This window comes from Ruegeria sp. CDSB114, assembly GCF_059611025.1.
This window is the reverse complement of record NZ_JBXWOT010000007.1, coordinates 112123-164629: the sequence shown is the minus strand read 5'-3', so window position 1 is coordinate 164629 and position 52507 is coordinate 112123. Positions and strand designations below refer to the sequence as shown.

The following is a 52507-nucleotide window of genomic DNA, read 5'->3' as shown; positions in this document are numbered from 1 at the left end:
CGCGGGATGGAGCAGCCCGGTAGCTCGTCAGGCTCATAACCTGAAGGTCGTAGGTTCAAATCCTACTCCCGCAACCAAAATCACTACACAATATCAATATATTACACACCGTGCCCGAGCGGGCTTTTGCGTTGCGCCATCACAACTGGAAGCACCGTGGAAGCAAGCAGTACGAGAAAAACACTGTGACGGACCCGTAACAGATAATGCCAACCCGTAGGAAACGGGCAGCAATGTTGGTTACGCACCCTCGCTGCCTGGCCCGCTCAACGTGAGACCCTTGGCGTTGAAGGAGGCGAAGGAATACCATGATCCTGTGTTAGGTCGGCTAGGTGCCAAGGGACTGCAAGGCCCGAAACACCGGGTGGAAGAGCTGAAATTGATTTAGACATTCTTCCCTAAGACCTGCCTGGGTTACGGTGGGTTGGGCGGTAAGATCCGTCCAAACGGTAAGCCCCTTGCGGCGTAGAAGGTCCAGATGGGGGTGATCACTCGCATAGCCTGACGGTCCGCGCTTCAACTCGGGCTCGCTGATCCTGACATTCTTGGCCGTAAGATCATTGATGATTGCCATGAGATCATTGCCCGCTGGTCCTGCTACGCCGGTCCGATACCTCTCTAGGGCTGCTTTTACATATTGGAAGACGCCGCACCCAAGGGACAGGCAATCCGGGGACAGCCCGAAATGCCAAAGCGGGGGCTGATCTCCGCAATCCCCGGGTATGAAAGACATGCGCAGATGAGGATTATAGGGTGTCTTGTCGTTTGAGAACCGCACGTCTCGATGAATACGATAGATCTTGGCCGAATGGGGCATGTGCGTCATCTCGGCCAGCGCCTGTGACATCTGGGCCGCAAATTGTTCTGCGGGCTGTTTGATCGCTGCCTCATAGATCTGTTTGTTGGCGTGAAACCACTCGCGTCGATTATTGGCTCGCAGATCAGAAAGAAACTCAAGGGCCTCGGGCGAAAAGCAGCGGAACTGATCCATCATCTTCTCCTGATATTCAACTTTTCGGCGGCAGGCTGGCGGCGTGCGCCAGGCACAGGCTCAGCCAGTCACCCAGCGCAGCCGGATCGCAGTTGGCCTCGTCTACAACGACAAACCCACCGAGTTTTCGCTTTCCGTGGACAATCGGGTTTGCAAACGGATTAGAAAGCGCCTCGGTCTCTTTGGCCTTGCCGACACGGAACATGAACCGTCCAAACCCGTCTTTGTCGCTGCGCGCGCCGCACAACATATTGCCGTTCAGAAAAAAGCAGGTGCCACCCATCATCCGCATTTCGGAAATTCCAATATGCGCCTCGAGGGCGAGGCGCATACGTTGGTTCAGGTGTTCATCATTTGGCATCAGACTGATCCCGCCAACTGCCAAAGAATTGACAGGGACAAGACCAGCATCACCAATGTTGTCAGTGCGGCACCGATCACCCGACCTTTGCCGTCGGGGGTGGAACGCAGGCTGACATAATGCACGGCGCGGGCCACCAACAGCACAAGACCGCATCCCCCGACCAGCCAGTCTGAGGCACCGGCAATCTCCGCCCCCGCCAAAGCCAGCAGGGCCAGTGGAACATATTCAGTAAAGTTCCCATGTGCCCGAATCCGCCGCAGCAGCTCGTCGTCATCCCCGTGCAGCAGTAAAACTCCGGTCTGGGATCGTCTGATGCCTACAAGAATTCCCATCGGAATACTCATAAGCACAAAGATTGCTGTCACAAGCAGAGCGATTTGCGGTGTGTGTTCCATGGGAATTCTCCTGTCTGCCCAAGATTAAGACGCCATGCTTTCATAAGTAATCAACGCAAACCGTGCGCCCTGTGGGTCGTTCAGAGTGGCCATCCGGCCGACCCCGGGCATATCTATGGCGGGTTGCAAGACTGAGGCTCCCTCTGCAACTGCGGCTGCTAGGCTGTTATCGACATCAGCAACCGTAAAATAGATCGTCCAGTTTCCATCCGTCTCGGGCATGGGCGAGAACCCTCCGATTGGCGTTTCACCAACCACCGCGGCGGCATAGCTTGACCCGTCCTGCATCGGCATCTCGTTAATGTTCCAGCCCAGCACATTTTTGTAGAATTGCTTGGCCTTGGTCTGGTCTGGCCCGGAATGCCCGATCCAGCCCGAGTTTCCAACGGTGGTCATGTCCAGAATGCTCATCTTTATCTCCCTTTGATTGCCCGCTGCATGCGGGACTGAACAAAGGACGCGTGAGGATCGGCCTTTCCTACAACTGGTTCAAATCTTTTTCACAGGCGGCGATTTCTTTCAGTACGGCCACACGTTCCGGTCCCGTCGGGCCAAGGTTCAATACGCGGTTAAGGGACTGGATCGCGGCGGGAAGATCGCCGATCTCTCGCAACATTGCCGCGCGCAAGGCATGGAACCAGCGATAAGACGCCAGATCATTCGCCACGGCATCCAACGCAACAAGCGTGCGGCGTGGGCCATGAACCCTGGACCCGGCGGCGATCTGGTTCAGGCGGATGACAGGTGAGGGCTGGAGGCGATAGAGCGCGGCATAATGCGCCTCGATCAGAGACCAGTCGGTATCTTCTGTCGATTGGGCATGCGCATGAACGGCGGCGATTGCGGCCTGAATACCGTAAACACCCACTTGGTTCAGCCGTTCGGCCTTTTGCATCAGGGCTGTCGCTTCGGCGATGTTGGCCTTGTCCCAAAGGGCCCTGTCCTGATCTTCCAGGGCTACAAGATCACCTTGATCGTCTAGCCGTGCTTCACGACGGGCATGTTGCAGAAGCAACAGGGCCAGCAGTGAAATCTGCTCGGCCATCGTCGGGAACAAGGCAACCAGCAGCCGGGCCAGACGTATCGCCTCATCGCATAGTTTGAGCCGGATTTGCACCGGGCCACCCGAGGTTGACCAGCCTTCGTTGAACATCAGGTAGATCATCAAAGACACTTCGCCCAAACGCGCAGCCCGCTCCTGTGGCGTGGGTGTTTCAAAAGCGACAGAACTTCCTGCGATCCTTTTCTTGGCGCGGGTAATTCGCTGTTCCATTGCCTTTGTACTGACAAGGAAACCACGGGCGATTTCTTCCACACGCAACCCGGCAACAATTTTTAGGGCCAGCGCAATCTGGTCTTGCCGGCTTAGGTCCGGGTGACAACAGATGAACAGCAGGCGCAGAACATCGTCGCGCAGCTCGTCCGGATCTGGTGGGTCAACAGCCATGGAATGAAATTCTTCCCTGTGGCGGGTCAGGATTGCGCTGTGGCGTTGGGATTTGCGCAAACCATCCAGCCCGGCATTACGGGCGGTGGTCAAAAGCCAAGCCAGCGGATCGCGCGGCGCGCCTTGTTTGCGCCATACGGTCAGAGCCTTTAGACAGGCTTCGGCAAATGCATCTTCGGCAAGATCGATGTCCCGGAAATACCGCGTCAGGGCAGCGATGGCCTGCGGGCGTTGCTGCAAGAACGTGGCCTCTAGCCAATCCGACACGCGGTCAATCCAAGGTCATCGACCCGCCTGCCCAGGCGGCGGGGCGGACCTCAAGCCGGGCAACAGGTGACGAGATCATTCGCGCATGTTCAAGCGCCTCATCCAGATCGTTGAACTCGGCCAGATATAAGCCCAGAAAACTTTCTTTCGTCTCAGCGAACGGGCCGTCGACGATCATAGGTTGCAGAGTCTCGGCAGCCGCGGGTTCGACTGTGACAGCCGTAGTCGGGGGCATCAGTTTGACGGACAGGAAATCCCCGCGCTGCCTGAGGGCATTCTGTAGCACCGTATGTCCTGCCATGACATCGTCCTGACGGTCTTGTGGCAACGCTTCGAATACACCCGCCTGACCATAGATCGAGATTGCATAGATCATTTTTACCTCCGCGATGTTGGTTTCATCCTGCTAGGACGCGCGAGCCTTTGCAAATCCGACACTCATTTCACCGATCTGCACAGTTTCTGCAGATCTTCTGCACCCGAGCTTCCCGACCTTTGGGTCAAACCAGTCCCTTAAAACACAAGAGGGAAGAAATGGCGCAGCAACTTATAATTTCTGGAGTTCCGAATTCTGTGGCGCTGGACGCTTGGTGGCTGTCGGAAGAGACGGTGATTTCAGGCACCAAGGGCCCGCCGGGTTCAACCCCGGCGTTTGCCACCGATGGTCGCGCATGGCGCGTGATCGGGTTTATCTTGCTGGTCGCGCTGGCGGATTACCTGTTCTGGGGACATCAGGCGGGTGTGTCTCTGGCGGTCTTTGCTGTGGCGGTCTTTTTGTGCGGCCTGCCCGCGGATCGGTCTGGCAAAGGGGTGCTTATGCCCGCAACGGTTTTGGTGCTGAGTGTTTTGCCGGTCGTGGATTTCGTTCAACCATTATCGGTCGCGTTTCTTTTGTCCGGGCTCGTCCTTGCGATTGTCTGGGTCAGGCACCCGAAAAGCCAGGTTCTGGAACTGCTTTTGCTGGCGCTGGGGTTTCTGACTGATCTTCCAAAGAATTGGCTTGGCCCGGTCCGCGCGATACCCGGCCTGAAAACCACGATTGTCAACGATGCCGGAGGCGGCTGGACGCGGGTTCGGCAGTTCCTGCGCAACTGGGGTCTGCCGATTGGCGGGACGATGGTTTTTGTTACCCTGTTGGCCGAGGCGAACCCGGTATTCCAATCCATCGTCACCCCGGATATCGCCTTTGGCCACCTGCTGCAGCGCGCCCTGTTCTGGGGAGGGATTGCGCTGATCATCTGGCCTTTTGTCGATAACCAACCGCTTCGCGGACTGAACCCGCGACCATTCGCAGGCCCTCAGACAATCCCCGGCCTCAACGGTGGTTCGGTCTTGCGGGCGCTTTGGGTGTTCAATGCACTGATTGGTGTTCAGACTGTGCTGGACCTTTCGATTCTGCTGGGCGGGGCCTCATTGCCCGAGGGGATGAACTATGCATCCTATGCCCATCGCGGCGCATATCCGTTGCTGGTAACGGCGCTGCTGGCCGGTGCATTCGCCCTGGCAGCGCGGCCGTTTCTGGATGAAAATCGGGTGCTGAAACCGCTGATGGTGTTGTGGCTGGCACAAAATGTGGCTCTGTGCGGTGCGGCATTGATGCGTCTGGATTTATATGTCGGCACCTATGGCCTGACCTACCTGCGTATCTATGCGCAGATCTGGATGGGTCTTGTAGCCGCGGGTCTGGCGCTGGTTGGGTGGCAAGTAGCGTTCAGGAAATCCAATAGTTGGTTGATCGCGCGAACCGGCATTCTGAGCGTTCTGGTCCTCTATTGCACCAGTTTTGTGAATTTTGCCCATGTGATCGCGACCCGAAACCTGAAACTGTCCGAACCGGACTATGCCTATCTGTGTTCGTTGGGGCCCATGACCGGGATGCATATCAGCTACGGGTATCCGAATTCGCTGTGCTATTTTGAAGCTGACCCGATCAACAGCTGGCAGGAATGGGGCTTTCGAAAGTGGCGTCTGTCCCGCTATGGTGCCGATCTGAGCAGTATCGGTCCGGGTATATGAATATCTTAGTTGTCGATGATGATCCGCGGTTGCGTGAAGTTGTGCGTCTGGGGCTGGAACGCGCTGGCTACAGCGTTTCGACCGCCGCCAACGGTCAGGAAGCCGTAATCAGCACGTTTCGCGACGAACCGGACCTGATCGTTCTGGATGTTGGCCTGCCCGAACTGGATGGCTTTGCCGTATGCCAGAAAATTCGAACCCGTTCGGACGTCCCGATCCTGTTCCTGACCGCCCGCGATGATGAGGTCGACCGGATTCTGGGGCTGGAGCTTGGGGCCGATGACTACGTGACCAAGCCTTTTAGCCCGCGCGAACTGGTGACGCGGGTCAAGGTGATCCTAAGGCGCACCAATCGCATTTTGGCGGCGCCGGGAAATCTGCGGCACGGCCCCTTGACCTTGGACCGGACCGCAAGACTCTGTGCTTGCCACGACACGGAAATTGCCCTGACCGGTACTGAGTTTCAGATCATGGTGATGTTGATGGAAACACCGGGTCGTCTTGTTCCCCGCACGGCCCTGATTGCCGAGATTTGGGGCGCGCGCAGCCAGGTCTCGGACAGGACCTTGGACAGCCACCTTCGGAACCTGCGGAACAAATTTGCGCAGGTTGGTTTGTCGGACTCGGTGGAAACCGTACATGGTCAGGGTATCCGGATGAGGAGGCTGGGGTGACCCGGCGCTGGCGGCCTTCCTTGGGATTTGTGCTGGGCGGTGCGTTGGTCGGAACCTTGGGCCTTTCTTTCGCGGGTCTGGTGGCTCTGCGTTATCTGGGGCCAGAATTCGGATTTCGGAACTCTGCTTTGGTTCTGGGCGGGGTGATCTTTCTGGCTACGTCGGGGCTGGGTTGGTTGCTGGTGCGCCTGCTGCTGCGCCCGATCAAAGCCCTGCAGGCCTATGCCGGGGCGCAAGAGGCGGGTACCCAGGCGGCCTCAATCCAGCATTTCGGCACCAAAGAGCTTCACCAGACCGCAACTCAGGTCGTCACCATGGCCGAGGCGCTGCGTGACCGTGAGGCGACCATCCGGTCTTATACCGATCACGTCACGCATGAGTTGAAATCGCCGGTAACCGCAATCTGCGCGGCGGTTGAGATGCTACAGGACACCCCGGATGGCAGCGATGACTCCAAAGCCCTAATCGCGCAGATCGACGGGGCGCGTCAGCAGATCGAAACCCAGCTTGCCGCGCTTCGGGATGCCGCCCGCGCGCGCGAGGCCCGATATGTCGGGGCAAGCACCCTGCGCGATGCGTTGCCTGGGGCGCCTCCACTTGAGCTAAACCTGTCCGGGGCGGATGAGGTCGCATTCCCGATCTCGGCCGAGGGGTTGCGGATCGTTCTGGGCCATATTCTGCAAAATGCCAAAGATCATGGGGCCAGCGCGGTTGATCTGCGCGCCTCAGAGGCTGGAAACACGGTTATCCTGACCGTGTCCGACAATGGTGCGGGGATATCGCCCGGTAACGCCGACCGCGTGTTCGATCCGTTCTTTACAACCCGCCGGGAAAGCGGCGGCACCGGGATGGGGCTGGCTATTGTCCGCAACATCCTGTCGGCCCATCGCGGAGACATCGCAAACCACCCCGTCCCACAGGGCGCGCGGTTTGATCTGAGTTTTCATCGGCTCTGACCTGCGCAGATAGGCGTTACTGCGCCGGAAGCGGAAGGCATCCGGGCAGCCCCGCTGGCAGGACCAGCCGTGCCCCTTGACGGTAAAGCGATTGGGCAAACCCGCTGCTCTCTGATGTGACCGTCACGCTGATCCCGGATGATCCGATGACCGCCGCGTCATCGGGCAGGTTCTGCATCAGACTTTGCGAGGGAAAGACCACGACATAGGCCGGGGCCTCATCCGTTATGAACGCGACGACCACCAGAACCGACAGCCATCCAAGCACCATAAGGGGGATGGCTGTCAGGAGTGATCTAATAGTCATGGATATGCTCAAGCGTCAGGCTGTCCCCCTGGATCTGGCGCAGACGCTGAGAGAGGTCCGGAACCTTGACCAGTATCAGATGACGATAGTCCCCGAACCCTTGTCGTTGGGCGCTGAAGATTGCATCCGGCGCAGTTGGTTGATCCGACAGGGCGGTGAACAGAATGTCGTCATTGCCGGCGATCTCAACAATCTCGACCCCCGCGCTGGCCATTTCCGCCATTAGGTTGGTCAGGGTGCGGTAGCGCGGCGTTTCGATCTCAACTCCGTTTGGGCCTTGCGCGATAACATTCACACCGGGATAGGCCGACAGGCTGTCCGCGCTGACTCCGGTGACGATCATCCGCAGCGTCAGTTCATCCGCGCCGACCTGCGCGACCGCCTGTTCGATCACGCCCGCATAGGCCTGTTTGGTACCGTATTCCAGACCCAGCGCAATCGCTCTTTCCTTGTCGCGCAGGGTGCCGCTGTTTTGGTCGCTTAGTCTCTGGGCGTCGTCGGCGAAGGGCCATTTATACCAGGGAACCTGTTGCAGGAACGCGGCATAGGCGGCGGCCTGCTGTGCCGACACATCATCCAGCGGCGCCCGTTGCGAGCCCCGCAAGACAGTGGCCAGCCGACCGAGGGTTTCTTCATAGGCGGCCTTCAGCGCCAGTTCAGCGGAAAAGCTGGCCCCGATCACATAGACCATTTGTTTGGTGGCCCTATCCACCTCTCCCAAGGCCGAGGCGTTCCGGTTCAGATCGCAGAGCGACCCCCAAAACCCGGTGATACTGCTCCAGAACCCGTAATCATGGGGGTCCTGAGTGCGCAGAACCTCGGCGTAATCCTCGTAGGCGTGGACAATGTGCCATTCGGGATAGGTCATCAGCGTGCGGGTTTCGGCCCGGTGATGTGCCGGGTCGATCAGCGAGGCATAGGCCAGCGGCTGATCCGCGCCACGACAGCTTGTTTCCACATAAAGGATCGGAGCAGCCAGCGCGATCCCGGCAAGGATCAACACCAGAATCAGCCGTTTGGTCCACCACAGCAGGAACCTCATGCGGTGTGTCTCCGGTCCCGCAGCCCGGCCCAGGCGGCAACGCCGCCAAGCGCAAGATGCGGCAGGTTGGCAAACAGGCGGGGCAGGGACAATTCCGGCCCGGCCGATGGGTTTGTAAAGATACCCAGATCAAGATAGCCATAACCGGTGAAAAACCCGAACACGCCGTCCCCCAGATAAGCCAGCCCGAACAGGATCAGAAAGCTGCGAGCCGCGCGGTGTGACAACAGCCCGGCAATCAGCGCCCAAAGGGCCGAGGCCACGTGCAGCGCATCGTCATAGATATCCAGTGCGAAAATGCCAAAGGCCAGACCATCCTGATCCGTCAGGCCGGGAATATAGTTCAGCGATGCCGCAATCATCAGCGCGACAAAGTAAACCAGACAGAGTTTTTGAAGGTTGCTCATAGACTCCCCAGATAGCTGTCCCAAAGGTTGTTCCGCAGAACCAGTTGCGGATCAAGCTCTCGTTTTGCCTGCGCAAACTCTTCCGCATTGGGGTAGGCTGCAGTCAGTTGATCCAGTGTCGCATGTGGCCTGTACGGCAGGTAATAGGTTCCGCCAATCGCCACGATCCCGTCGATCAGCGCCCGGGTCATCCGCGCCATGTCGGCTTCGCCGCGTTCGGTCAGCTCCTGGCTGAACGACATGACAGCGGCGATCCGCGGTTCGCTTGCATAGGACAGAACGGCCTGATCGTCCTGTGCGACATAGCGCAGCGTAACGTTCAGAAACTCTTGATACGAGGCCGGAATTACCGCGCGACACACTGATAAGAAATCGTCGAATGCATCGAACCCCACGAAATACTCGTGCAGGATGTCGGTCCGGTCCGGATCGCGGTCGTCCAGAGTCACAACCGGTTCGTTGATCAAAGTGTTCCGCGTCGCCTCACCCGAACCCAGCGCTGGGCCCAGCCGTGTTTCATTCCACCAACGGAAGGATTTGAAGGGCTCGCTGCCCAGTTGAGCCCGGTACAGACGGCTGGCCGCATGCGACATCCACCCCGACCCGGACGCTGGTGGCAGGTCCGACTGGTCTGAGCCTTCGCGATATGTCACCAATAGCGCTTTCTCGAAAAACGCATCGCGTTCAACATTCAGGCGGCCATAGGCCATTGTGACCGCCGGGTCGTCAATCGCCGCACGAAAGGCCGAGACAAACGCTCCTGCTTCCAGAATGTCGAAACCCGGCGTCAGGCGTGAATTTGGAACCATCTCGACCTCAAGGTCCACGATCACGCCGATCAACCCGTACCCGCCCATCGCCAGATTGAACAGCTCGGCGTTCGCGGTGGGCGAACAGGTCACCAACTCACCCGAGGGCAGGATCATGCGCAACGATCGGATCGTCGCCCCCATCGGGCCAAAGGGAACTGGCCAGCCATGTGCATTGACCGAATAAGTGGCGGCGACACCGAAATCATTATTTGACTGCATGACTTTGGGGGACCAGCCTGCGGGATCAAGCGCTGAGATGACCTGTGACCAGCGGGCTCCGGCATGGGTCAGATAGGTCCCGGCTGAACCGTCGATCTGAACCGATCCATTGTCAAAGGTAATCGCTGTGCCGTTGCGGGGAATGGCTTGCCCACCCATGGAGTGCCGCGCGGCCCCAATGTTGACCGGGCGTCCTTCTGATCTGGCCTCCGAAAGCTCTTGCCGGATGGCGGCGATCAGCGTGTCTCCGGGGTCATCGCTGAGCACCAGATGTTTGTGGATCGCTGTCGGTGACAGTCCGCTGGCGTCATTCATCACTTTGTCGCCGGTTTCCGCAAATGTCCTTCTTGTGCCTTCATAGACAGGTAGGCCCGGTCCCAGCCACCGTGACGCAACCCATCCTGCCAACCCTCCGCCGGCAAACAAGGCTGCCCTTCTGGTAAATGTTTTCATCTTTCGATTTCTCCCGAAGTTAACTGGGACATCTGATCAAGAATGATTTTAAGCGCAGTTTGAAATTTCTGCGGGCCTCAATCCGGGGTATGTGCCTGACCCCTGCCAAGGTGTCCATTTGGGCATCGGGTCAAAGAATGTGCAAGTCCATGGCCTGCTGTACCGGCGCAAAGGTGTCCTAGTTGCCCCAGATCAGGCCGACGGGTACCTGCAGCATGGCGATCCGCCGTGGTCAGCAGATTCGGGCAAGGTCCAAGGACCAGTTTTTTGACCGCAAGTGGCTCGAAACTTGGCTTCATTCCCGGAATGTTCAACCGGATGGCATGTTTTGCAAACTGCGGAAATCCGTACTTGTAAGACGGTCAGCGGTCACAGCTTGGCGTAAGCTTTCCGCTACGTAAGTTCATGCGCGCACGGCAGATTTGCGTCGGGGCATCCGCCAAACTGCCGTTTTTATGCTCAATCAGGTGTTGCAACTGTAACGATGATCTGGATGATCAGGACCACCAAGGCCGTAAAAATGGTCTGTCGTCCAAAGGGCGATGTTAACAAAAAGGGGAGTTACAAATGATTCTAAGAAACCTGATGATCGCTGCAAGTGCGACGGCGCTGATGGCGGCGGGCGCTTCGGCGGAAACGCTGCGCTGGGCGCGGGCCGGTGATGCGCTGACGCTGGATCCGCATTCGCAGAATGAAGGTCCGACGCACACCGTGCGACACCAGATTTACGAGCCTCTGATCATCCGCGACGTGACCGGTGCATTCGAGCCCGCGCTGGCGACCGAGTGGGGCCCCAAGGCCGATGACCCGAATGTTTGGGTCTTCAAGCTGCGCGAAGGCGTGAAATTCCATGACGGTGCGGACTTCAACGCCGAAGATGTGGTGTTCAGCTTTACCCGAGCCAAGCAACCTAATTCCGACATGAAAGAGCTGATCGGTTCGATCGTCGAAGTGCGCGCAGTTGACGATTTCACCGTCGAGATTGTCACAGATGGTCCGAACCCGATCCTGCCGTCGAACCTGACAAACCTGTTCATTCTGGACAAGGGCTGGGCCGAGGCGAATGACACCGTCAATGTTCAGGATTTCGAAGGCGGCGAAATCACTTATGCCACCACCAATGCCAACGGTACGGGCCCCTATGTTCTTCAAAGCCGCGAGCCTGACATCAAGACGGTGATGGTGCGCAACGACAACTATTGGGGCATCGACCAGTTCCCGATGGAAGTGACCGAGATCATCTATACCCCGATCCAGAACGCTGCGACTCGCGTTGCGGCGATGCTGTCGGGTGAGGTGAACTTCCTCCAGGATATGCCAGTGCAGGACATTGAACGCGTCAATGGTGTCGACGGTCTGATGGTCAAGCAAGCCCCGCAGAACCGGGTGATCTTCTTTGGTATGAACCAGGGTGCCGACGACATCGAGGCGGATAACGTGGACGGCAAGAACCCTCTGGCCGATGTGCGGGTGCGTCAAGCGATGTCGATGGCGATTAACCGTGATGCGATCAAGCAGGTCGTGATGCGCGGCCAGTCGCAGCCTGCAGGCATGATCGCACCGCCCTTCGTGAATGGCTGGACCTCTGACATGGACGGCGAATCCTCCACCGATCTGGCCAAGGCCAAGGAACTGATGGCAGAGGCAGGTTATGGCGATGGCTTCTCGCTTCGGCTGGACTGCCCGAATGATCGGTACATCAACGATGAAGCCATCTGTCAGGCGGCTGTTGGGATGCTGGGCCAGATCGGCGTGACCGTGAATCTGGACGCCAAGCCAAAGGCACAGCATTTCCCGCTGATCACCGATGGCAAGACAGATTTCTACATGCTGGGTTGGGGTGTGCCGACATATGACTCGGAATACATCTTCAACTTCCTTGTTCATGGACGCGAAGATGACATCGGCACGTGGAACGGCACCGGTTATCAGGACGATGCGCTGGACGGGAAGATCAAGTCGCTTGCCTCGAATACCGATCTTGACGCTCGGAATGCCGACATCGCCGACATCTGGCGGGTTGTGCAGGACGAAGCGCTTTACATCCCCATTCATCACCAAGTTCTGAACTGGGGCATGGCCGACGGTGTGGGCATCGAAGTGGATGCCGAAGATCAACCCAAGGTCAAATACTTCACTCTGAACTAAGCCATTCAGATCAGTGATTTGGCAGGGCGCGGTATCGCGCCCTGCCTTTTGCGCTATTGTTAAGCGCAACACCGCATCGCGGGGCAAAAAAGGGAGATTTCGCCATGACCCTCAGGAACAGCGCTATTGCTTTGGCCTTGCTGGCCACCACCAGCGTTCAGGCCGCCGAATTCAAATGGGCCTCGACCACTGACCCGCAGACGATGGACCCGCACGCGGTCAACTCGGCCCCGGTTCTGGGGTTTCTGAACAATGTCTACGAGGGCCTCGTGCGTCGCGACAAGGACATGAGCGTTCAACCCGCGCTGGCCGTCAGCTGGGAGACGATTGGCGACGGCGAAGGCTGGCGCTTTAACCTGCGCGAGGGCGTGACCTTCCATGACGGCAGCAGCTTTGATGCGCAGGACGTTCTGTTCAGCTATCAGCGCGCCTCGGGCGAGGCGGCGGATACCCGCAGCTGGTTCGCGCCCATCAGCGAGGTGATCGTGGTCGACGACTATACGGTCGATTTCATGACGACTGCGCCGAACCCGTTATTCCCATCCTCAATCGCCAACTGGATGATCATGGATCAGGGCTGGGCCGAGGCCAATGACGCAGCGGTGCCCGACAAAGAGGTCGGGAATTACGCCACCCTGAACGCCAACGGCACAGGCGCCTTCAAACTTGCGGCACGAGAGCCCGGCCTGCGCACGGTTCTTGAGCCCTTTGACGGCTGGTGGGATCAGGCCGACCATAACATCACAAGTGCTGAGTTCACTCCGATCCAAAACCCGGCGACAGCGGTTGCAGCCTTGTTGTCAGGCGATGTGGATATGATCAACCCTGTGCCTATCCAGGACGTCGCACGCCTGAAGGAAAACGGCGATATCGAGGTTATCCAAGGGATCGAGGCCCGCGTGATCATGCTGGGGTTCGATCATCAGGCCGAGGCGCTGAAATACACCGACGATGCGGGCAAACCGAACCCATTCCGCGACGCGCGCGTCCGCAAGGCGGTAGCGCAGGCGGTGAATGTGGATGCCATTCTGGCGACTATCATGCGGGGCAATGCCGAAGCGGCCTCGCAACTGGTTAGCCCGGCGATGAGCGGCTATTCGGCGGCAAACGCAGACCGCCCCGCCTTTGATGTCGATGCCGCCAAGACGCTGCTGGCCGAGGCGGGCTATGCGGATGGCTTCTCGTTCGGGCTGAAATGCCCCAATGACCGCTATCTGAATGATGAGGCGGTTTGCCAGGCGGTCGTCAGCATGCTGGCCCAGATCGGGATCACGGCGGAACTGGATGCGATGCCGGTCCGCAACTACTGGCCGGAACTCAGGGAAGGCAAATACGATATGTACCTGCTGGGTTGGAGCCCCGGTACATTTGATGCCGAACACCCCGTGCGCTTCCTTGTTGCCACCCCAAACGAAGAGAAAAAGCTGGGCAGCTGGAATTTCGGCGGATTTTCGAACGCGCGGGTGGATGAGCTGCTGCCGATGATCCAGTCCGAGTTGGATGCGGGCAAACGGCAGGCGATGCTGGATGAGGTCACGCAGATCATTCAGGACGAACAGGTCTATGTGCCGATGTATGTGCAACCTCTGGTCTGGGGCACACGCAGCAATGTCGAACTGACGCAGCGCCCGGACAACTTCTTTCTGCTGCGCTGGGTAACGGTGAACTGAAACCGGGGCGGGGCCAGAAAACGCTAGCTTGCGTTAGCGGTATCTTGACCACACCGCCCGGGCCTGCATAGACAGTCCGATCAACGAGGAAAACGAATGTTCGCTTATATTGTCCAAAGGATGTTCCAATCCGTGATCGTGCTGCTGATCGTGGGTCTGGTTGCCTTTTCGATGTTCCGCTTTGTCGGTGATCCGATCGACAACATGCTGGGGCAGGAACGTACGCAGGCCGATATCGACCGGCTGCGGTCCGATCTTGGTCTGGATCAGCCGTTTCCGGTGCAATATTTCAAGTTCCTGCAAGGCGCGGTGCAGGGCAATTTTGGCGTGTCCTACCGGCAAGGCCGACCGGTTTCGACCATCATTGCCGAACGCGCCCCCGCGACATTGGAGCTGGCCTTTGTGTCGGGGTTTCTGGCCATCACCCTTGGCATCGCGCTGGGCGTTTTCACAGCGATCCGACGACAGGGGGTGGCGGCGAATATCATCATGACCGTGTCGCTGATTGGGGTTTCCTTGCCGACCTTCCTGATCGGGATATTGCTGATCTATATATTCTCGGTCGAGTTGGATCTTTTACCCAGCTTTGGGAGGGGCGAGACCGTTATGATTGGCGGTTGGTCCACGGGGTTCCTGACGACCTCGGGGCTCAAGGCGCTGATCCTCCCGGCGATCACGCTGGGCCTGTATCAGATGACGCTGATCATGCGGCTGGTGCGGTCGGAAATGCTTGAGGTCCTGCGTGCCGACTATGTCCGTTTTGCACGTGCGCGTGGGCTGTCGGACCGGGTGATCAATTTTCGCCACGCGCTGAAAAATACGCTGGTGCCGGTGATCACCATCACCGGGTTGCAGCTGGGCTCGATCATCGCCTTTGCCATCATCACCGAGACGGTGTTTCAGTGGCCCGGTGTGGGCCTGCTGTTCATAAATGCGATCCAGTTTGTCGATATCCCTGTTATGGCCGCCTATCTGATGCTGATCTCGGTCATGTTCGTGTCGATCAATCTGATCGTCGATCTTTTGTACTATGCCATTGACCCGCGCCTGCGTGTCGACGCGAGGGCCACATGACCGATACTTCTGAAACTTCGAGACAAGTGCCCAAATCACGACTGGCCCAGTTCTGGGACAGCGATTTCGCATGGTCCTTCCGTCATTCACCCGTGGCGATGGTTGCCTCATTTGTTGTGGTTCTGCTGGTGCTGGCGGCAATATTGGCCCCGCTGATTGCGCCGCATAACCCGTTTGATCCGGCAACGCTGAACCTGATGAACGGATTTACACCGCCGGGCACGCCGAATGCCTTTACGCAGGACACGTTCCTGCTGGGCACCGACGATCAGGGGCGCGATGTGTTCTCGACCATCCTCTATGGGATGCGCATATCCCTGTTTGTCGGCGCTGCGGCGGTGCTGCTGGCGCTGATCATCGGAGTTGTTCTGGGGCTGGTCGCGGCCTATTTCGGCGGCTGGGTCGAGACGCTGATCATGCGGGTCGCAGATGTGCAGCTGACCTTTCCGGCCATTCTGGTCGCTATGCTGATCTTTGGCATCGCCAAAGGCGTGACCCCACCCGAATATCGTGACGAGATGGCGATCTATGTACTGATCATCGCCATTGCCCTGTCCGACTGGGTGCAGTTTGCCCGGGTCGTCCGCGGTGCTGCGTTGGTGGAAAAGAACAAGGAATACGTGCAGGCCGCCCGCCTGATCGGGCGCGGTTCTTTCCCGATCATGTTCCGCCACATCCTGCCCAATGTACTCAGCCCGGTTCTGGTCATAGCCACGATCTCACTGGCGCTGGCGATCATTGCCGAAGCCACGTTGAGCTTCCTCGGCGTAGGGGCACCACCAACCCAGCCGTCATTGGGCACGCTGATCCGCATCGGGCAGGGCTTCCTGTTCTCGGGTGAGTGGTGGATCTTGTTCTTCCCGGCCTGCACCCTGTTGGCGCTGGCCCTGTCTGTGAACCTGCTGGGCGACTGGCTGCGCGATGCGCTGAACCCCAAGCTGCGGTGATTTCATGAGCCTTCTGACGATCAATGACCTGACGGTCGAATTCCCCACCCGCCGCAAATTGTTCACAGCCGTGGACCATGTGGACCTGTCGGTTGAACCCGGAGAAATCCACGGCTTGGTTGGCGAATCCGGGGCCGGAAAATCCACCATTGGCGCGGCCATCATGGGATTGTTGGACCGCCCCGGCCGTATTGCCAGCGGTACGATCCAGCTGAGCGGTGACCAGATCAGTGGTCTGGATGCCGAGGCGATGCGGGGGCTGCGCGGCAAAAAGATCTCGATGATCTTTCAGGACCCGCTGACCTCGCTGAACCCGTTATTCACCGTGCGCGAACAACTGACCGAGACCATTCAGGCCCATCTGGGCGGCACGGATGCCGAGGCGAACCAACGCGCGCGCGATCTGATTGACCGAGTTGGCATTCCTGATCCGGACACGCGGCTGGACCAGTATCCGCACCAGTTCTCGGGCGGGATGCGGCAGCGTGTGGTCATCGCGCTTGCCTTGTGTACCGAACCGGATGTGATCATCGCGGATGAGCCGACCACGGCGCTGGACGTCTCGGTTCAGGCGCAGATTCTGGACCTGATCAAAGAACTGGCGCGGGAACGTCAGGTGGGCGTCATCCTGATCACCCACGACATGGGTGTGATCGCGGACACGACGGACAAGGTGACGGTGATGTATGCGGGCAAGGTTGTCGAAACCGGCCCGACCGCGCTGGTGATGGGGCAGCCCACCCATGAATACACCAAATCGCTGATCGCTGCCGTGCCGCGCCCGACCCTGAAACTGCATCGCTTTCCCCAGATCAGCTATGGTGGACGCGAGACACGCTTTGCCATCGAAGACATGGCCCGCCACTGGCCCAAGGTGGATAATGACACCAGCAAACCGGTGTTCGAGATCCGCAACCTGACCAAGAAGTTCCTGCAGCGCAAAGGCCTGTTGCCCTGGGACCGCACCTATTTCACCGCCGTTGACGAGGTAAGTTTCGACATCCGCGCAGGCGAGGTGTTTGGCGTTGTGGGTGAATCCGGCTCGGGCAAGTCGACTGTCGCACGGATGATTGCAGGGTTGTACCCTGTGGATGGCGGCACGATTACATTCGACGGGCAGGTGGTGAGCGATCTGACCAATCGGACCGCGCTGGATGCCTATCGCAAGAACATCCAGATGATCTTTCAGGACCCGTATTCCTCGCTCAATCCCCGTATGCGGGTGGATGAGATCGTGGCCGAGCCGATCCGCCATCACAGGTTGATGGAAGGTGCAGATATCAAACGCCGCGTCGATGAGTTGTTGGATCAGGTGGGACTCGGCCATGAGGCCGGGCAGAAATACCCGCATGAATTCTCGGGCGGACAGCGGCAACGTATCTCGATTGCACGTGCGCTGGCCACGCAACCGCGATTCCTGATTTGTGACGAGCCAACCAGCGCGCTGGACGTGTCCATTCAGGCGCAGATTCTGAACATCTTGAAGGACCTGCAGGAACATCTGGGCCTGACCCTGCTGTTCATCAGTCATGACCTGCCGGTGGTACGTCAGATGTGCGACCGAGTGGCAGTGATGAAACAGGGCCAAATTGTCGAGTTGCAGGAAACCAATAACTTATTCGCCAACCCCCAGACGGATTATGCCCGCGAATTGTTGCGCCTGATGCCCAGGCTTGATGACCTGTCGACCGAGGGGTTGGACGCCGAATCCTGAGGCAGTGACGATTCCAGTATTGGCGGTATGACGGAAGGTCCGTCAATATGGCGATAGTTTTGACGTTTTCGTCAAGATTGCCTCTGCAGATTGAACAACTGTGCCTTCATACTTTCTGAAACGAAAGAGGAGGCGCGTTTTGAGCTGGAATATCTGTGTCATCGGAGCAGGCAAGATCGGTCAGATGATCGCGACTTTGCTGCAATCTTCATCCAACTATTCTGTCACGGTTGCCGACCGCGATCTGGCGGCGTTGTCCGTGCTGAATCGGCAGGGAGTTTCGACCCGCCAGATTGATGTCAGCGATGAAACGCAGCTGGCTGAGGGTCTGAACGGTTTCGATGCGGTTATCTCGGCGGCTCCGTTTTTCCTGACCCCACGGATTGCCAAAGCCGCCAAATCGGCCGGCGCGCATTATTTTGACCTGACCGAAGATGTTGCCGCCACCAACGCAGTGCGCGAGTTGGCCGCCGACAGCGAGACGGCGTTTATGCCGCAATGCGGGTTGGCACCGGGTTTTGTCGGCATCGCCGGCGCGGCCTTGGCTGCCGAGTTCGATACGCTGGACAGCCTGCATATGCGGGTCGGGGCGCTGCCGCTCTATCCCACCAACGCATTGAAGTACAATCTGACCTGGTCCACCGATGGGCTGATCAACGAATATTGCAATCCGTGCGATGCCATCGTGAATGGCGAACGGGTCAAGACCGCTCCGCTCGAGGATTACGAGCGTTTGGGTCATGACGGGGTGGAATATGAATGCTTCAATACCTCGGGCGGGTTGGGCACTTTGCCAGAAACCCTGGACGGAAAGGCGCGGGACGTGTCGTACCGATCGATCCGCTACCCGGGACACCGTGATATTCTGCGTTTGCTGCTGAATGATCTTGGATTGGAACGTCGTCGCGACCTGATGAAGGAAATCTTCGAGACCGCGCTACCGCGAACCGATCAGGATGTGGTTCTGGTTTTTTGCACTGCAAAAGGCAAGATCGATGGGGCTCTGCGCGAGAAATCCCTGATCAACAAATCTTATGCCCGTACCCTCAATGGTCAGGTCTGGAGCGCCATTCAGGTCACCACTGCTGCCGGTGTTCTGGGTGTGGTTGATCTGATGCGAACGGGTGCTTTGCCCGGCAAAGGGTTCGTGCGGCAAGAGCAGGTGAACCTGTCTGATTTCCTGAACACCGAATTCGGTCAGCTTTACCGCACCGGGGACATAACCAAACAGAACAAGGCGGCCTGAGATATGAAAGACTTCGCTATGACAGCCCAAACAACCCTTGCAAATCTAGACCTGACAGCCGCTGAGCTGATGGGCGGCACGCTGGCTGTACGCTCGCCCATTGATGGCGGCATTCTGGCCGAGGTACATGAAACGCCTGCGTCAGGGATGGGCACGGTGTTTGCCAATGCCAAGACGGCATTCAAGGCGTGGCGCACGGTTCCAGCCCCACGCCGGGGCGAACTGATCCGCCTGCTGGGCGAGGAATTGCGCGCCGCCAAAGACGATCTGGGTGCGCTGGTCAGCTGGGAAGCTGGTAAGATCACCTCGGAAGGTCTGGGTGAAGTGCAGGAGATGATCGACATCTGCGATTTCGCCGTCGGCCTGTCGCGCCAGCTTTATGGTTTGACCATCGCATCTGAGCGCCCGGGCCACCGGATGATGGAAACGTGGCACCCGGCAGGGCCGGTGGGCGTGATCTCGGCCTTCAACTTCCCGGTGGCGGTCTGGTCGTGGAATGCCGCGCTGGCGCTGGTCTGCGGTGATCCGGTGATCTGGAAGCCGTCTGAAAAGACGCCTTTGACCGCGATGGCCTGCCAGAAGATCTTTGAACGTGCACTTGCCCGATTTGGTGATGCGCCCGACCACCTGCTGCAGACCCTGATCGGAGGTGCCGCGCTGGGCGAGGCGCTGGTGGCCAGCGAGGACGTGCCGGTCATTTCGGCGACCGGGTCCACACGGATGGGCCGTGCCGTAGCCCCCATCGTGGCGCAGCGGTTCGGGAAATGTATTCTCGAGCTTGGTGGCAATAACGCCATGATCGTGGGCCCTTCGGCCGATCTGGAAATGGCTGTACGCGCGATCGTCTTTTCTGCGGTCGGCACAGCCGGTCAACGCTGCACCACGCTGCGCCGTCTGATCGTTCACAACTCGATCCGCGAAGAACTGGTAAGCCGGTTGAAAAAAGCCTATGCCGGTCTGCCCATCGGCAATCCGCTGATCGAAGGCACTTTGATCGGTCCGCTGGTGGACGAAGCCTCGGGCGCGGCCATGACCGCTGCGCTGGACGCTGCAAAGGCCGAAGGCGGCGCAGTCTTTGGTGGCGACCGCGTGACCGAAAACGTCCCCGCCGGTGTCTATATGCAGCCCGCGATCGTCGAGATGCCTGGCCAGACAGCAACCGTAAAGACCGAAACCTTTGCGCCGATCCTCTATGTCATGGGGTACGACGCGTTCGACGAAGCCATCGAATTGCAAAATGACGTACCGCAAGGTCTGTCGTCTTGCGTATTCACTCTGAACATGCGCGAGGCCGAGCAATTCCTGACCGCAGCGGGATCGGATTGTGGCATTGCCAATGTCAATATCGGGCCATCGGGGGCCGAGATCGGTGGCGCATTTGGTGGCGAGAAGGAAACCGGTGGCGGGCGTGAAAGCGGCTCGGATGCGTGGAAGGCCTATATGCGCCGTCAGACCAACACCGTGAACTACTCAGCCGAGCTGCCGCTGGCGCAAGGCGTCAAGTTCGACATCTGATCGTGCTGTCGGCGGTACCTGATGGTGCCGCCGGCTCATCAATCTGCAAACAGATAATCCAATCGCATGATGGCCTGCGCCTGTTCCTGTGAAACATTCAGAAACCGGACAATGGCGTCTTCGTTTTCTGTCCGGTCGCTGGTTTCCCGCAGGCGTGCATGTCGATCCAGCGCGGTGCCCCGGATCAACTCGGATTCGTATTCCATCGCGTTGTGCAAAGTTGGGACAAGCCGTGCAACGGTTTCGGTCGGGCTGTCCTGACCGGCCAACCCCACACGGCGGGCGTGGCCAATCAGGTAATCGTCGGAATATTCACACTCGACTTCAAGCACATGGGTTTTGACCTGATCTGCACAGAAGTCCTGAATGATTTCGATATCTGAGGGATCGATGCATAGAACCAGCCGGTCGGTTTCGAAACTGTCAAACAGCATCCGCACAAGAGCACGCCGGTGGCGGGACCGTTTGAGCAAGGTCGTTTCGATGCCGCCCAGATCGGGCAGAGCCGTATCCTGTTCGTTGAACAGATACTCGACACAAGGGATATCGGTTTCGGACTTAATCTGATCGACCAGACGCTTGGCCACATGCCATTTCTTGCACACGATCAGGAAAACATCGCGGTCCGGTCCCAGCGTATTTCCGGCCTCCCAGAACCTTTGCTTGTGGCGGCGTCCGACGCGCCCTCTTGCGGTTAAGAAACTATGGAGATTGCGACCTTCATCCGAGATGTGAAAATCCACCCCATCCGCAGAATAGAGCTGGCCCAACCGGTCCTTCAGCTCATGTGCCTCGGGGCTGATTTTGCGGGCGAACAGAAAATCCTGCCCTAACAGCATGTCGTAATGGTCGTTATAGAATGTCACGGGCATTCCGTAGTCCGAGAACATCAGGAATGTGAGCGTTCGGTTGTCGATCTCTTCACGGGGAACAAGGTGGCGGACAAGCGTTTGAAAGAAGGTCTCATCCGGTATCCAGGTGGTCGAGAAAAAGCGGATTACATCCGGGCGCTGGGCCAGGAATTCAAAGATCATTTCAACAGTATGACGGCGCAGACACCACCACTGACTGCCGATCATGACCTGGATGTCAGCCGGAACCTCGCGGGTCAGACCAAGTTTTTTCTGTACGTCATAGGATGTATAGAATCGTCTGCTCTGGGTGCGTTCATTGAAGAAATGGCGATAGATCAGCCGGTCTTCTTTCATGCCGGTCTTGATCCAGTTACTGGCAAAAAAGTCGTGGCTTTCGACAAAATCCCTATCATTTTCGTTCAGGAACTGATGCGCGTATTCCGCTGTTTTGATCGCCATGCAATCCCCTGACAGCATGTAGAAATGCGTCGCGCGGGGAAAGGCCTCGAGGGCGGCTTGCACTGCGTTCAATGTGGCCTGTACCAAAGACCACTCGCCCCAACCGCATTTGATGCGTTTGGTTGCAAAAGTGACATTCGAATTGGCCTGAAGAGCGCCCTGAATGCGTGCATAGGCCTCGCGACTTGCGCGGGCGTCAAAATGTATGGCCATGCAATCGCCAGCGGCGGTTAGCTGCTCGGCCTGCGCAATGATTGCGTCAGGGTCCTTGTGGCACAACAAAATGTAGGCAATTTTTGCCATTTCAGTTCTTTGTTATCCGTTTCTGCCCGGTTCCCTCTGTGATACTGAGGATGAGCGATTGAATAAACAGATTATTTTTGGTTCTGTAGATACAAAAGCAGGCGCGAATAGTGAGTTACGACCTGTTGAGGAGGCGCAGCAAATGGGTTTTCCCGGTACATGGATGACCGAGAGCGAGAGCATGGTTTACCGTGTTGTCCCGAAATGTGCATGCTCAACCATCGGGCAAATCATGTATTTTTCGGATCATGGCCGGTTTTTTGACGGCGATATCCACGATGCCAAGGACGGGATGCATAAGTGGGCGTTCGGTCCCAGCCAGGAGCCGATTTCGACAAATGTCCGAAATCATAACTCCTTTTCTTTCACCTGCGTGCGGAACCCGTACACGCGAATTCTCAGTTCGTTCTTTGACAAGATCTGTGGAATTCAGCGCAACGGCAAGCGGTATCGCGGCAATCTGGTGCCGACGCTGATCTACAATTACGGCATCGAGGTTGGCGGAGAGGACGGTCAGGGTGATTTCGACCAGGTCGCCAGTTTCCGCAGATTCCTGTTATTTGCTCGTGACACGATCAGGTGGCGCAGGCCCATGGACCCGGATATCCACTGGTCCGCCATGTCTGGCCATGTGTCGACCTTTATTGCAAATGGCGGACGATATGATCGCATCTTCTGGACCGAGAAGTTCAACGATGGGATGCAAGGTGTTTTGAGCAACTTGGACACGCCACACAAGGTGGCCCTGTCCGAAATCCCGCGATTCAACGAATCCGAAGGCCACGGACCAAAACGAAAGCATCCTGTCGAGGACTATTTCGACGACCTGTCGATGCATCTTGTCTACGAGATCTACAAACAGGATTTCGATCTGTTCAAATACGATTTTGAAGATCCGGCCAACAAGATGCCGATCGCCGAGATTGATCTGGATGAAGTCCACGCCAAGCTTGGGGATTGAGCTGGAAATCACCTTCTCCCGCCCATTGGCAATGTATCTTCCGAAACATCTCCTCTGGTTGGGCCTGGCGCCGCGCTATGCGCCGCCCCAGGCCCAAGACCAAAGCCGATAGCGCCAGAAGGCGCGGGAGCGCTTTGGGAATTGATTGGGCCGGATCACTTGATTTGGTGTCCGGCCCTTATGTCTTAGACCTCCCGCACGGCCCCTTTTGCCGCGCTGGTTGTCAGTTTGGCATAGGCTTTGAGCGCGGTTGAGACTTTGCGCTTGCGGGGCGCTGCCGGTATCCAGCCTTTTGCATCCTGCTCCTGGCGTCGTTCGGCAAGCACTTCATCTGAGACTGCCAGATGGATCGAGCGGTTGGGGATGTCGATCTCAATCCGGTCACCCTGGCGCACCAGTCCGATCTCGCCACCTTCGGCCGCCTCGGGTGAGACATGGCCGATCGACAGGCCGGAGGTTCCACCCGAGAACCGTCCATCCGTCAGCAAAGCACAGGCTTTTCCCAGACCTTTGGATTTCAGGTAAGACGTCGGGTACAGCATTTCCTGCATCCCCGGACCGCCGCGCGGGCCTTCATAGCGGATGACCACCACGTCGCCCTCTTTGACCTTGCTGGTCAGAATGTCATTCACCGCCTGATCCTGGCTTTCGCAGACATAGGCCGACCCGGTGAAGGTCAGGCTGGCCGGATCGACACCGGCTGTTTTCACGATACAGCCGTCGCGGGCAATATTGCCGAACAGAACCGCCAGACCGCCATCCTGGCTGAACGCATGTTCTTTCGACCGGATCACACCGCCTTCGCGGTCTGTGTCCAGCTCTTTGTACCGGTTTGACTGGCTGAAGGCCTGCGTGGTGCGCACACCGCCCGGCGCGGCCTTGAACAAGTCTTGCGCCTTGGGGTTGTTGGCCACCTTGATGTCCCAATTGCCAATCGCCTCACCCATCGTGCCGGAATGGACCGTGCTGCAATCCTCGTGCAGCAGGCCTGCGCGGCTGAGCTCACCCAGGATCGAAAAGATGCCGCCGGCGCGGTGGACGTCTTCCATATGCACATTCTCGGTATTGGGTGCGACCTTACACAGGCAGGGCACCTGACGGCTGAGACGGTCCATGTCGGTCATGGTGAAATCCACCTCGCCCTCATGCGCGATGGCCAGCAGATGCAGCACCGTGTTGGTCGATCCGCCCATGGCGATATCCAGGCTCATTGCGTTTTCGAACGCCTCGAACGTGGCGATTTCGCGCGGGAGGAAGCCTTTCTCGTCCAGATCATAGTGCCGTTTGGTGATCTCGACGATCCGGCGACCGGCTTCAAGGAACAGCTCTTTGCGGTCCGCATGTGTGGCCAGAGTCGAGCCGTTGCCCGGCAGCGCCAGACCCAGCGCCTCGGCCAGACAGTTCATCGAGTTGGCGGTGAACATGCCCGAGCACGACCCGCAAGTCGGGCAGGCGTTTTCCTCGATATGCTGAACCTGCTCATCGGTGAACTTGTCGTCAGCGGCGGCCACCATAGCGTCCACGAGGTCGATCTTTTTGGCGTCCAGATCGGCGATGTCGATCTTGCCCGCCTCCATTGGCCCACCCGAGACGAAAATGGCGGGGATGTTCAGGCGCATCGCGGCCATCAGCATGCCGGGCGTGATCTTGTCGCAGTTCGAGATACACACCATCGCATCGGCGCAATGGGCGTTGACCATATATTCAACCGAATCCGCGATCACCTCACGCGAGGGCAGCGAATACAACATCCCGTCATGTCCCATGGCGATACCGTCATCCACCGCGATGGTGTTGAATTCCTTGGCAACACCACCCGCCGCCTCGACCTCGCGTGCGACCATCTGACCCAGATCCTTCAGGTGCACGTGGCCCGGTACGAACTGGGTGAACGAGTTGACGATGGCGATGATCGGCTTGCCGAAATCGTCGTCGCCCATGCCAGTCGCGCGCCACAGGCCGCGGGCACCGGCCATGTTGCGGCCATGGGTTGAGGTTCTGGATCGGTACAATGGCATGATGCTGTTTCCCTTTTGCCTCGGGTTGCATGTCTTGGGGTTTGTGCGTTATAGCGCACGTACCACATGTGCGCTATAACGCACAAGAGGATTCGAAAGACGGCATCATGGCACCGGACGAGATCACGCTGAAATTACGGGACATGCGGGCGGCATCCGGGCTGAGCCTGTCCAAAGTCGCCGAGATGACAGGCGTCAGCAAAGCCATGCTGGGGCAGATCGAGCGTGGCGAATCCAGCCCAACCATCGCCACTTTGTGGAAGATCGCCAAGGGGTTCCAACTGCCGCTGAGCGCGCTGATTGAAACCGCGAATGGGGACCCCTCTGTTTTTCAGACCGTGACTTTTCCGGGCAGCATCGAGGTCAAGATCGTCTTTCCGTTTGATTCCGCGCTAGGGGCCGAAACCTTTCACGTCAGTCTGACCCCAAACCAAAGCCACGAGTCGCCTGCCCATGCGACGGGCGTGACCGAAGAGGTCTTTGTCCTTTCCGGTACGCTTGAAATTCTGCGTGGTGAGGCCTGGGTGCCGCTAAACGCTGGACAGGGGCTGCGTTTTGCCGCCGATCTACCGCATGGCTATCGTGCGGGCGCGCAGGGGGCTGCGTTTTTGAACATGCACCATTATGGGCAACACAGCGAGTTTCCTGAAAACGGCAAGGGCTGATCATGACTGCGTTTCTTGACACTTTGACCATCGCGGATGGAATCGGCTCAATCGGGGCGATGATCGTGGTCGCTGCGTATTTCGCCACGCAGATGCGGATGATGAATTCCGACGACCTGGCCTTTCCAGTGGTAAACCTACTGGGGTCGATTCTGATCGTCTATTCGCTGTTTGAGAACTTCAATTTGGCCTCGATGCTGATCGAATCCTTCTGGATTTTGATCAGTCTGATCGGGATCGCTCAGTTTTTCCGCCTCAGGCGGGCCCGTTAGCGGTACAGGCCGCCATCCAGCCTTGAACAGACATGCGCGCGCGTATAGGGACAAACCAAGCGCGCATAGGGGAGGCATTGATGCAAGACGATCCCAAAACCCTCGTTTCAACCGAATGGCTTGCGGCCCATCTCAAGGATCCGGACCTGCGGGTCCTGGACGGATCATGGTATCTGCCGCAACACGGACGCGACGCCAAAGCGGAATATGACGCGACCCATATCCCCGGCGCGAGATTCTTTGACATTGATGATATTGCCGATCTTCGGTCGGACCTGCCGCATATGGTGCCTCCGGTCGAGAAATTCATGTCGCGCCTGCGGGCGATGGGCGTGGGGGATGGCCATCAGGTGGTGGTCTATGACGGCTCGGGGCTGTCCTCGGCTGCGCGGGTCTGGTGGATGTTCCGCCTGATGGGGCAGGACAACATTGCTGTGCTGGACGGTGGCTTGCCGAAATGGCTTGCCGAGGGGCGAGAGGTTGAAGACCTGCCGCCTGTTATCCGCGATCGCCACATGACCGTGCGGGTTCAGAACCATCTGGTGCGTGATGTCACGCAGGTATCTGCCGCCGCCAAGCTGGGGGATCACGAGATCATCGACGCACGCGCAGTCGGCCGCTTCGCGGGTACCGATCCCGAGCCGCGCGAAGGGCTGCGGTCTGGTCGTATTCCCGGATCACGAAACGTCCCCTTCGGCACCTTGCTGAACAAGAATCACACGATGAAATCGCCCGAGGAATGCCGCGCCATTTTCGAGGCCGCTGGCGTCGACCTGTCGAAACCGGCGATTACCTCATGCGGGTCGGGTGTGACTGCCGCGATTCTCAGCCTTGCGCTCGAGCGCATGGGCAAGAAAGACCACTCGCTTTATGACGGCTCCTGGGCTGAATGGGGTGCCTTCCCGACCCTGCCCGTCGCAACCGGAGAGACCTGATGTTTGAACATCTCAAACCGCAACCTGCCGACAAGATTCTAGCGCTGATGCAGATGTACCGCGAAGACCCGCGCGATCAGAAGATCGACCTGGGTGTTGGCGTCTACAAGAATGCCGAAGGCATCACGCCAGTGATGCGCGCGGTCAAGGCCGCCGAAAAGCGCATTCTGGAAGAGCAGGAAAGCAAGGCCTATACCGGTCTGGCTGGTGATCCGGCCTATGCGGATGCGATGATTGACCTGATCCTGCGCACATCGGTGCCGCGTGGCAACATTGCCGCTGTGGCTACGCCCGGCGGAACCGGTGCTTGCCGTCAGGCATTTGAGATGATCCGCATGGCCAACCCCTCGGCCCGCGTGTTCGTCTCGAACCCGACCTGGCCAAACCATCTGTCGATCCTGAATTACCTGGGGATCGAAGCGGTTCCATACCGCTATTTCGATGGCGAGACTCGTGGCGTCGATTTCGACGGCATGATTGCCGATCTGAAAACCGCCAAGTCGGGCGATGTGGTGTTGTTGCACGGCTGTTGCCACAACCCGACCGGGGCCAACCTGAACCTGGTGCAGTGGCAGGAAGTGGTGAACATCATCAACGAGCTTGGCCTCGTGGCGATGATCGACATTGCCTATCAGGGTTTTGGCGACGGTCTGGAAGAGGATGCGCAGGCGACCCGCCTTGTTGCGTCTTCAGTCAAGGAATGCCTGATTGCCGCGTCGTGTTCCAAGAATTTCGGCGTCTACCGTGAACGCACGGGCCTATTGATGGCAATCAGCGCAGATGCGGGACAGACCGCGTTGAACCAGAGCACGCTGGCCTTTCTGAACCGCCAGAACTATTCATTCCCGCCCGACCACGGCGCGCGCGTGGTCACCACGATCCTGACCGACCCCGTCCTGCGGGCCGACTGGGAGGCCGAGCTGGAGGAGATCCGCTTGTCCATGCTGGGGCTGCGCCAGCAACTGGCCGATGAGCTGCAACGCCACAGCGGCTCCGACCGGTTCGGCTTTGTCGCCCAGCATCGCGGCATGTTCTCGCGCTTGGGCGCGGCACCGGAACTGGTGGAACAACTGCGCGCTGATCACGGCATCTACATGGTCGGCGACAGCCGTCTGAACATTGCCGGGCTGAATGCCAACACGGTTCCGATTCTGGCCAAAGCGATTATCGACGTCGGAGTTTAAATCTGCGGAAAAAAAAGAAACCCGGGCGACACCGCCCGGGTTTTTTGTTGGATTGGGTTGGATATTAGCCCTTGGAGAACTCCGGGTACGCTTCCATGCCCAGTTCCGCCATGTCCAGGCCGTTGATCTCATCCTCTTCGCTGACTCGAATGCCGACGGTGGCCTTCAGGATCGACCACAGGATCAATGCGCCGACAAAGGTGAACAGACCGTAGGCGAGGATACCCAGCAGCTGCGTACCCAGGCTGGCTTCGCCGTAAAAGATCACGGCGATGGTGCCCCAGATCCCGGCGAACAGGTGAACCGGGATGGCACCGACAACGTCGTCGATCTTGAACTTGTCCAGCATTGGAACCGCAAAGACCACGATGATACCGCCTACGGCACCGATCCACAGTGCGCCGAACAGCGTCGGGGCCAGCGGTTCCGCAGTGATCGACACCAGGCCGGCCAGCGCGCCGTTCAGCACCATGGTCAGGTCAGGTTTTTTGTACAACAGCTGTGTCAGGATCAGGGCTGCCACTGCGCCTGCCGCTGCGGCCATGTTGGTGTTAGCAAAGATGCGCGACACGTCGGATACGTCACCCACGGTTCCCATCGCCAGCTGCGAGCCGCCGTTGAAGCCGAACCATCCCAGCCACAGGATGAATGTCCCCAAAGTGGCCAGCGCCAGGTTCGAACCGGGCATCGGATGAACCTTGCCGTCTTTGTACTTGCCAATCCGCGGACCCAGGATCAGGGCACCTGCCAGAGCCGCCCAGCCGCCAACCGAATGCACGATGGTCGAGCCAGCAAAATCCGAGAAACCAGCCTCGGACAACCAGCCACCGCCCCACTGCCACGAGCCAGAGATCGGGTACATGACGCCGGTCAGAACAATCACGAAAACCAGGAAGGGCCACAGCTTGATACGTTCAGCTACAGCACCCGATACGATCGACGCAGTTGCGGCCACAAACACCAGCTGGAAGAAGAAGTCCGAACCAACCGAAGCATAATCCAATGCCGCGGCGTCAGCACCCACGCCCACCGGATCCAGGACTGTGGTTTTGAAGAACGGTCCAACCCACCCCGCGATGGTCCAGCCGTCGCCGGGGTACATCAGGTTGAAGCCGATCAGCCAGTACATGATCGCGGCAAAGGAAAACAGCGCCACGTTCTTGATCATCTGCATGGCCACGTTTTTCGACCGCACCAGCCCGCCTTCGAGCATGGCAAAGCCGGCGGCCATGAAGAAAACCAGGAACCCTGCCATCAGAAACAGCAGCGTGGTGAAGATGTATTGTGTGTGCAGCGCGGCTTCGCCGGTGGCGGCCTCCTGCGCTAGGCCAATCTGCGGCAGCGCGACTATCGCGGCGGCAGGGATGAGAGATTTCATCAGGTTCATTGTCAGTCCTCGAATAGTGTTGAGTGGGGGCGCTTAAAGCGCCTCTTCGTTTGTTTCCCCGGTCCGCACGCGCAGGGCCTGCTCAACGTCGAGGACGAAAATCTTGCCGTCGCCGATCTTGCCGGTCTTGGCGGATTTGGTGATGGTTTCTACGATCTGGTCGGCCATCGTGGCGGGCACCACGATCTCAAGCTTGATCTTGGGTACAAAGTTTACCGCGTATTCGGCGCCGCGATAGATTTCCGTGTGCCCCGATTGCGAGCCGAAGCCCTTGATCTCGGTTACCATCATGCCGCGTATGCCCGCGTCGGTCAGTGCCTCGCGCACCTCCTCGAGCTTGAACGGTTTGATTGTTGCAATAATCAGTTTCACGCTGTTCCCCTCTGCTTCCCCGGTCTGTCCGGCGTGTTTGCACCTGCAGAAAAAGAGCGTGCCGAAGCTGTGTAAGGAACGGTTCAGTGGTCAAATTCGGGAGGAATTGGTGAGTGAGTGCACAATTTTTGCACAGATTCTGCATATCGACTAAATTATAGGCGCGTTAGAGAGGGTGTATTCCGGAAATTCAGACCTCTACTTCATCGGTATAGCAGGGTATGGTGCCTCAAAACGATAACCGGGCAGAGTTTGAGCATGACTGAGTCCAGGCGCCGCAAGGCACCGCTTGTGGCGGACAAAAGATACGCGTCGAAGGGGCGAAAACCCACGGCGACCAAAGGCACTGCGAAACCCGCAGGCAAAAAGGCTGCGGCGCGCAAAACGACAACCCGCAAAAGCACACGGAGAAAGACACGCCGGAAATCCGGCGGTGGTGGTGGCTTTTTTCGCCGGTTGTTTCGCTGGGTCTGGCGCCTGATCTGGGGGGTAAGCTGGCGCGTGGGCGCTGTGGCCGCTCTGTTGCTGGCGCTGGCTGTCGGGGTTGTCTATACCTCTTTGCCTGATGTCGATGCTTTGCTAGACGGGCGCGCGCGCGGGTCGGTCACATTGTTGGATCGGGATGGCAAAGTCTTTGCCTGGCGTGGGGATCAGTTCGGCGGGGTAATCACCGCGGACACGGTTTCTCCGTATCTGAAGAATGCAGTGGTCGCCACCGAGGACAAGCGATTCTACCGCCATTTCGGCGTCAGTCCTCGGGGTGTCGCTAGCGCTGTGCGTATCAACCTGCGCGAAGGCCGAGGGCCTTTGTCTGGCCATGGCGGGTCGACGATCACCCAGCAGACGGCCAAACTGTTGTGTCTGGGCGTGCCATATGTCCCTAGCGAGTGGGAGTCTGAGGCCGCCTATGAGGCTGATTGCCGTCAGGGATCCCTGTGGCGCAAGGGCAAAGAGGCTGTCTATGCGATCGCGATGGAGGTCAAATACTCCAAGGATGAAATCCTGACCATCTATCTGAACCGTGCCTTCCTCGGGTCCGGTGCGCGGGGTTTTGAGGCGGCAAGCCAGCGCTATTTCGGGATTTCTGCCGCCGAGGTCAGCCCCTCGCAGGCGGCGATGCTGGCAGGTCTGCTGGTGGCGCCGACGCGGTATGCGCCGACAAATAACCTGCAACGCTCGCAGGATAGGGCGCAGTTGGTGATTGGGCTGATGGAGGCGCAGGGCTATCTGACCACTGCTCAGGCCAGCGGTGCCCGCAGCAGCCCGGCGCAACTGTCTGCGGCTGCGGCTGCACGCGCCGGTGGGTATTTTGCCGATTGGGTCATCACGGAACTGCCCAGCTTTTTCGGCTCGGACACCACCGATGATGTGGTGATCCGAACCACGCTGGACCAGCGCCTGCAGAAATCCGCAGAAGAGGCATTGCAATATATCTTCAAGGAAAAGGTCCGCGAAGGGTCCAAGGCGCAGGCCGCGATTGTGGTGATGTCCGCAGATGGGGCCGTGCGCGCCATGGTCGGCGGGCGCAAGACCCGCGTATCGGGCGCCTTCAACCGGGCCACACAGGCGCTGAGGCAAACAGGGTCATCCTTCAAACCCTTCGTCTATGCCACCGCGTTGGAACTGGGCTATTCGCCTCTGGATACTGTGATGGACGAGCCCTATTGCATCAATATCGCCGGTTCGGGGCAATGGTGCCCCAAGAACTACACCAACAAGCATTATGGTCGCGTCACGCTTGCTGATGCCCTCAAGAACTCGTTGAACATCCCGGCCGTGAAAGTGGCCGAGGTTGCCGGTCTGGAAAATGTCCGTACCGTCGCGAGTGAGTTCGGCATAGAAAGCAATCTGGCCGAGGGCCCTGCGCTGGCGCTGGGCGCGTCAGAAAGCACGTTGATCGAGATGACGGGGGCCTATGCCGGTATCCTGAACGGCGGTTCTGCAGTTGAGCCCTATGGGTTGACCGAGCTGAAGCTGCTGGGGGACGACGCCCCTCTGATGGCGACGAGCACCGGCATCGGTGAGCGGGTGATCAACGATAAGGCAGCCAAGCAACTGACCTGGATGATGGAACGTGTCGTGTCCGAAGGCACGGGCGGGCGCGCGAAACTGCCCGGCTGGCAGGTGGCAGGTAAGACCGGCACCACGCAGGCGGCGCGGGATGCCTGGTTCATCGGGTTCACGGCTGATTATGTGACCGGAGTCTGGATGGGTTATGACGACAACACCCCCCTGTCCGGCGTGACCGGCGGCGGGTTGCCAGCCGAGATTTGGAAAGAGACGATGGTGCGCGTGACCGAGGGGATGACGCCCACACCGCTGCCAATGCTGGCCCCCGATCCGCCCGTCCGGCAAGAGCAACCCAGACGTCAGCGCCGCAATCAGGGCAATGGGTTCGAAAATGCGATCAACAACCTGCTGAACAACATCTTTGGCAACTGATGTAGGCAAGGAAAAGTCGGCGCGCAGGGTCAGCCAATGACAGCATATGGTGCAGAATGCCCGATTTGCATCCGTATCAAGGTGAATTCCACGTCTGAACTGCTCTGCCGCTGCCAACATGGCAACTTCCGATATGCGGGACAAAACCGACCTTGGGTTTTCGACCTTTGCTGACGCAGAAACTCTTGGCACAAGCAGCGAGCCTGTCGCGGAGTCGCGGTGCAGGTCGTCGAACCGGTCGTTCACAAACGTCGATCTGGCCTGAACCAAGACCGTACTTTCGCCGCAGTCTGATCCGACATGTCAGACGGGTGTGGAAATCGGGACGAACTCCAGTTTTCGCCAGAGAGGCCGTTGAAGCCGCGCGCAAACCGCTCCTTCGCCGTAAAGCACTGTAACCCGAAAAACGCCCAACAAAGTCGCCCTTCCTAGCATCGTAAGCTTCGGCAACACTCAGCCCAATGCAGATTGCCCTCTTATGTCTTGCAGGTAGAAGTTGTTTTTGACACTAATCGGACAAGCAGAGAGCAAAGTGCTCCGTTAGCCCAGGCGAGTAAAAAATGATCTTTCAAAAACTAGCATTTATTTCAGTGCTTTCCCTTCTTACTTCCTACGCACACGCAGATTATGTTCTTTCGGATGGCACTGAAGTTGCGCCGCTTGAGATGTTTCAGGAATGCGACGTTTGCCCTGAAATGATCGCGTTGCCTTTGGGTGAATTCATGATGGGTGGACCGCCGGGAGAATCGAAACGAAATTTTCATTGGGATGAAAAAGGGCTCCGCCCCGCGACACCGGAAGAGCCGTATATCGCACATCATGAAGGTCCGGTTCACAAGGTCACGATAGATATGCCCGTCGCCATGGGGCGGAATGAAGTCACGCATGATCAGTGGATGGCTTGTGTGATTGATGGCGGTTGTGGTGGGTATATCCCGCGAGACTGCATTTTGCAGCGTGACGGTCCCTGCGTTGAAATCAAGGGAAATCATCCGGTTGTAGACGTATCCTATCAGGATGCCGTGTCCTACACTGGGTGGCTAAACAACAAAATTGGGGCGGATGTTTATCGTCTACCTACGGAAGCTGAATGGGAATATGCCGCTCGTGCGGGGACACAAACACCTTTTGCGCAAGGAGAAAAGGTTTCGACGGATCAGGTCAACTTCCACGGCAAACCAACGGAAGAAATGTTGGGGGTGAAGCGACCTGATCTGGCCCGCCGCGGCTATCCGGTGCCCGTTGATGCGTTGGATGCGGCCAATGCTTGGGGATTGCGTCACATGTCGGGTAACGTTGCGGAAGTTACAATGTCCTGCTGGACGGAAACGCACAAAGAGTGGAATAGATCCAGCGTTTACCTGAAAATGGCACTTGCACCGGGCTGTGAGCGTCGTGTTTCGCGCGGTGGCACATATTGGATCGCGATGGATTTCTCTCGAGTTGCGGCCCGAGGCGGTGGCTCAGATGATGTCGGCTCTACGTCTAAAGGGTTCCGTGTTTTACGAGATTTCTACTCCCTAACAAATTGAGGCTACCTAAATGTGCGATTCCACTGGATCAAACACCCCCCAAGACGACCTTTCGCCAAAAGGGCCATACGCGGCGATTGGGCTGACCAATCCATCCGTAAGTGTGGGCATCACTGACTATTTTTCTGTCGGTTTGAATTTGGGAACTATTACCGGCAAAGGCGATACGCTGGTCACAACAGGGACGGCCTCACTTGGCGGCGCCAGCCTAGAAATCTCACCGCATTTTGATAAACATGGTAATCTTTTCAAGACTGACGTTGCGGGGTCGGGAACCTTAGGGATCGAGTTTTTTGGCGTGAATTTAGGCCCTAAAATCACTATCGACGGCCCCAATATTACTGTTGAAATACCATTTCTCGGTAGCAAAACGTACAGCGGCGCTAATGTAGCTGACGATATTGCGTTTGATTTGGAGGACTTCGCAAATGTTGACCCTGAGACAGCAAAGGATATCGGTGAGGCAATTGCAGGTCTGCCTGATCTAGCACAAGATATTGAGGATGCGGCGGACAAAGTCTCCAAGGCAATAAGGGGGGGGTGTAGAGGGCCTGAACTTGATGATGTTGTTAAGACTTTGGAATCCCCTCCTCCATCTCCACTTGTTCTTGATCTTGACGGGGATGGGATCGAACTCACGTCTGTCGAGGGAAGTACCACCTATTTCGACGTTGATGTGAACGGGTTTGCAGAAGCGACAGGCTGGGTTGCGCCTGATGATGGTTTGCTGGCGCTAGACGTGGATGGCGACGGATGGATCGAAAACGGATCAGAGCTTTTCGGCGATCAGACCGGGTATGACAATGGTTTTCTCGCGCTAGCCGCATACGATGACAATGGAGACGGTGTGATTGACGTCAATGATGCCGTTTTTGACGACTTACTGATATGGCATGATACCAATAGCGACGGCATAAATCAGGTCGGCGAGACAATCAGTTTAACTGAGGCCGGGATCGCCTCGATTTCCGTGAATGCCACAACTACTGATTATCAGGTCGCTGGAAATGATGTTCTGTGGGAATCCAGCTTTACTTGGGCAGACGGTTCAACGGGTGTTGTTGCTGACGCGTATTTCGCAACAAATCCAGTGGATTCCATTGCGATTCTGCCTGATGATTTTAGCTACCACGCAGATGCATTCATCTTGCCTTTGCTTTCCGGGTCAGGCGTAGTGGCATCAACGCTTGTCGCATTGTCCTCAGATGATGAATTGCGCGCAGAGGCGCGTGCTCTGGTGGACCAACTAGCGGCGGGAGAGGTAGAAGTCTTTATTCAAGGTTTTGAAGATTTCCTTTTTGCGTGGACTGGCGTGAGCGATGTTGCGCCAAATAGCCGCGGTACACATATCGATGCTAGGCATCTGGGCGTACTGGAGCAAATAACGGGCATGTATCTAGCGGGCGACCCGAGTTCTTTTGCGGGGATAGCCGCGGGTGCTACATTGGAAAGCTTGTATGACGAAGTTTTCAAACAATTTGCAGCTAGTTTTATTACCCAAGCAGCCGCGTCATCTGCTCATTTTTCTTCTACAACTCCTGAAGAGTATTCGGCAGCGTTCGAAGCGCACCCGCTTTCGTCTCTGGCTACCATGACACATGAAACACTTGCTGAAGCGCTTTCTGAGTTAGCACAGGCTGTAGATGGAGGAGCGATCACGGCTGCGGATGCATCAGCTGCTGTTATGCTCTTTCAGCCGGACTTGAGCTCAAGCAGCGAAGTTTTCGAAATCATGATACAGGCGGCTATCGCAGCAGCGAATCTGGACGAGACTTCCGACTTTGTGCAGGCCTTAGCATATTCTGGGACATTGCAGTCTTTGGAGGGTACTTCAAACGCTGAAACGCTCACTGCAACGAGCGCAAGTTATATCAATGCCGGTGCAGGCAACGATGTAATCAACGGGAGCTCCGACGGAAATATCATCGTCGGCGGCACTGGCGACGACGCAATTACTGGTGGGGTAAACGCGGACGCTTATGGTTATTCTTTGGGTGATGGATCAGATGTTATCACCGACTTCAGTGGCGACTTGAACACAAACGACACGCTTAAGTTTACCGATGTGAACGCGGCTGATGTGACCTTCTCGCAGAACGCAGGCAAAGATCTGGTGATCACGCTGAGCAATGGTGAGACCATAACGGTCACAGATCACTTCCAGGATTGGCAGTGGGGTTTGGAGCAGATCGAATTTGCCGATGGCACAGTCCTGGATACGCAAGATATCCGGGATAAATCAGCATCGGATATGAAGGCCACGGGGACCGTGACGGGCTCTCGCTACGTGGAGAATTACGAACATACATCTGGCGATGGGTCGTATACGATCACCGACTTTAGTGGCGACTTGAACACAAACGACACGCTTAAGTTCACCGATGTGAACGCGGCTGATGTGACCTTCTCGCAGAACGCAGGCAAAGATCTGGTGATAACGCTGAGCAATGGTGAGACTGTTACCATTGTGGACCACTTCCAGGATTGGCAGTGGGGCGTGGAACAGATCGAATTTGCAGATGGCACGGTTTTGAACGTGCAAGATATCCGGGATAAATCAGCATCGGATATGAAGGCCACGGGGACCGTGACGGGCTCTCGCTACGTGGAGAATTACGAACATACATCTGGCGATGGGTCGTATACGATCACCGACTTTAGTGGCGACTTGAACACAAACGACACGCTTAAGTTCACCGATGTGAACGCGGCTGATGTGACCTTCTCGCAGAACGCAGGCAAAGATCTGGTGATAACGCTGAGCAATGGTGAGACTGTTACCATTGTGGACCACTTCCAGGATTGGCAGTGGGGCGTGGAACAGATCGAATTTGCAGATGGCACGGTTTTGAACGTGCAAGATATCCGAGACAAAGTTCTTACTGGGAGCTCTGGTGATGACGCAATTATTGGTTTCTCATCGGATGATGTTTTGGACGGTGGTGCAGGCAACGATATTGTCGACGGCGGAAATGGCGATGACGCACACTTTGGTGGAGAAGGCGACGATCTTCTGATTGCCAATATCGGTGCGGATAGCTTTGACGGGGGGAGTGGCAACGACACGATTGATTTTACCTACACTTCCAACAACGTGACAATTGATCTCTCGACAGAAACAGCTACCTTTGAAAATGGCTTTGTTGAGTCGATGATCAACCTCGAGAACGTCATCGGAAGCGTCGGCAATAATCTCATCACAGGATCAGGTGTAGCTAATGTGTTGGACGGTCGGGCAGGCAACGACACAATCTACGGTGGCGCGGGTGACGACATAATCGACGGTGGCGATGGCGATGACAATCACTATGGCGATGGCGGCAACGACCTGATCTTAGGTAGCATTGGGGCTGACTTCTTTGATGGTGGCGATGGTATCGACACTATCGATTTCTCTTACTCCGGCAACAACTTCAATCTGAGTCTGGCCGTTTCCAACGTGGTTTTCTCTGATGGTTTTACAGAGCAGGTCCTCAACTTTGAGAACATTGTTGGAGGGGCTGGACATAATGTTCTCACAGGGTCAGACACAGCCAACGTTATCGATGGTGGGGCGGGCAATGACCGCATTGTCGGGCTGGAAGGCGACGATACGCTAACCGGTGGCTCTGGGGCCGATGTCTTTGTATTTAATACGTTGGCTACTGAAGGTACGGACAACATCACAGACTTCGAGCTTGATGTTGACATAATAGAGCTGGTGGGAAGCACTTACACGGACCTGACTTTCATCGACACAGGATCTGGAACACACGTGGAATGGGCTAATGGTGCTGTGGAGATTGAAAACGTATCTGTCGCGTCTCTAACCGAGGATCAGTTTTCGTTCGTGTGATCTGAATTTCCTATGAGTGCGGGCGTGATCTGGGTCCCGCACTCAACTTTAACTTGCTAACACCCAACTCAAACAAGTCGTTCGATAGCTAAAGTTGAACGACTGCGGTGTTTGCAACCTGTGACTCTGCCACTTCAAAATTGCCGCGCTACTCACGAATGGCCGAAGTCTCCGCTGAACCGCAGACCGGCCTTGAGTGCCCGCGCGGAGAGTTTTTCGCTGCGAGCGCACGCAGCACAAAATCAAGAGGTCCGGTGTGGGCTCAAAGCAGACTAACGTCGTCCGTGGCAAGAGCCCGAGTAGACTACGTGCCTGTGATCCACGCCGTCGGCCATAGATCGGCGGCGCATCTGGCGCCGCCTCTATTTTCGGCTGTGACCTCTGATCAGAGGCTGTCGTCCAGTGCCGCCAGAATCGCGTCGCCCATTTCCGTGGTGGAAACCGGCGTGACCCCTTCGTCGGCCAGCAGGTCGCCGGTGCGGATACCATCGGCCAGGACTTTTTCGATCGCAGCTTCCAGACGGTCAGCCTCGGCCCCCTGATCAAAGCTGTAGCGCAGCGCCATGGCAAAGCTCAGGATACAGGCGATGGGGTTGGCCTTGCCCTGACCGGCGATATCGGGTGCGGAACCGTGGACCGGCTCGTACATCGCCTTGGGGCGGCCATTGGCCATTGGTGAGCCCAGGGAGGCGGACGGCAGCATGCCCAGTGAACCGGTCAGCATCGCGGCACAGTCGGAAAGGATGTCGCCAAACAGGTTGTCGGTGACGATCACATCAAACTGCTTGGGCGCACGCACCAGCTGCATCGCGCCATTGTCGGCATACATGTGGCTCAGCTCGACCTCGGGATAGTCCTGAGCGACCCGGTTTACGACTTCGCGCCATAGAATGCCGGATTCCATGACATTGGCCTTTTCCATCGAGCACAGTTTCTTGTTCCGGCGCATCGCCAGCTCAAAAGCCGAGCGTGCGGCGCGTTCGATCTCGGATTCGGTATAGCGCTGGGTGTTGATGCCGACGCGTTCATTGCCTTCTTCGAAGATGCCGCGGGGCTCACCGAAATAGACGCCCGAGGTCAGCTCGCGCACGATCATGATATCCAGACCGGCAACGATGTCTTTCTTCAGCGACGAGAAATCCGCCAGCGCGTCAAAGCATTGTGCCGGGCGCAGGTTCGAATACAGGTCCATTTCTTTGCGCAGCCGCAGCAAGCCGCGCTCGGGCTTGAGGCTGAAATCCAGATCGTCGTATTTGGGTCCACCAACAGCACCCAGCAGAACTGCGTCCGCCTCCTGCGCCTTGGCCATGGTTTCGTCCGACAGCGGCTTGCCATGGGCGTCATAGGCGGCACCGCCGACCAGATCCTCGCTCACGTCGAATTCCAGGCCGCGCTTGGCACCGAACCAGTCGATGATACGGCGCACTTCGGCCATGACTTCGGGGCCAATTCCGTCTCCGGGCAGGATGAGGAGCGAGGGGTTGGACATGAAGGATCTCCTTGCGTTTGACAGCAAAGGCCCTAGCGCCTGCGCCGCATCGGGTCAATGAGACGAACCGGCCTAAACGCAGGTTCTGCACGGGAAATCGGGTTTCCGTGCCCTTGCTACGTCACGGATAGTGTGAATCAGTCAGAGATCGGCCTTTATCCCTTCGGCCAACATATCCCAGACTCGTCGGATTCGTGTCGTTTGCCGCATCGCCTGCGGTGCGGCAAGCCAAACCGGCAGCGCAGGGATTTCGACGTTTATGTCCAAAACCTCTACCTCTGGGTCGGCCTCGGCAACTCTCACGGCGCTAAAACCGATACCGCAGCCCGCGCGGACCAGTTCCCAATAGGCCGTCTGAAAGTCGCAGCGTGTGGCAAAGCTGTCCCGGTTCACCGGCCAGCCCATTTCGCGCATGCCGATAATGATCTGCTCGTTCGCATCAAACCCGACAAGGTCATGGCTCAACAGATCGTCGGAGGAATTGGGGCGGCCGGCACGATCCAGATAGGACCGGCTTGCGCAAAAGCACAGTCTGATTTCCCCCAGATGTTTCGTGATGATGTCCATCTGTTCCGGCCGAAACATCCGCACTGCGATATCGGCCTCGCGGTAGAGCAGGTTCTCGGTGGCATCGGTGGCGACCAGTTCCAGTTGTATCGCGGGTTCTGCTGCCCGTATTTGGGCCAGAATCGGCGGCAGCAGGTGATGAGAGGCAAAGACCGACGCGGTGATGCGCACCGACCCTTCCAATTCCTGAGACTGGCCTGCGGCCGTTAGGCTGAACGCGTTCATGGCTACGTGCATCTGTTGCGCCATCGGGAAAAGCTGCGCACCGACTTCACTTAGCTTCAAGCCCCGCGCATGCCTGTCAAACAGCGAGACGCCAAGCTCATCCTCAAGTGCGTGGATCTGGCGACCCAGGGTGGGCTGGCTGCGGTTCAACTGCCGGGCAGCGGCAGACAAAGATCCGGTTTCCGCTACGGCCAGAAAGCTTTGGATCAGAGACCAGTCAGAGTGGGTGATAGATTTGTCCATTCAAAAATGAATACACGTTCTGCGTTTGGCGGCAATTCCTGAATTGAACTGAATGGCTCATATTAGATGGACAAGAGGAGGCTTATATGACGGGAACAGTCCTTATTCTGGGTGCGACGGGTCGGTTTGGACGCAATGCCGCAATAGCTTTTCGCGAGGCGGGCTGGACCGTACACTGCTTTGATCGCAAGACGCAGGACCTGAAGCGATCTGTCGAAGGGGTGGATGTTGTCGTCAATGCCTGGAATCCGGCCTATCCGGACTGGGCGCGACAAGTCCCCAAACTGCATCGTGACGTGATCAATGCGGCAGCGGATCACGGTGCAACTGTGATCCTTCCCGGCAATGTCTATGTTTTTGGCGCGCAAACGCCGGGGCCATGGTCGGGTGCAACACCGCATGCGGCGCAAAATCCCCTGGGCAGGATCCGGGTTGAGATGGAAGAAGCCTATCGAAAATCCTCGGTAAGAACGATTCTTCTCAGGGCAGGTGATTTCATTGACACTTGCGCCTCGGGGAACTGGTTCGATCAGGTCATGATCAAGCCTTTGGCACGCGGCAAGATGGTTTATCCCGGTCGCCCGGATATACCACACGCCTGGGCCTATCTGCCCGACCTGACCCGAGCGGCCGTTGCGTTGGCTGATATCCGCCAGGACCTTCCCCGTTTCTGCGAGGTTCCTTATGCCGGGTTTACCCTGACCGGCCGGGATATTGCGCAATCCTTGTCGCGGGTAACCGGTGCCGAAATAGCTGTCAGCCCAATGAAATGGTGGCCGATTCAGGCACTGCGGCCTTTCTGGAAGTTGGCGCCACATCTGGTTGAGATGCGCTATCTATGGGATCTGCCGCATAGTTTGGACGGCGCATTCTTTGACGACCTTATCCCTGGATTTCAGACGACCGACTTGGACACGGCGATGGCTTCTGCGATCCCGAAAACAGCCAAGCAGAAAGCGACTTTGGTCAGAACTGCCCGGGCCTGACCAGTGTTAGCGATGTCCCAGGTCCACCCAGACAAGCCGGTGCCGGCTGGCCTGTTCGGCGATTGCGCGCAGGTCTGCGCCCGTGTCGGGCCAAAAGATGCCCGCATCCACAACGCGTAGATCTGCCGAGGGCAGAACGTAATCTACCCGCATTTCTCCGACGGCTTTCCACTCAACCGTGGCCAATGCCCCCGAGGGGGTGGCAGGCCTTGCATCCTGCAACCGCGGGTCTGCCAGCAAGCCCTGGATAGCCTCTTTCCGGCCTTCCCCGCGCGTGGGATCCAGATTTGCATCCCCAGCAATCACGAAAGGCCCGAGTGGGGCAGGGCCTAGAGCACCGTCCAGCACAGCGTTCCACAAGCGAATTTCGTCACGATTGCGCAACCCGTTCCGGTCCTCGGGTCCGTCGAAAACGGGCGGGGTCGCGTGAAATGTCATCAGGTTCAGGTGGCCGATCGGGGACTCGATTGGTACGATCCAATGTGCCACCGAGGACAGTCGCTGAATGCGCTGGGCGGCTTCAGAGGGAAATGGCGTGCCATCGACCGTCGGCAGATCAGCCCCCGGCAGGTCGCGCCACAGTACTCCCGAGAAATCCTGCATGTCGTCATGGCCTATGGGAAACCGGGACAGAATGGCCAGCCCGCCCTGACCGGTGAACTCGCCATAGCCTTGGGAATCTCTTGGTCCATTGGCCTGTCCGTCCCCGTCCAGATCCAGACTGGTTTCCATTCCCGAATTAGGCTTGGCGGTAAAGCGATAGGGATAGTCCAGCCCCTCGTCGCGCAGCGCCTCACCGAATGCGGTCAGCGTTTCGCCATTGAGATCCCAGTCGATGCCCTGCAAGGCAACGATATCGGGTTGGGTTTCCAACAACACCCGCATCACAGCGCGAACCTGCGCATCCCCGCGCCGGATATCGCGCAGCAGAATGCCCGGTCCTTTACGACTGAGTTCGGTGTTGAAGGTGGCTATGCGTATCGTCTCTGCCTGTGCCGCGAATGGCAGCAAAAGCAGCAGAAAAACGCGAATCATGCGGTCTGTGTTGATTCAGTCGTAGAATAGGCGCGGCGTTTTTCGACAATCAGGTTTGCAATGCGCAGTGTCGCCATTCCTCGCATGATCATGCTAGCAGGCAGAAAGGCCCAAGCGCTCAACGTCCAGATCAGCGTCTGGGGGCTGTTCAGCGAGATCGGGCTCACATAATCGGTCAGGATCTTGATCAGAGCCGGGATTACAAACGGCAGCAGGACGCCGATCGAGATGTTCAACCGTCCATCACGCTGCAGACGGGTCACGACATCGCCACCCTTGGTCGGATCGAACAGCGGCAGATTGGTCCAGACGTTGAAGGCTCCGTTTCCGGTGGGCCAACCACGTATTTTCACCGCGTAGTAGAAACTGGCGATTGTGACCATAGCTGCGACATAGGCCACACTGGCAGCGATACGAACAAGTTCGATCAGCGGCGCGCTTGCGTTGACAGGCAGCATCAACACGATCAGACGCACGGGTGAATAGGGGAAATCGACCACATTGGCGACGCCCAACCCGATCACATAAAAACCTGAGGTCAATTCTGTCGGCGAATAGGCGTTTTTGCAGATCAGCGTCAGGAAAGCGACCATCGAAACCAGCCCAACAAAGCGCAGGCGGTTCACCGGTGGTGCGTCGCGAAATTCAATAAAGCTTGGGAAGGCCGAATTATATTCGGCGAAGGTCAGGAAAAACGCGAGAATGGCGAGAAAGACGACAATCTCGGTCCCATTCGTTGATGATACGGGCAAGTACAACGCGGGTGTCAGCACCAAAAGTGCAACCAATATTCCCCGAATTGCCGCCCCTGTTGTGCGCGCAATCACTATCCGAACCCTTTCAAACTGGATTAGCCGATTCTTTGCCGACTTCATTCCAACTTGTGCCTGCCACGTTACCGTTGCAGCAGATGTCATCTCTCACCAATGTTTTGCCATGGTGGGTGCCTGTACCCGCCGACATTGGCGATAAGCGACATTTCGCTCAAGCCAGGTGGCAGAAAACACTCAATTTTGGGCAAAATGATGGCGCAACTGGTGCGGGATTGCATCATTTTTGACGCAAATCCGACGTGTGTTTCAAGTCGAGACCTATATGTAGTGGTTTCGCCGTTCAGAACCCCAAGAAGGCGAATGGGGACGCCGTGGCGTCCCCATAAAGTTGAGTATCAACAGATTCGTTCCCAGAATCACACCCAGGGGCGTGCCTGGCCCGCATGATCCTCGAACTTCTCGATGTGATGGTCTTTTTCCATCGTCAGGCCAATATCGTCCAGACCGTTCAGCAGGCAGTGCTTACGATGAGAATCCACCTCGAATTCGATCACGACACCATCGGATGTGGTGATCTGCTGATCTTCCAGATGCACGGTCATGCGGGCGTTTTCGCCTCTATGCGCGTCTTCCATCAGAACCGCATGATGTTCTTCCTCGACCACGATGGGCAGGATGCCGTTCTTGAAGCAGTTGTTGAAGAAGATGTCGGCAAAGCTGGTCGAGATCACAACCTTGATGCCGAAATCCTTGATCGCCCAGGGCGCGTGTTCGCGCGATGAGCCGCAGCCGAAATTGTCGCCGGCCACCAGAATCTCGGTTTGCCGATAGGCGGGTTTGTTCAGAATGAACTCTTCATTCTCACCGCCGTGATCGTGATAGCGCATCTCGTCAAACAGTACGACGCCAAGGCCGGATCGTTTGATCGTTTTCAGGTGCACTTTCGGAATGATCATATCGGTGTCGATATTGATCAATGGCATCGGGGCGGCCACCCCGTGGACTTTGTCAAACTTTTCCATGTCTACACTCCTGCGGGGGAGGGCCGCGCCCATGCCCCGCGTTTAAGCTTGTTTCGCTTCAGTTGTTTCGCCTTTGGGTGCGTCTTTGATGAAGAGCGCCATGAAGACCAGACCCAGACCGTTGAACACCATCTCGATCCCCAGCAGGATGCCGAGCAGTTGCAACAGCACGACAGGATCGGTTGCTGCGAACCGCCAGATGAGCATCGCCAGAACAATCGACATCACGCCCGAGATCAGTGTCGCCCAGAAATACTGCGTACCTTTCATCTGGAACGACAAAATGACCCGCGCGATACCGCCTGCCATAAACAGGATCAGGCAGACCGTCGCCAGCGTCACGGTGCCCTGCAGCGGGTGATCCAGGAAGGACCAGCCCAGAAACAGCATCACCGCACCCATAATAAGCGACAGGATCTTGTTGCCGGTGCCCTCGACGGTGAACCCGCCGACCACCTGCAATGCCCCTGAAATCAGCAGCAGTACGCCGGTCACCACCGTTACGGCAATCGACGCCACTGCAGGCGCGCCCAGCACAAAAAGGCCGAACACTATGGACAGAAGCCCCATCAGGAGCCATTTGATCCAGTCACTCATGTCTTAAATCCCTCAAATATCCAGTTATGAGGGCAGCTTACATCAACTCGCGGACGTCTGTCAGCCGTCCTGTGATTGCCGCTGCGGCAGCCATTGCGGGGCTTAGCAGGTGGGTGCGCCCGCCGCGGCCCTGACGGCCTTCGAAGTTGCGGTTCGAGGTCGCGGCGCAGCGCTCGCCCGGTTGCAACTGATCGGGGTTCATCGCAAGGCACATGGAACATCCCGCCAGACGCCATTCGAACCCGGCCTCTTTGAAGATCTCGGCCAGACCTTCTTCCTCGGCCTGCGCGCGGACAAGGCCTGAACCGGGCACAACCATCGCCCGCATCCCGTCCTTGATCTTTTTGCCCTTCAGAATCTCGGCAGCGGCGCGCAGGTCCTCGATGCGGCCGTTGGTGCAGGACCCGATAAAGACGGTGTCGATTTCAACGTCGCTGAGCTTCTGACCGGCTTCCAGACCCATATATTCGATCGACCGGCGGGCCGCATCGACTTTGCCGCCTTCGAAATCCTCGGGGTGAGGCACGGATGCAGTGATCGGCAGCACGTCCTCGGGGCTGGTGCCCCAGGTGACGACCGGCGCGATGTCTTCGCCGCGCAGGGTGATGACCTTGTCGAAATGCGCGTCTTCGTCGGTGAACAGCGTTTTCCACCAGTCCATCGCCGCTTCCCACTGGGCCCCTTTCGGCGCGTGTGGGCGGCCTTTGACATATTCGAACGTGGTCTCATCCGGGGCGATCAGGCCGGCGCGGGCGCCGCCTTCGATGGCCATGTTGCAGACGGTCATGCGGCCTTCCATCGACAGATTGCGGATCGCTTCGCCGCAATATTCGATGACATAGCCGGTGCCGCCGGCGGTACCGGTCTCGCCAATCACAGCAAGAGTGATATCCTTGGCGGTCACGCCCGGCTGCAGTGTGCCGGTGATTTCCACCTTCATGTTCTTGGATTTCTTCTGGATCAGGGTCTGCGTGGCCAGAACATGCTCGACCTCAGAGGTGCCGATGCCATGGGCCAGAGCACCAAACGCGCCATGGGTAGCGGTGTGGCTGTCGCCGCAAACAACGGTCATGCCGGGCAGGGTCCAGCCCTGTTCGGGTCCGACGATATGCACGATGCCCTGGCGAACGTCATTCACTGGGTAATAGTGAATGCCGAAATCCTTGGCGTTCTTGTCCAGTGCCTCGACCTGAATGCGCGATTCGGGGTTTTCGATGCCGTTCACGCGATCCGGCGTGGTGGGTACGTTGTGATCCGGTACCGCGATGGTCTTTTCCGGTGCGCGTACCGGGCGACCCGCCATACGCAGGCCTTCGAAGGCCTGCGGGCTGGTCACTTCGTGGACCAGATGGCGGTCGATATACAGCAGGCAGGTGCCATCATCGGCTTCGTGCGCGACATGGGCATCCCAGATCTTGTCATAGAGTGTTTTGGGGGACATCGGTCCTCTCCCGTATGTATTGAGATTTAGCTGGCGAGTGGCTGGACGCCGCTTATAGGCGGGCCAGAACCGTGCGGGCGGCCCCAAAGAACCGTTCACGCAGGCGCGTGCGGTCTTGCAACGTAGGTGCTGGGGTCAGATTGAGTCTCATGCGCATCAGATATATCGCGTCAGTCCGTCAATCAAGGCGCAATCCGGCGACGGGCTTGCATCATGCGTCAACGCTGTCCAAGCTGGCAAGCAGGAGACGTGCATGAACCCAGACCTGATACCCAGTTCGCTGTCTGATCTGTATCAGACCATGATCGAGGCCTTTTCCCTGCAATTCGATAGACTGGTCGATCTGGTCATTACACCGGGCTGGCGTCAACATCAGCTGGTCATCATCCTGGGTCTCTGGGCGCTGGCCTATGTGTTGAAGCTGGTTACGCAGGGCCGATGGGAGGCCTGGGCCCGTGCCCGCTCTGGTTGGCCCAAATGGCGGTTGCGCACGCTGATCCAGCTGATGCAGCGTCTGACGCTTGTCTATTTCGTCACTCTGTCCTGGATGCTGTATCTGGTGATGCAGCAGATCACCTGGCCATCGCGCAGCTATATCATCGGGGTGGTGGCAACATTGGCGACCGCCTGGCTGGCGATTGCGCTAGTGGCCCGTCTGGTCCGAAACCGGACGCTGCGGCGAATTTTCAAATGGGCAATGTGGGCTTATGCGACGCTGATTGCGCTGAACTTGACCGATGACGTCGCTGGGTTTCTGGATGGGGTGGCGATCTCGATCGGGGATCTGCACCTCTCGGCGCTGGGCATCCTCAAGGCGCTTTTGCTGATCGGCGTGCTGTTGACGCTGGCCCGCCTGGGTACCGGCGCTGCTGAACGTGGCCTCAAACGCAATGACGATATCTCGCCGTCAATGCAGGTCTTGTTGGCCAAGGGACTACAAGTCGTCATCTATGGCGCCGTCTTCATGGCCGCCATTCGGACGCTGGGCTTTGATTTGACGGGTATTGCGCTGTTGTCGGGGGCCATTGGCGTCGGCATCGGCTTTGGTTTGCAGAAAGTGGTGTCGAATCTGATTTCGGGCATCATCATCCTGATGGATCGGTCGATCAAACCGGGCGATGTGATTTCGCTGGGCGACACGTTCGGCTGGATCAACGCGCTGGGCGCGCGCTATGTCTCGGTGGTCACGCGGGATGGGCGCGAATACCTGATCCCGAACGAGGATTTGATCACCAATCAGGTGGTGAACTGGTCGCATTCGGACCGGTTCGTGCGGCTGGATCTGACATTTGGCACAAGTTACACGGATGACCCCCATAATGTGCGGGCAACGGCCATCCATGCGGTTAAATCTGTCGAGCGTGTGCTCAGTGGCAGCGGACATGACGCGGTCTGCCATATTACGGGGTTCGGCGACAGCAGCGTGGATTACGTGCTGCGATTCTGGATCAGCGATCCAACCAAAGGGCTGACCAATATACGGGGCAATGTCTATCTGGCGCTGTGGGACGCATTCAAGTCTGAAGGCATCTCGATCCCATTCCCGCAGCGTGAGGTTCGCCTGCTGAACGACGACGCCGATGCGCAACAGCTTGCCACGGAGTAAGCAATCGTTGCGACCCTTTGGTCTGTGTTCATTGAAATGTTGCAATCTCCTTGCTACCTTATTAGTACCCCGGCGCCGGGATATCATGGCGCGCAGCAAAGGAGGACTATGTCCTGTCTCTACACACTCAGGCGGGTTTGCCCGCCGAAGATGGGGCCAATATGATGGCCCACTCTCAGTCAATCAGCGACAAGCTGCTTGAACGTATCCTTTCCTCACTTTCCGATGACAAGGCCGAAGACGTCGTGCAGATCAACCTGCAGGGCAAGTCGTCCGTCGCGGATCACATGGTTATTGCCTCGGGTCGGTCGACCCGTCAGGTCTCGGCCATGGCGGAAAAACTGACGGATCGCATCAAGCAGGAATTCGGATTCACCTCGAAGGTCGAAGGCAAGGATGCCGGCGATTGGGTGCTGATCGATACGGGCGACGTGGTCGTTCATATCTTCCGCCCCGAAGTGCGTGAATTCTATCAGCTGGAAAAGATGTGGCAGCCTGCGGGCAGCAGCGCCTCGGCGAACTGAGGCGCTATCCCGGCCTGCATTAACGGGTCGGCGGCGAGAGAGATATGCGGATCAGCATAGTTGCGGTCGGGCGATTGCGCGCCGGACCCGAAAAGTCCCTGCTTGATGATTACCTGACCCGATTTGATCGGACCGGCCGCGCGCTGGGCCTTGGGCCTGCGCGGGTGATCGAGGTCGAAGACAAGAAAAACGCAGGGATGGGGGCCGAGGCCACATTGCTGCGCAAGGCGCTGCCCAAAGGCACCGTAATCTGCACGCTGGATGAACGGGGGCGGGTGATGTCCTCGCCCGATTTTGCCCAAAAGCTGGGCAGTTGGCGCGATGCGGGGCGGCAGGATCTGGCGCTGATCATTGGCGGTGCCGACGGAATAGACCCTGATCTGCGCGCCGAGGCGGATTTCTCCATCTCTTTCGGGTCCATGGTCTGGCCCCACATGCTGGTCCGTGTGATGCTGGCCGAGCAACTTTATCGGGCCGCAACCATCCTGTCGGGCGGTCCCTATCACCGGGTCTGACATGGCGCAGCTATTGATCGTTTACCATTCACGCACCGGCGGCGCCCGGCAGATGGCCGAAGCTGCTGCCGAAGGTGCGCACGATGAGGCCGACACCGTTTTGAAGCCCGCAGAGCGGGCCGAACCCCAAGATCTGCTGGCCGCAGATGGTTATATCTTCTGCGCACCCGAAAACCTGGCGGCGATTTCGGGCGTGATGAAAGAGTTTTACGACCGCTGTTATTATCCGGTTCTTGGTCGCATCGAAGGTCGCCCCTTTGCCCAGATGATCTGTGCCGGGTCCGACGGGCAGAATGCGGCACGACAGACGGCCCGAATTGCAACCGGATGGCGGCTGAAAGAAGTTCAGTCGCCGCTGATCATATGCACCCATGCACAAACGCCCGAGGCGATCCTGGCCGAAAAACGCATCCCCGAAGAGGCGCTGCAGACATGCCACGACTTGGGGCAGGCGATGGCCGCAGGGCTGGCGTTGGGCGTGTTCTGAGGTCAGTTCAGCGGCACAACAATGGTTTCGTCCGCCCAGCCATCCACGCTGCAACGGGCCTGTATCTGAACCTGCGATGTACCATCCGGAATTGCCACCCCGCCCAGCGAGCGGGTAAAGGGCTGTTCCGTCTCATGCGGGTGATGCAACACACGCATCCCCAGCTCATTCCCATCCATATCCAGCACACGCCAGCCATCGGCATAGTGATCCCATCCGGTGTCCGGATGCCGGATCGTCACGTCGAAACGCCAACTGCCACCGCTGGACGAGGCGTTGACCTGCTCGATCGTTGGCGGATCGGCTAGGGTGGGGCTGGCCAGAAAGGTGCAGAGAATCACATATCGCATGTTTCGATCCTAAACTCTTGGCGGGCCCAACAAAGGTTTTCTTTTTGGCTGCATAGCGTTTTACGCGGGTAGATCCGACTCCAAACGGAGGGCTGGGGAATTGTCCACGGCTGCAAACCGACATCCTAGTGCTGCCAGATCGTCAACAGCACGTGCGCAACTTCTATGCAACCAGTTGCAATCACTATAGTATCAGAGCATCACATCAAACGTATTTTGCTCGCACAACCAATACCTTCAGTATGGTTCGTTATCGGGCAAGGTCGATCTGCATGTCGGGATCAATTCCTCTATTTGCTCTATAAGTATGTCAAGATCACTCAGTTGCGTTCGGTGATTGGAAATGGCGCAGCGCAGCGCATAAGTTGACCCAACTCTCGTGTCAGAGAGCGCCGCAACCCCATCTTCCTGCAGTCGCAGCATGACTTCTCGGTTGAGGGCTTCGAGATTGGATTCCGTCATATTGGGCAGGCAAATGCGAAAGCACACAATGTCCAACATAGGATCGGCCAAAAGTTCGATATCCTGTGCCATTCGGATGCGATCCGCCAGATACTCTGCTTGGTTGATGTTCTGGTCGATCAGCCGACCAAATTTTTCGACACCATGTTCCTTCAGGCTCATCCAAACCTTAAGCGCCCGGAACCCGCGCGATGTCTGAATGCCAAAATCATGTAGCCAATCGGCAGCGGCCACGCCGCGTGGTTCTTTCTCCAAGTATGACTGGCTAAGCGCGAAAGTATCGACATGCTGCGATTTGTCTTTGACCACGCAACAGCCAACCTCAAACGGTGCATGCAGCCATTTATGTGGATCCAGCGCAACAGAGTCAGCTTTGTCCAATCCGTTTAGCTTATCTCCGTTTTTAGGAGCAATAGCGGCTAGTGCTCCGATGCAACCGTCCACGTGAAGCCAGAGACCTTCGCGCCGGGACACATCTGCGAGTGCGGGCAAATCGTCAATTGCGCCGGTGTTGATAGTTCCAGCTGTTGCGATAATGGCGACTGGCTGGATGCCATGCGCGCGGTCTTCGGCAATCTGTGCACGCAAGGCTGTAACGTCCATCGTATAGTCTGATCGGGATGGCAGGCACCGCAGGGAATTTGATCCAAGGCCCAGCACTTCCATTGCAGTCAGATGGCAGCCATGAACCTGATCGGACGCATAAAACGCTAGCCTAGCACCGCCGACCCCATGTTCCCTGATGGTTTGCTGGCCGAGCGCTGTGTTGCGCGCAACCGTGAGGCCTATCAGGTTGGCTACGGAGCCACCACTGGTCAAGGTTCCACTAGCACCAGCCGGGAACCCGACCATGGTCTTGAGCCAGTCCACCACTTGCTGGTCCATAAGAGCTGCGGCGTGATTTCCGCCGCCGAGGTTTGACCCCAGAATGGCAGCTAAAAAGTCGCCGAGAGCGCCGGTGAAATTGCTGGCGCCCATATACCACATCCAAAACCTGGGATGGATGTTACCCATTGGATAGGGCAGCAAGTTGGTTTTCATCTCTTCAAAGACTGTATCAAGTGGCATTCCCGATCTCGGTAGCGCTTCTTTGTATGTCGCGCGCACGCTGTCTGGCATGTTTTGCCAAACAGGAGATTCGCGCACATTGGAAAGCCGAGACACAGCTTCATCCACCATGCGGTACGCCGTGGCACGCATGGCTTCCCAGTCTTCCGGGTCGAGTGTTTCTTCCTGATGCAGCATTCTGTCCATTACTCGCCCGCCATTTGCGCACTTGGTGTGGACAGGGAAATCGCGCGTTCCTCGTCGGTCATCTCGGCCTCGATGTCGTCAAACAAAGGCGTCGAAAGATAGCGTTCAGCCGTATCTGGCAACATCGCCAAAATAACGGATCCTTCAGGGGCGGTCTTAGCAACTTGCAGTGCTGCCAGAACCGTGCCGCCACCTGACACCCCCGTCAGAATGCCCTCTTTCTGGGCAAGCTGCTGTGCCATTTTGATCGCGCCAGGACCGGCGACAGGCATCAGTTCGTCAAATGATCCATTGTCCAAAGCTTCTTGCAACACAGCCGGGATAAAGTCAGGTGACCAACCTTGAAACGGGTGTGGTTGCCAAGCCGAATGACCGGCGACAGGGCTGCCATCAGAATTGCGATCCTGCGCAATCCCACTTCCTACGAGTCCGGCATTTTCAGGTTCGGTCAGGATAATCCGGGTATCGGGTGACTCGCGGCGCAGTACGCGCGCGACTCCGGTCAATGTGCCTCCTGTGCCAAATCCCGTTACAAAATGCGTCAGCCGCTTATCCTTGAAATCTGCGATAATTTCAGGACCTGTTGTCATTTCATGAACTTTTGCATTCGCGTCCGTTTCAAATTGACGGGCCAGAAACCAACCGTTGGCCTCGGCCAGCTCTACCGCCTTGTTGTACATTCCCATCGCCTTTTCGGCCCGCGGTGTCAGCACCACTTTCGCCCCTAACACCCGCATGAGGCGCCGCCGTTCGACGGAAAAACTGTCCGCCATTACGATCACCAATGGATAGCCCTTTGCAGCACACACCATCGCCAGACCAATTCCGGTGTTGCCGCTGGTTGCCTCAACAACCGTTTGGCCTGGTTTTAGCGCCCCGCTTTTCTCGGCTTCTTCGATAATGCTAAGCGCTAACCTGTCTTTGACAGATGCTGCGGGGTTGAAAAACTCGGCTTTGACAAAAAGCTCTACGTGATCGGGTGCCAGATTGTTGATCCGGACGACCGGCGTTTGTCCGATTGTTTCGTTGATATTTGCGTAAATCACTT

At 57.5% G+C, this 52507-nt stretch carries 48 protein-coding genes and 1 tRNA gene; 24 read left to right on the top strand and 25 right to left on the bottom strand.

Features of this window, described 5'->3' with window-relative positions; genetic code table 11:
• Positions 1-77 (top strand) — tRNA-Met (locus AC2FIP_RS15745).
• Positions 78-328: 251 nt separating this feature from the next.
• Here the strand turns inward: AC2FIP_RS15745 and AC2FIP_RS15740 are convergent.
• The 6 genes from AC2FIP_RS15740 to AC2FIP_RS15715 all read right to left on the bottom strand — a co-directional run bounded on the left by AC2FIP_RS15740 (position 329) and on the right by AC2FIP_RS15715 (position 3840).
• Positions 329-991 carry a DUF2461 domain-containing protein gene (locus AC2FIP_RS15740; RefSeq protein ID WP_496787145.1) on the bottom strand — a complete coding sequence of 221 codons (663 nt, stop codon included), beginning with the start codon at positions 989-991 and terminating at the stop codon, positions 329-331.
• A 16-nt stretch (positions 992-1007) separates the two neighbouring features.
• Positions 1008-1352 carry a TfoX/Sxy family protein gene (locus AC2FIP_RS15735; protein ID WP_496787143.1) on the bottom strand — a complete coding sequence of 115 codons (345 nt, stop codon included), beginning with the start codon at positions 1350-1352 and terminating at the stop codon, positions 1008-1010.
• The gene (locus AC2FIP_RS15730; RefSeq protein ID WP_142638448.1) at positions 1352-1750 is read right to left on the bottom strand and encodes an MAPEG family protein; all 399 of its coding nucleotides are present in this window, start codon (positions 1748-1750) and stop codon (positions 1352-1354) included. The genes AC2FIP_RS15735 and AC2FIP_RS15730 overlap by 1 nt, the downstream gene beginning before the upstream one ends.
• A gap of 24 nt (positions 1751-1774) precedes the next feature.
• Complete coding sequence (locus AC2FIP_RS15725) at positions 1775-2161, bottom strand: VOC family protein (RefSeq protein WP_496787142.1); 387 nt, start codon at positions 2159-2161, stop codon at positions 1775-1777.
• A gap of 67 nt (positions 2162-2228) precedes the next feature.
• Positions 2229-3464 carry an RNA polymerase sigma factor gene (locus AC2FIP_RS15720; protein ID WP_496787141.1) on the bottom strand — a complete coding sequence of 412 codons (1236 nt, stop codon included), beginning with the start codon at positions 3462-3464 and terminating at the stop codon, positions 2229-2231.
• Between the two features lie 4 nt (positions 3465-3468).
• The gene (locus AC2FIP_RS15715) at positions 3469-3840 is read right to left on the bottom strand and encodes a YciI family protein (protein WP_142638441.1); all 372 of its coding nucleotides are present in this window, start codon (positions 3838-3840) and stop codon (positions 3469-3471) included.
• Between the two features lie 158 nt (positions 3841-3998).
• Here AC2FIP_RS15715 and AC2FIP_RS15710 point away from each other — a divergent pair, with 158 nt between their 5' ends.
• Genes AC2FIP_RS15710 through AC2FIP_RS15700 form a run of 3 tightly spaced genes read left to right on the top strand, consistent with a single transcriptional unit; the run spans position 3999 to position 7110 of the window.
• Positions 3999-5480, top strand: a complete 1482-nt coding sequence (locus tag AC2FIP_RS15710; protein WP_496787139.1) for a DUF4153 domain-containing protein — start codon at positions 3999-4001, stop codon at positions 5478-5480.
• Positions 5477-6154, top strand: a complete 678-nt coding sequence (locus tag AC2FIP_RS15705; RefSeq protein WP_496703008.1) for a response regulator transcription factor — start codon at positions 5477-5479, stop codon at positions 6152-6154. Before AC2FIP_RS15710 ends, AC2FIP_RS15705 begins: the two co-directional genes overlap by 4 nt.
• Positions 6151-7110 carry a sensor histidine kinase gene (locus tag AC2FIP_RS15700; RefSeq protein WP_496787138.1) on the top strand — a complete coding sequence of 320 codons (960 nt, stop codon included), beginning with the start codon at positions 6151-6153 and terminating at the stop codon, positions 7108-7110. The genes AC2FIP_RS15705 and AC2FIP_RS15700 overlap by 4 nt, the downstream gene beginning before the upstream one ends.
• Positions 7111-7126: 16 nt before the next feature.
• On the opposite strand, the gene AC2FIP_RS15695 is transcribed toward AC2FIP_RS15700, so the two are convergent.
• The 4 genes from AC2FIP_RS15695 to AC2FIP_RS15680 are packed head-to-tail and all read right to left on the bottom strand — an operon-like array spanning position 7127 to position 10350.
• Positions 7127-7417, bottom strand: a complete 291-nt coding sequence (locus AC2FIP_RS15695) for a hypothetical protein (RefSeq protein ID WP_496787136.1) — start codon at positions 7415-7417, stop codon at positions 7127-7129.
• On the bottom strand, positions 7407-8459 hold the full coding sequence (locus AC2FIP_RS15690; RefSeq protein WP_496787135.1) for a hypothetical protein: 1053 nt from the start codon (positions 8457-8459) through the stop codon (positions 7407-7409). The genes AC2FIP_RS15695 and AC2FIP_RS15690 overlap by 11 nt, the downstream gene beginning before the upstream one ends.
• On the bottom strand, positions 8456-8866 hold the full coding sequence (locus tag AC2FIP_RS15685; protein WP_142638430.1) for a hypothetical protein: 411 nt from the start codon (positions 8864-8866) through the stop codon (positions 8456-8458). Before AC2FIP_RS15685 ends, AC2FIP_RS15690 begins: the two co-directional genes overlap by 4 nt.
• Complete coding sequence (locus AC2FIP_RS15680) at positions 8863-10350, bottom strand: FAD-binding oxidoreductase (RefSeq protein WP_496787134.1); 1488 nt, start codon at positions 10348-10350, stop codon at positions 8863-8865. The genes AC2FIP_RS15685 and AC2FIP_RS15680 overlap by 4 nt, the downstream gene beginning before the upstream one ends.
• Positions 10351-10917: 567 nt before the next feature.
• Between AC2FIP_RS15680 and AC2FIP_RS15675 the strand changes: the two genes are divergently transcribed.
• The 7 genes from AC2FIP_RS15675 to amaB all read left to right on the top strand — a co-directional run bounded on the left by AC2FIP_RS15675 (position 10918) and on the right by amaB (position 20664).
• A complete protein-coding gene (locus AC2FIP_RS15675; protein WP_496689884.1) occupies positions 10918-12498 on the top strand; it encodes an ABC transporter substrate-binding protein in 1581 nt (526 codons plus the stop codon).
• Positions 12499-12602: 104 nt separating this feature from the next.
• Entirely contained in the window at positions 12603-14168 is a 1566-nt protein-coding gene (locus AC2FIP_RS15670; protein WP_496787132.1) for an ABC transporter substrate-binding protein, read from the top strand.
• Between the two features lie 96 nt (positions 14169-14264).
• Positions 14265-15242 carry an ABC transporter permease gene (locus tag AC2FIP_RS15665; RefSeq protein ID WP_142638424.1) on the top strand — a complete coding sequence of 326 codons (978 nt, stop codon included), beginning with the start codon at positions 14265-14267 and terminating at the stop codon, positions 15240-15242.
• Positions 15239-16189, top strand: a complete 951-nt coding sequence (locus tag AC2FIP_RS15660) for an ABC transporter permease (protein ID WP_271950952.1) — start codon at positions 15239-15241, stop codon at positions 16187-16189. The genes AC2FIP_RS15665 and AC2FIP_RS15660 overlap by 4 nt, the downstream gene beginning before the upstream one ends.
• 4 nt (positions 16190-16193) lie before the next feature.
• Positions 16194-17903: an ABC transporter ATP-binding protein gene (locus AC2FIP_RS15655; protein WP_496787131.1), complete on the top strand. Its 1710-nt coding sequence runs from the start codon at positions 16194-16196 to the stop codon at positions 17901-17903.
• A gap of 139 nt (positions 17904-18042) precedes the next feature.
• Positions 18043-19149: a saccharopine dehydrogenase family protein gene (locus AC2FIP_RS15650; RefSeq protein WP_496692672.1), complete on the top strand. Its 1107-nt coding sequence runs from the start codon at positions 18043-18045 to the stop codon at positions 19147-19149.
• A gap of 18 nt (positions 19150-19167) precedes the next feature.
• Complete coding sequence (gene amaB, locus AC2FIP_RS15645; RefSeq protein WP_496703792.1) at positions 19168-20664, top strand: L-piperidine-6-carboxylate dehydrogenase; 1497 nt, start codon at positions 19168-19170, stop codon at positions 20662-20664.
• 38 nt (positions 20665-20702) lie between these two features.
• Here amaB and AC2FIP_RS15640 read toward each other — a convergent pair whose 3' ends face one another.
• Positions 20703-22280 (bottom strand): DUF5928 domain-containing protein, encoded by a 1578-nt coding sequence (locus AC2FIP_RS15640; RefSeq protein WP_496787130.1) that lies wholly within the window; start codon positions 22278-22280, stop codon positions 20703-20705.
• Between the two features lie 142 nt (positions 22281-22422).
• Between AC2FIP_RS15640 and AC2FIP_RS15635 the strand changes: the two genes are divergently transcribed.
• A complete protein-coding gene (locus AC2FIP_RS15635; RefSeq protein WP_142638414.1) occupies positions 22423-23241 on the top strand; it encodes a sulfotransferase family protein in 819 nt (272 codons plus the stop codon).
• Between the two features lie 185 nt (positions 23242-23426).
• Here the strand turns inward: AC2FIP_RS15635 and ilvD are convergent, their stop codons facing one another.
• Complete coding sequence (ilvD, locus tag AC2FIP_RS15630; protein ID WP_496787128.1) at positions 23427-25259, bottom strand: dihydroxy-acid dehydratase; 1833 nt, start codon at positions 25257-25259, stop codon at positions 23427-23429.
• Positions 25260-25366: 107 nt separating this feature from the next.
• Here ilvD and AC2FIP_RS15625 point away from each other — a divergent pair, with 107 nt between their 5' ends.
• The 4 genes from AC2FIP_RS15625 (at position 25367) to AC2FIP_RS15610 (ending at position 28315) form a co-directional block, all read left to right on the top strand.
• A complete protein-coding gene (locus AC2FIP_RS15625) occupies positions 25367-25924 on the top strand; it encodes a helix-turn-helix domain-containing protein (protein WP_496787127.1) in 558 nt (185 codons plus the stop codon).
• A gap of 2 nt (positions 25925-25926) precedes the next feature.
• Entirely contained in the window at positions 25927-26196 is a 270-nt protein-coding gene (locus AC2FIP_RS15620; protein ID WP_142638410.1) for a CBU_0592 family membrane protein, read from the top strand.
• Positions 26197-26276: 80 nt separating this feature from the next.
• Positions 26277-27131, top strand: coding sequence for a 3-mercaptopyruvate sulfurtransferase (sseA, locus tag AC2FIP_RS15615; RefSeq protein ID WP_496787126.1), 855 nt, complete (start codon positions 26277-26279; stop codon positions 27129-27131).
• A complete protein-coding gene (locus tag AC2FIP_RS15610) occupies positions 27131-28315 on the top strand; it encodes an amino acid aminotransferase (RefSeq protein ID WP_496787124.1) in 1185 nt (394 codons plus the stop codon). Before sseA ends, AC2FIP_RS15610 begins: the two co-directional genes overlap by 1 nt.
• A 64-nt stretch (positions 28316-28379) precedes the next feature.
• Here the strand turns inward: AC2FIP_RS15610 and AC2FIP_RS15605 are convergent, their stop codons facing one another.
• Positions 28380-29702, bottom strand: a complete 1323-nt coding sequence (locus AC2FIP_RS15605; RefSeq protein WP_281973849.1) for an ammonium transporter — start codon at positions 29700-29702, stop codon at positions 28380-28382.
• A 33-nt stretch (positions 29703-29735) separates the two neighbouring features.
• Complete coding sequence (locus AC2FIP_RS15600; RefSeq protein WP_142638403.1) at positions 29736-30074, bottom strand: P-II family nitrogen regulator; 339 nt, start codon at positions 30072-30074, stop codon at positions 29736-29738.
• A gap of 258 nt (positions 30075-30332) precedes the next feature.
• Here AC2FIP_RS15600 and AC2FIP_RS15595 point away from each other — a divergent pair, with 258 nt between their 5' ends.
• From AC2FIP_RS15595 to AC2FIP_RS15585, 3 genes are all read left to right on the top strand, one after another.
• Complete coding sequence (locus AC2FIP_RS15595) at positions 30333-32516, top strand: transglycosylase domain-containing protein (RefSeq protein WP_496787123.1); 2184 nt, start codon at positions 30333-30335, stop codon at positions 32514-32516.
• Positions 32517-33076: 560 nt separating this feature from the next.
• Positions 33077-34048: a formylglycine-generating enzyme family protein gene (locus AC2FIP_RS15590; protein WP_496787122.1), complete on the top strand. Its 972-nt coding sequence runs from the start codon at positions 33077-33079 to the stop codon at positions 34046-34048.
• Positions 34049-34058: 10 nt separating this feature from the next.
• Positions 34059-37883 (top strand): SPM autocatalytic domain-containing protein, encoded by a 3825-nt coding sequence (locus tag AC2FIP_RS15585; RefSeq protein ID WP_496787121.1) that lies wholly within the window; start codon positions 34059-34061, stop codon positions 37881-37883.
• Between the two features lie 385 nt (positions 37884-38268).
• On the opposite strand, the gene leuB is transcribed toward AC2FIP_RS15585, so the two are convergent.
• Entirely contained in the window at positions 38269-39372 is a 1104-nt protein-coding gene (leuB, locus tag AC2FIP_RS15580) for a 3-isopropylmalate dehydrogenase (RefSeq protein ID WP_496787119.1), read from the bottom strand.
• Positions 39373-39513: 141 nt separating this feature from the next.
• Positions 39514-40407, bottom strand: coding sequence for a LysR family transcriptional regulator (locus AC2FIP_RS15575; protein ID WP_496787118.1), 894 nt, complete (start codon positions 40405-40407; stop codon positions 39514-39516).
• 86 nt (positions 40408-40493) lie between these two features.
• On the opposite strand from AC2FIP_RS15575, the gene AC2FIP_RS15570 reads away from it, so the two are divergent.
• Complete coding sequence (locus tag AC2FIP_RS15570; RefSeq protein ID WP_496787117.1) at positions 40494-41393, top strand: sugar nucleotide-binding protein; 900 nt, start codon at positions 40494-40496, stop codon at positions 41391-41393.
• Positions 41394-41399: 6 nt separating this feature from the next.
• Here the strand turns inward: AC2FIP_RS15570 and AC2FIP_RS15565 are convergent, their stop codons facing one another.
• From AC2FIP_RS15565 to AC2FIP_RS15540, 6 genes are all read right to left on the bottom strand, one after another.
• The gene (locus AC2FIP_RS15565) at positions 41400-42428 is read right to left on the bottom strand and encodes an endonuclease/exonuclease/phosphatase family protein (protein ID WP_496787116.1); all 1029 of its coding nucleotides are present in this window, start codon (positions 42426-42428) and stop codon (positions 41400-41402) included.
• Complete coding sequence (locus AC2FIP_RS15560; protein ID WP_496707541.1) at positions 42425-43255, bottom strand: hypothetical protein; 831 nt, start codon at positions 43253-43255, stop codon at positions 42425-42427. Before AC2FIP_RS15560 ends, AC2FIP_RS15565 begins: the two co-directional genes overlap by 4 nt.
• A 362-nt stretch (positions 43256-43617) precedes the next feature.
• A complete protein-coding gene (leuD, locus tag AC2FIP_RS15555) occupies positions 43618-44223 on the bottom strand; it encodes a 3-isopropylmalate dehydratase small subunit (protein WP_142638386.1) in 606 nt (201 codons plus the stop codon).
• 42 nt (positions 44224-44265) lie between these two features.
• A complete protein-coding gene (locus AC2FIP_RS15550) occupies positions 44266-44820 on the bottom strand; it encodes an HdeD family acid-resistance protein (protein ID WP_271950915.1) in 555 nt (184 codons plus the stop codon).
• Between the two features lie 37 nt (positions 44821-44857).
• Positions 44858-46261, bottom strand: a complete 1404-nt coding sequence (leuC, locus tag AC2FIP_RS15545) for a 3-isopropylmalate dehydratase large subunit (RefSeq protein WP_496697309.1) — start codon at positions 46259-46261, stop codon at positions 44858-44860.
• A 52-nt stretch (positions 46262-46313) separates the two neighbouring features.
• Positions 46314-46418 (bottom strand): isopropylmalate isomerase, encoded by a 105-nt coding sequence (locus AC2FIP_RS15540; protein ID WP_496697311.1) that lies wholly within the window; start codon positions 46416-46418, stop codon positions 46314-46316.
• 96 nt (positions 46419-46514) lie between these two features.
• Here AC2FIP_RS15540 and AC2FIP_RS15535 point away from each other — a divergent pair, with 96 nt between their 5' ends.
• The 4 genes from AC2FIP_RS15535 to AC2FIP_RS15520 all read left to right on the top strand — a co-directional run bounded on the left by AC2FIP_RS15535 (position 46515) and on the right by AC2FIP_RS15520 (position 49393).
• A complete protein-coding gene (locus tag AC2FIP_RS15535; protein WP_496787114.1) occupies positions 46515-47867 on the top strand; it encodes a mechanosensitive ion channel family protein in 1353 nt (450 codons plus the stop codon).
• Positions 47868-48028: 161 nt separating this feature from the next.
• Positions 48029-48391, top strand: a complete 363-nt coding sequence (rsfS, locus tag AC2FIP_RS15530; RefSeq protein WP_496692685.1) for a ribosome silencing factor — start codon at positions 48029-48031, stop codon at positions 48389-48391.
• A 44-nt stretch (positions 48392-48435) separates the two neighbouring features.
• Entirely contained in the window at positions 48436-48906 is a 471-nt protein-coding gene (gene rlmH / locus AC2FIP_RS15525) for a 23S rRNA (pseudouridine(1915)-N(3))-methyltransferase RlmH (RefSeq protein WP_496703039.1), read from the top strand.
• A gap of 1 nt (position 48907) precedes the next feature.
• Positions 48908-49393: a flavodoxin family protein gene (locus AC2FIP_RS15520; protein WP_496787113.1), complete on the top strand. Its 486-nt coding sequence runs from the start codon at positions 48908-48910 to the stop codon at positions 49391-49393.
• A 2-nt stretch (positions 49394-49395) separates the two neighbouring features.
• On the opposite strand, the gene AC2FIP_RS15515 is transcribed toward AC2FIP_RS15520, so the two are convergent.
• The 3 genes from AC2FIP_RS15515 to cysK all read right to left on the bottom strand — a co-directional run bounded on the left by AC2FIP_RS15515 (position 49396) and on the right by cysK (position 52505).
• Positions 49396-49743, bottom strand: coding sequence for a hypothetical protein (locus tag AC2FIP_RS15515; RefSeq protein WP_142638371.1), 348 nt, complete (start codon positions 49741-49743; stop codon positions 49396-49398).
• A gap of 237 nt (positions 49744-49980) precedes the next feature.
• Positions 49981-51459 carry a pyridoxal phosphate-dependent decarboxylase family protein gene (locus AC2FIP_RS15510; protein WP_496787112.1) on the bottom strand — a complete coding sequence of 493 codons (1479 nt, stop codon included), beginning with the start codon at positions 51457-51459 and terminating at the stop codon, positions 49981-49983.
• Positions 51459-52505, bottom strand: coding sequence for a cysteine synthase A (cysK, locus tag AC2FIP_RS15505; RefSeq protein ID WP_496787110.1), 1047 nt, complete (start codon positions 52503-52505; stop codon positions 51459-51461). Before cysK ends, AC2FIP_RS15510 begins: the two co-directional genes overlap by 1 nt.
• Between the last annotated feature and the right edge of the window lie 2 nt (positions 52506-52507).

Coding starts and splice junctions, on each gene's coding strand:
- AC2FIP_RS15665 (WP_142638424.1), top strand. CDS start 14,265: ATGTTCGCTTATATTGTCCAAAGGATGTTCCAATCCGTGATCGTGCTG.
- AC2FIP_RS15620 (WP_142638410.1), top strand. CDS start 25,927: ATGACTGCGTTTCTTGACACTTTGACCATCGCGGATGGAATCGGCTCA.
- AC2FIP_RS15605 (WP_281973849.1), bottom strand. CDS start 29,702: ATGAACCTGATGAAATCTCTCATCCCTGCCGCCGCGATAGTCGCGCTG.
- sseA (WP_496787126.1), top strand. CDS start 26,277: ATGCAAGACGATCCCAAAACCCTCGTTTCAACCGAATGGCTTGCGGCC.
- AC2FIP_RS15685 (WP_142638430.1), bottom strand. CDS start 8,866: ATGAGCAACCTTCAAAAACTCTGTCTGGTTTACTTTGTCGCGCTGATG.
- AC2FIP_RS15710 (WP_496787139.1), top strand. CDS start 3,999: ATGGCGCAGCAACTTATAATTTCTGGAGTTCCGAATTCTGTGGCGCTG.
- AC2FIP_RS15670 (WP_496787132.1), top strand. CDS start 12,603: ATGACCCTCAGGAACAGCGCTATTGCTTTGGCCTTGCTGGCCACCACC.
- AC2FIP_RS15595 (WP_496787123.1), top strand. CDS start 30,333: ATGACTGAGTCCAGGCGCCGCAAGGCACCGCTTGTGGCGGACAAAAGA.
- AC2FIP_RS15515 (WP_142638371.1), bottom strand. CDS start 49,743: ATGCGATATGTGATTCTCTGCACCTTTCTGGCCAGCCCCACCCTAGCC.
- rsfS (WP_496692685.1), top strand. CDS start 48,029: ATGATGGCCCACTCTCAGTCAATCAGCGACAAGCTGCTTGAACGTATC.
- AC2FIP_RS15520 (WP_496787113.1), top strand. CDS start 48,908: ATGGCGCAGCTATTGATCGTTTACCATTCACGCACCGGCGGCGCCCGG.
- AC2FIP_RS15625 (WP_496787127.1), top strand. CDS start 25,367: ATGGCACCGGACGAGATCACGCTGAAATTACGGGACATGCGGGCGGCA.
- AC2FIP_RS15735 (WP_496787143.1), bottom strand. CDS start 1,352: ATGCCAAATGATGAACACCTGAACCAACGTATGCGCCTCGCCCTCGAG.
- AC2FIP_RS15510 (WP_496787112.1), bottom strand. CDS start 51,459: ATGGACAGAATGCTGCATCAGGAAGAAACACTCGACCCGGAAGACTGG.
- AC2FIP_RS15690 (WP_496787135.1), bottom strand. CDS start 8,459: ATGAGGTTCCTGCTGTGGTGGACCAAACGGCTGATTCTGGTGTTGATC.
- AC2FIP_RS15535 (WP_496787114.1), top strand. CDS start 46,515: ATGAACCCAGACCTGATACCCAGTTCGCTGTCTGATCTGTATCAGACC.
- ilvD (WP_496787128.1), bottom strand. CDS start 25,259: ATGCCATTGTACCGATCCAGAACCTCAACCCATGGCCGCAACATGGCC.
- leuC (WP_496697309.1), bottom strand. CDS start 46,261: ATGTCCCCCAAAACACTCTATGACAAGATCTGGGATGCCCATGTCGCG.
- AC2FIP_RS15585 (WP_496787121.1), top strand. CDS start 34,059: ATGTGCGATTCCACTGGATCAAACACCCCCCAAGACGACCTTTCGCCA.
- AC2FIP_RS15635 (WP_142638414.1), top strand. CDS start 22,423: ATGGGTTTTCCCGGTACATGGATGACCGAGAGCGAGAGCATGGTTTAC.
- AC2FIP_RS15570 (WP_496787117.1), top strand. CDS start 40,494: ATGACGGGAACAGTCCTTATTCTGGGTGCGACGGGTCGGTTTGGACGC.
- AC2FIP_RS15660 (WP_271950952.1), top strand. CDS start 15,239: ATGACCGATACTTCTGAAACTTCGAGACAAGTGCCCAAATCACGACTG.
- AC2FIP_RS15680 (WP_496787134.1), bottom strand. CDS start 10,350: ATGAAAACATTTACCAGAAGGGCAGCCTTGTTTGCCGGCGGAGGGTTG.
- AC2FIP_RS15655 (WP_496787131.1), top strand. CDS start 16,194: ATGAGCCTTCTGACGATCAATGACCTGACGGTCGAATTCCCCACCCGC.
- AC2FIP_RS15730 (WP_142638448.1), bottom strand. CDS start 1,750: ATGGAACACACACCGCAAATCGCTCTGCTTGTGACAGCAATCTTTGTG.
- AC2FIP_RS15715 (WP_142638441.1), bottom strand. CDS start 3,840: ATGATCTATGCAATCTCGATCTATGGTCAGGCGGGTGTATTCGAAGCG.
- leuD (WP_142638386.1), bottom strand. CDS start 44,223: ATGGAAAAGTTTGACAAAGTCCACGGGGTGGCCGCCCCGATGCCATTG.
- leuB (WP_496787119.1), bottom strand. CDS start 39,372: ATGTCCAACCCCTCGCTCCTCATCCTGCCCGGAGACGGAATTGGCCCC.
- AC2FIP_RS15540 (WP_496697311.1), bottom strand. CDS start 46,418: ATGCGCATGAGACTCAATCTGACCCCAGCACCTACGTTGCAAGACCGC.
- amaB (WP_496703792.1), top strand. CDS start 19,168: ATGACAGCCCAAACAACCCTTGCAAATCTAGACCTGACAGCCGCTGAG.
- AC2FIP_RS15590 (WP_496787122.1), top strand. CDS start 33,077: ATGATCTTTCAAAAACTAGCATTTATTTCAGTGCTTTCCCTTCTTACT.
- AC2FIP_RS15640 (WP_496787130.1), bottom strand. CDS start 22,280: ATGGCAAAAATTGCCTACATTTTGTTGTGCCACAAGGACCCTGACGCA.
- AC2FIP_RS15725 (WP_496787142.1), bottom strand. CDS start 2,161: ATGAGCATTCTGGACATGACCACCGTTGGAAACTCGGGCTGGATCGGG.
- AC2FIP_RS15550 (WP_271950915.1), bottom strand. CDS start 44,820: ATGAGTGACTGGATCAAATGGCTCCTGATGGGGCTTCTGTCCATAGTG.
- AC2FIP_RS15695 (WP_496787136.1), bottom strand. CDS start 7,417: ATGACTATTAGATCACTCCTGACAGCCATCCCCCTTATGGTGCTTGGA.
- rlmH (WP_496703039.1), top strand. CDS start 48,436: ATGCGGATCAGCATAGTTGCGGTCGGGCGATTGCGCGCCGGACCCGAA.
- AC2FIP_RS15610 (WP_496787124.1), top strand. CDS start 27,131: ATGTTTGAACATCTCAAACCGCAACCTGCCGACAAGATTCTAGCGCTG.
- AC2FIP_RS15565 (WP_496787116.1), bottom strand. CDS start 42,428: ATGATTCGCGTTTTTCTGCTGCTTTTGCTGCCATTCGCGGCACAGGCA.
- AC2FIP_RS15675 (WP_496689884.1), top strand. CDS start 10,918: ATGATTCTAAGAAACCTGATGATCGCTGCAAGTGCGACGGCGCTGATG.
- AC2FIP_RS15740 (WP_496787145.1), bottom strand. CDS start 991: ATGGATCAGTTCCGCTGCTTTTCGCCCGAGGCCCTTGAGTTTCTTTCT.
- AC2FIP_RS15575 (WP_496787118.1), bottom strand. CDS start 40,407: ATGGACAAATCTATCACCCACTCTGACTGGTCTCTGATCCAAAGCTTT.
- AC2FIP_RS15705 (WP_496703008.1), top strand. CDS start 5,477: ATGAATATCTTAGTTGTCGATGATGATCCGCGGTTGCGTGAAGTTGTG.